Annotated in this window: 51 protein-coding genes and 1 other RNA gene (1 of these 52 cut by a window edge); 15 read left to right on the plus strand and 37 right to left on the minus strand. The window is 60.0% G+C overall.

Going from position 1 to position 57,671, the window contains the following annotated elements:
* Positions 1-16: 16 nt before the first annotated feature.
* A complete protein-coding gene (locus tag IB246_RS13080) occupies positions 17-274 on the minus strand; it encodes a hypothetical protein (protein ID WP_008026610.1) in 258 nt (85 codons plus the stop codon).
* Positions 275-622: 348 nt separating this feature from the next.
* Here IB246_RS13080 and IB246_RS13085 point away from each other — a divergent pair, with 348 nt between their 5' ends.
* The 7 genes from IB246_RS13085 to IB246_RS13115 all read left to right on the plus strand — a co-directional run bounded on the left by IB246_RS13085 (position 623) and on the right by IB246_RS13115 (position 10,442).
* On the plus strand, positions 623-1,783 hold the full coding sequence (locus IB246_RS13085; RefSeq protein ID WP_008032295.1) for an efflux RND transporter periplasmic adaptor subunit: 1,161 nt from the start codon (positions 623-625) through the stop codon (positions 1,781-1,783).
* Positions 1,780-4,884, plus strand: coding sequence for a multidrug efflux RND transporter permease subunit (locus IB246_RS13090; RefSeq protein WP_008037306.1), 3,105 nt, complete (start codon positions 1,780-1,782; stop codon positions 4,882-4,884). Before IB246_RS13085 ends, IB246_RS13090 begins: the two co-directional genes overlap by 4 nt.
* Before the next feature lie 9 nt (positions 4,885-4,893).
* The gene (locus tag IB246_RS13095; RefSeq protein ID WP_007916978.1) at positions 4,894-5,571 is read left to right on the plus strand and encodes a heavy metal response regulator transcription factor; all 678 of its coding nucleotides are present in this window, start codon (positions 4,894-4,896) and stop codon (positions 5,569-5,571) included.
* Positions 5,561-6,925 (plus strand): heavy metal sensor histidine kinase, encoded by a 1,365-nt coding sequence (locus IB246_RS13100; protein WP_008037304.1) that lies wholly within the window; start codon positions 5,561-5,563, stop codon positions 6,923-6,925. The genes IB246_RS13095 and IB246_RS13100 overlap by 11 nt, the downstream gene beginning before the upstream one ends.
* A 215-nt stretch (positions 6,926-7,140) precedes the next feature.
* Entirely contained in the window at positions 7,141-7,365 is a 225-nt protein-coding gene (locus IB246_RS13105) for a hypothetical protein (protein WP_032832350.1), read from the plus strand.
* Positions 7,366-7,559: 194 nt separating this feature from the next.
* Positions 7,560-8,870, plus strand: a complete 1,311-nt coding sequence (locus tag IB246_RS13110) for an OprD family porin (protein ID WP_008037302.1) — start codon at positions 7,560-7,562, stop codon at positions 8,868-8,870.
* Positions 8,871-8,939: 69 nt separating this feature from the next.
* Positions 8,940-10,442: a sensor domain-containing diguanylate cyclase gene (locus IB246_RS13115; protein ID WP_008037301.1), complete on the plus strand. Its 1,503-nt coding sequence runs from the start codon at positions 8,940-8,942 to the stop codon at positions 10,440-10,442.
* Between the two features lie 179 nt (positions 10,443-10,621).
* Here the strand turns inward: IB246_RS13115 and lpxC are convergent, their stop codons facing one another.
* From lpxC to rsmI, 18 genes are all read right to left on the minus strand, one after another.
* Positions 10,622-11,533: a UDP-3-O-acyl-N-acetylglucosamine deacetylase gene (lpxC, locus tag IB246_RS13120; RefSeq protein WP_008025989.1), complete on the minus strand. Its 912-nt coding sequence runs from the start codon at positions 11,531-11,533 to the stop codon at positions 10,622-10,624.
* Positions 11,534-11,645: 112 nt separating this feature from the next.
* On the minus strand, positions 11,646-12,839 hold the full coding sequence (gene ftsZ, locus IB246_RS13125) for a cell division protein FtsZ (protein ID WP_008025988.1): 1,194 nt from the start codon (positions 12,837-12,839) through the stop codon (positions 11,646-11,648).
* A 70-nt stretch (positions 12,840-12,909) separates the two neighbouring features.
* Positions 12,910-14,169 carry a cell division protein FtsA gene (ftsA, locus tag IB246_RS13130; protein WP_008025987.1) on the minus strand — a complete coding sequence of 420 codons (1,260 nt, stop codon included), beginning with the start codon at positions 14,167-14,169 and terminating at the stop codon, positions 12,910-12,912.
* A gap of 14 nt (positions 14,170-14,183) precedes the next feature.
* Positions 14,184-15,053 carry a cell division protein FtsQ/DivIB gene (locus IB246_RS13135; RefSeq protein ID WP_008025986.1) on the minus strand — a complete coding sequence of 290 codons (870 nt, stop codon included), beginning with the start codon at positions 15,051-15,053 and terminating at the stop codon, positions 14,184-14,186.
* Between the two features lie 4 nt (positions 15,054-15,057).
* Positions 15,058-16,014, minus strand: a complete 957-nt coding sequence (locus IB246_RS13140; RefSeq protein WP_008025985.1) for a D-alanine--D-alanine ligase — start codon at positions 16,012-16,014, stop codon at positions 15,058-15,060.
* A complete protein-coding gene (gene murC, locus IB246_RS13145) occupies positions 16,011-17,471 on the minus strand; it encodes a UDP-N-acetylmuramate--L-alanine ligase (RefSeq protein WP_008037298.1) in 1,461 nt (486 codons plus the stop codon). The genes IB246_RS13140 and murC overlap by 4 nt, the downstream gene beginning before the upstream one ends.
* Positions 17,464-18,534 carry an undecaprenyldiphospho-muramoylpentapeptide beta-N-acetylglucosaminyltransferase gene (murG, locus tag IB246_RS13150; protein ID WP_008037296.1) on the minus strand — a complete coding sequence of 357 codons (1,071 nt, stop codon included), beginning with the start codon at positions 18,532-18,534 and terminating at the stop codon, positions 17,464-17,466. Before murG ends, murC begins: the two co-directional genes overlap by 8 nt.
* Positions 18,524-19,741: a putative lipid II flippase FtsW gene (gene ftsW / locus IB246_RS13155; RefSeq protein WP_008037295.1), complete on the minus strand. Its 1,218-nt coding sequence runs from the start codon at positions 19,739-19,741 to the stop codon at positions 18,524-18,526. The genes murG and ftsW overlap by 11 nt, the downstream gene beginning before the upstream one ends.
* Complete coding sequence (murD, locus tag IB246_RS13160; protein ID WP_008025978.1) at positions 19,738-21,084, minus strand: UDP-N-acetylmuramoyl-L-alanine--D-glutamate ligase; 1,347 nt, start codon at positions 21,082-21,084, stop codon at positions 19,738-19,740. The genes ftsW and murD overlap by 4 nt, the downstream gene beginning before the upstream one ends.
* 6 nt (positions 21,085-21,090) lie before the next feature.
* A complete protein-coding gene (gene mraY / locus IB246_RS13165; RefSeq protein ID WP_008037292.1) occupies positions 21,091-22,173 on the minus strand; it encodes a phospho-N-acetylmuramoyl-pentapeptide-transferase in 1,083 nt (360 codons plus the stop codon).
* The gene (locus IB246_RS13170) at positions 22,173-23,540 is read right to left on the minus strand and encodes a UDP-N-acetylmuramoyl-tripeptide--D-alanyl-D-alanine ligase (protein WP_008025974.1); all 1,368 of its coding nucleotides are present in this window, start codon (positions 23,538-23,540) and stop codon (positions 22,173-22,175) included. The genes mraY and IB246_RS13170 overlap by 1 nt, the downstream gene beginning before the upstream one ends.
* The gene (locus IB246_RS13175) at positions 23,533-24,996 is read right to left on the minus strand and encodes a UDP-N-acetylmuramoyl-L-alanyl-D-glutamate--2,6-diaminopimelate ligase (RefSeq protein ID WP_008037289.1); all 1,464 of its coding nucleotides are present in this window, start codon (positions 24,994-24,996) and stop codon (positions 23,533-23,535) included. Before IB246_RS13175 ends, IB246_RS13170 begins: the two co-directional genes overlap by 8 nt.
* Positions 24,996-26,735 (minus strand): peptidoglycan D,D-transpeptidase FtsI family protein, encoded by a 1,740-nt coding sequence (locus tag IB246_RS13180; protein ID WP_177318160.1) that lies wholly within the window; start codon positions 26,733-26,735, stop codon positions 24,996-24,998. The genes IB246_RS13175 and IB246_RS13180 overlap by 1 nt, the downstream gene beginning before the upstream one ends.
* Positions 26,735-27,028 carry a cell division protein FtsL gene (ftsL, locus tag IB246_RS13185; protein WP_032828607.1) on the minus strand — a complete coding sequence of 98 codons (294 nt, stop codon included), beginning with the start codon at positions 27,026-27,028 and terminating at the stop codon, positions 26,735-26,737. Before ftsL ends, IB246_RS13180 begins: the two co-directional genes overlap by 1 nt.
* Positions 27,025-27,972 (minus strand): 16S rRNA (cytosine(1402)-N(4))-methyltransferase RsmH, encoded by a 948-nt coding sequence (rsmH, locus tag IB246_RS13190; protein WP_008037287.1) that lies wholly within the window; start codon positions 27,970-27,972, stop codon positions 27,025-27,027. Before rsmH ends, ftsL begins: the two co-directional genes overlap by 4 nt.
* A complete protein-coding gene (gene mraZ, locus IB246_RS13195; RefSeq protein WP_008025967.1) occupies positions 27,969-28,424 on the minus strand; it encodes a division/cell wall cluster transcriptional repressor MraZ in 456 nt (151 codons plus the stop codon). The genes rsmH and mraZ overlap by 4 nt, the downstream gene beginning before the upstream one ends.
* A gap of 353 nt (positions 28,425-28,777) precedes the next feature.
* An RNA gene (rnpB, locus tag IB246_RS13200) (RNase P RNA component class A) lies at positions 28,778-29,131 on the minus strand.
* A gap of 75 nt (positions 29,132-29,206) precedes the next feature.
* A complete protein-coding gene (rsmI, locus tag IB246_RS13205) occupies positions 29,207-30,112 on the minus strand; it encodes a 16S rRNA (cytidine(1402)-2'-O)-methyltransferase (RefSeq protein WP_162130705.1) in 906 nt (301 codons plus the stop codon).
* Between the two features lie 176 nt (positions 30,113-30,288).
* Here rsmI and IB246_RS13210 point away from each other — a divergent pair, with 176 nt between their 5' ends.
* From IB246_RS13210 to IB246_RS13225, 4 genes are all read left to right on the plus strand, one after another.
* Positions 30,289-32,100, plus strand: coding sequence for a penicillin-binding protein activator (locus tag IB246_RS13210; protein WP_008037284.1), 1,812 nt, complete (start codon positions 30,289-30,291; stop codon positions 32,098-32,100).
* The gene (locus tag IB246_RS13215; protein ID WP_008025963.1) at positions 32,100-32,462 is read left to right on the plus strand and encodes a YraN family protein; all 363 of its coding nucleotides are present in this window, start codon (positions 32,100-32,102) and stop codon (positions 32,460-32,462) included. The genes IB246_RS13210 and IB246_RS13215 overlap by 1 nt, the downstream gene beginning before the upstream one ends.
* Positions 32,463-32,566: 104 nt before the next feature.
* Positions 32,567-33,160: a phosphoheptose isomerase gene (locus IB246_RS13220; protein ID WP_008025961.1), complete on the plus strand. Its 594-nt coding sequence runs from the start codon at positions 32,567-32,569 to the stop codon at positions 33,158-33,160.
* Positions 33,157-33,735 carry a BON domain-containing protein gene (locus IB246_RS13225; protein WP_008025960.1) on the plus strand — a complete coding sequence of 193 codons (579 nt, stop codon included), beginning with the start codon at positions 33,157-33,159 and terminating at the stop codon, positions 33,733-33,735. The genes IB246_RS13220 and IB246_RS13225 overlap by 4 nt, the downstream gene beginning before the upstream one ends.
* A gap of 139 nt (positions 33,736-33,874) precedes the next feature.
* On the opposite strand, the gene IB246_RS13230 is transcribed toward IB246_RS13225, so the two are convergent.
* From IB246_RS13230 to rplM, 7 genes are all read right to left on the minus strand, one after another.
* Positions 33,875-34,288, minus strand: coding sequence for a ClpXP protease specificity-enhancing factor (locus IB246_RS13230; RefSeq protein ID WP_008037283.1), 414 nt, complete (start codon positions 34,286-34,288; stop codon positions 33,875-33,877).
* 16 nt (positions 34,289-34,304) lie between these two features.
* Positions 34,305-34,922, minus strand: a complete 618-nt coding sequence (locus tag IB246_RS13235; protein ID WP_007905304.1) for a glutathione S-transferase N-terminal domain-containing protein — start codon at positions 34,920-34,922, stop codon at positions 34,305-34,307.
* 151 nt (positions 34,923-35,073) lie between these two features.
* A complete protein-coding gene (locus IB246_RS13240) occupies positions 35,074-35,856 on the minus strand; it encodes a cytochrome c1 (protein WP_008025956.1) in 783 nt (260 codons plus the stop codon).
* Positions 35,856-37,067 (minus strand): cytochrome b, encoded by a 1,212-nt coding sequence (locus IB246_RS13245; protein ID WP_007943720.1) that lies wholly within the window; start codon positions 37,065-37,067, stop codon positions 35,856-35,858. The genes IB246_RS13240 and IB246_RS13245 overlap by 1 nt, the downstream gene beginning before the upstream one ends.
* Positions 37,067-37,660 (minus strand): ubiquinol-cytochrome c reductase iron-sulfur subunit, encoded by a 594-nt coding sequence (petA, locus tag IB246_RS13250; protein WP_008025954.1) that lies wholly within the window; start codon positions 37,658-37,660, stop codon positions 37,067-37,069. Before petA ends, IB246_RS13245 begins: the two co-directional genes overlap by 1 nt.
* Before the next feature lie 267 nt (positions 37,661-37,927).
* Positions 37,928-38,320 (minus strand): 30S ribosomal protein S9, encoded by a 393-nt coding sequence (gene rpsI, locus IB246_RS13255; RefSeq protein WP_003228056.1) that lies wholly within the window; start codon positions 38,318-38,320, stop codon positions 37,928-37,930.
* 14 nt (positions 38,321-38,334) lie between these two features.
* Entirely contained in the window at positions 38,335-38,763 is a 429-nt protein-coding gene (rplM, locus tag IB246_RS13260; RefSeq protein WP_007905295.1) for a 50S ribosomal protein L13, read from the minus strand.
* 245 nt (positions 38,764-39,008) lie between these two features.
* Here rplM and IB246_RS13265 point away from each other — a divergent pair, with 245 nt between their 5' ends.
* Positions 39,009-40,049, plus strand: coding sequence for an NADP(H)-dependent aldo-keto reductase (locus tag IB246_RS13265; RefSeq protein ID WP_008025952.1), 1,041 nt, complete (start codon positions 39,009-39,011; stop codon positions 40,047-40,049).
* Positions 40,050-40,138: 89 nt separating this feature from the next.
* Here IB246_RS13265 and IB246_RS13270 read toward each other — a convergent pair whose 3' ends face one another.
* Positions 40,139-41,275 carry an acyl-CoA dehydrogenase family protein gene (locus IB246_RS13270; protein WP_008025951.1) on the minus strand — a complete coding sequence of 379 codons (1,137 nt, stop codon included), beginning with the start codon at positions 41,273-41,275 and terminating at the stop codon, positions 40,139-40,141.
* Between the two features lie 244 nt (positions 41,276-41,519).
* On the opposite strand from IB246_RS13270, the gene IB246_RS13275 reads away from it, so the two are divergent.
* Positions 41,520-42,416 (plus strand): GlxA family transcriptional regulator, encoded by an 897-nt coding sequence (locus IB246_RS13275; RefSeq protein ID WP_177318159.1) that lies wholly within the window; start codon positions 41,520-41,522, stop codon positions 42,414-42,416.
* A gap of 144 nt (positions 42,417-42,560) precedes the next feature.
* On the opposite strand, the gene zapE is transcribed toward IB246_RS13275, so the two are convergent.
* The 3 genes from zapE to IB246_RS13290 all read right to left on the minus strand — a co-directional run bounded on the left by zapE (position 42,561) and on the right by IB246_RS13290 (position 45,755).
* Positions 42,561-43,655: a cell division protein ZapE gene (gene zapE, locus IB246_RS13280; protein WP_008025947.1), complete on the minus strand. Its 1,095-nt coding sequence runs from the start codon at positions 43,653-43,655 to the stop codon at positions 42,561-42,563.
* 90 nt (positions 43,656-43,745) lie between these two features.
* A complete protein-coding gene (locus IB246_RS13285; protein WP_008037280.1) occupies positions 43,746-45,101 on the minus strand; it encodes a tryptophan--tRNA ligase in 1,356 nt (451 codons plus the stop codon).
* Between the two features lie 24 nt (positions 45,102-45,125).
* A complete protein-coding gene (locus IB246_RS13290; RefSeq protein ID WP_032832347.1) occupies positions 45,126-45,755 on the minus strand; it encodes an alpha/beta hydrolase in 630 nt (209 codons plus the stop codon).
* Between the two features lie 144 nt (positions 45,756-45,899).
* Here IB246_RS13290 and IB246_RS13295 point away from each other — a divergent pair, with 144 nt between their 5' ends.
* The gene (locus IB246_RS13295) at positions 45,900-46,334 is read left to right on the plus strand and encodes a YhcB family protein (RefSeq protein WP_008025941.1); all 435 of its coding nucleotides are present in this window, start codon (positions 45,900-45,902) and stop codon (positions 46,332-46,334) included.
* A gap of 257 nt (positions 46,335-46,591) precedes the next feature.
* Here IB246_RS13295 and IB246_RS13300 read toward each other — a convergent pair whose 3' ends face one another.
* The 7 genes from IB246_RS13300 to IB246_RS13330 form a co-directional block, all read right to left on the minus strand.
* Entirely contained in the window at positions 46,592-47,296 is a 705-nt protein-coding gene (locus IB246_RS13300) for an OmpA family protein (protein WP_008037276.1), read from the minus strand.
* Between the two features lie 102 nt (positions 47,297-47,398).
* Complete coding sequence (locus tag IB246_RS13305) at positions 47,399-48,040, minus strand: MBL fold metallo-hydrolase (RefSeq protein ID WP_008025937.1); 642 nt, start codon at positions 48,038-48,040, stop codon at positions 47,399-47,401.
* An 87-nt stretch (positions 48,041-48,127) separates the two neighbouring features.
* Positions 48,128-50,866: a LuxR C-terminal-related transcriptional regulator gene (locus IB246_RS13310; protein WP_008037274.1), complete on the minus strand. Its 2,739-nt coding sequence runs from the start codon at positions 50,864-50,866 to the stop codon at positions 48,128-48,130.
* Between the two features lie 174 nt (positions 50,867-51,040).
* A complete protein-coding gene (locus IB246_RS13315) occupies positions 51,041-52,405 on the minus strand; it encodes a DUF1329 domain-containing protein (protein ID WP_008037263.1) in 1,365 nt (454 codons plus the stop codon).
* A gap of 28 nt (positions 52,406-52,433) precedes the next feature.
* Positions 52,434-54,404, minus strand: coding sequence for a DUF1302 domain-containing protein (locus tag IB246_RS13320; protein ID WP_008037261.1), 1,971 nt, complete (start codon positions 54,402-54,404; stop codon positions 52,434-52,436).
* 337 nt (positions 54,405-54,741) lie between these two features.
* Positions 54,742-56,424: a fatty acid--CoA ligase gene (locus IB246_RS13325; protein ID WP_008025929.1), complete on the minus strand. Its 1,683-nt coding sequence runs from the start codon at positions 56,422-56,424 to the stop codon at positions 54,742-54,744.
* 248 nt (positions 56,425-56,672) lie between these two features.
* Positions 56,673-57,302: a LysE family translocator gene (locus IB246_RS13330; protein WP_008025927.1), complete on the minus strand. Its 630-nt coding sequence runs from the start codon at positions 57,300-57,302 to the stop codon at positions 56,673-56,675.
* Between the two features lie 242 nt (positions 57,303-57,544).
* Here IB246_RS13330 and IB246_RS13335 point away from each other — a divergent pair, with 242 nt between their 5' ends.
* Positions 57,545-57,671 carry the 5' portion of a 2-hydroxyacid dehydrogenase gene (locus tag IB246_RS13335; RefSeq protein WP_008025925.1) on the plus strand. It continues 839 nt past the right edge of the window, so only the first 127 of its 966 coding nucleotides appear in the window; the start codon lies at positions 57,545-57,547; the stop codon falls past the right edge of the window.

Below are 57,671 nucleotides of genomic sequence, written 5' to 3' on the forward strand. Positions count from 1 at the left end.
GGGGGGGCGTTAAAACTCAGCGTTTGCCCATCGAACGACGGGTGCCGGGAGGCGCTGCGCCGGGGGTCTTGGTGTGGCCGTTCTTGGCGCCGTTCTTGTACCAGGGCTGGCTGGCGGTTTTCGCAGCGGCCAGTTCACCCGGTTTGAACGGGAACTTGAATGCCGGGATCGCGGCTTTGGTTTCGCTGTCTGCGCTGGAGTCGACGCTGTCTGGCAGGTCTGCCTGGTCGTCGCTCAAAGCGTCGGCAACCGGCGGTTGTGTCGGGGAAGTCATGAAAGCTCCGGGTGATGCAAAAGAGTCGGGCCCGGTCAGCGAGCCGCGAAAGGCGGCAGTATACCTGTGTCGGGGGCGACAGGCTTCACGTGGCGAGTGAGTCCGTCGGGTTTTGTGGTGACTGAACTGCCGCCATCGCCGGCAAGCCGGCTCCTACAAGGGTTCGCGGTGTACTTTGTAGGAGCCGGCTTGCCGGCGATGGCGGCGATGGCGGCAGTTCAGTCACCACACATCCCAAACTGACAGCGCCGTCAGTTAGCAGTCACCTTCCTGACCGGCGAACAGGTTTATAAAGGAAGGTATAACCCTGACAAAATTCCGTCCTCCCAGCCCCGGCGCCCCACTCGCATGCGAATTCAGAAAAAACCCGCCCTGCTCGCCGCCCTCCTGATTGTCCTGGCAGCGCTGGGCGTGTGGTACGCCACCAAACCGGCCACGGCCAGACTCGCCGCGCCCACGGCGATACCGGTTCGAGTGGTCAACGTCGCCGAAAAAGACGTCCCTCGTTACGTCAGCGGCATCGGCTCGGTGCTGTCCCTGCACAGCGTGGTGGTACGTCCGCAGATCGACGGCATCCTCACCAGAATCCTGGTCAAGGAAGGTCAATTGGTGAACAAGGGTGACTTGCTCGCCACCATCGATGATCGCTCGATCCGCGCCAGCCTGGATCAGGCCCGCGCACAGCTCGGCGAAAGCCAGGCGCAGCTGCAAGTGGCGCTGGTCAACCTCAAGCGTTACAAACTGCTGAGCGTCGACGACGGCGTATCCAAACAGACTTACGACCAGCAACAAGCGCTGGTCAACCAGCTCAAAGCCACCGCCCAAGGCAATCAGGCGTCGATTGACGCCGCTCAGGTGCAGCTTTCCTACACACAGATTCGCTCCCCGGTCAGCGGTCGCGTGGGGATTCGTACGGTGGACGAAGGCAACTTCCTGCGCATGACCGACACCCAAGGCTTGTTCACGGTGACGCAGATCGACCCGATTGCCGTGGAGTTTTCCCTGCCACAGCAAATGCTGCCAACCCTGCAAGGCCTGATCAACGATCCGGAACACGCCCAGGTGAAGGCCTACATCGGTGCCGACACCGACGGCGAAACCGGCAACCTGCTGGGCGAAGGCCACCTGACCCTGATCGACAACCAGATCAACGCCAACACCGGGACCATCCGCGCCAAGGCCGAATTCAACAACCCCGGGCAGAAACTGTGGCCGGGCCTGCTGGTAACGGTAAAAATTCAGACAGCGCTGGAAAAGGATGCGCTGGTAGTGCCGCCCACCGTCGTACAACGAGGCCTCGATCAACACTTTGTGTACCGGGTCAAAGGTGACAAGGTTGAAACCGTCCAGGTGCAGATGGTCTATCAAGGCAGCGGTCAGGACATCATCAAAGGCGTGAAACCGGGCGACGTGCTGGTCAGCGACGGTCAGTCGCGCCTCAAGCCCGGTTCGACGGTCCAGGTGCTGACTGACCCCGCGCAAATGGTGCAAACGGAGTCGAAACCATGAAGGGCCACGGCTCGGTTTCTGCGTGGTGCATCGATCATCCGGTGGCGACGATCCTGCTGACGTTTGCCCTGGTATTGCTCGGCGTCATTGCGTTCCCACGGTTGCCCATCGCTCCGCTGCCGGAAGCCGAATTCCCGACCATCCAGGTGGCCGCGCAACTGCCCGGCGCCAGTCCGGAAACCATGGCTTCCTCGGTGGCCACGCCGCTTGAAGTGCAATTCAGCGCCATTCCCGGCGTGACCCAGATGACCTCGAGCAGCGCCCTCGGCTCGACCAACCTGACCCTGCAATTCACCCTCGACAAAAGCATCGACACCGCCGCGCAGGAAGTGCAGGCCGCGATCAACACCGCCGCCGGCAAACTGCCCAAGGACATGCCGAACCTTCCGACCTGGCGCAAGGTCAACCCGGCCGACAGCCCGGTGCTGATTCTCAGCATCAACTCGACCCTGATGCCCGGCCCCGAACTCAGCGATCTGGTGGAAACCCTGCTGTCCCGTCAGATCAGCCAGATCGACGGTGTAGGCCAGATCAACATCACCGGCCAGCAACGTCCGGCGATTCGCGTTCAAGCCTCGGCGGACAAACTCGCGGCCATCGGCCTGACGCTGGCGGACATTCGTCTGGCGATCCAAAACACCAGCCTCAACCTGGCCAAAGGTGCGTTGTATGGCGAGTCGAGCATCTCGACGCTGTCGACCAACGATCAGTTGTTCCACCCCGAGGAATACAGCCAACTCATCGTTTCCTACAAGGACGGTGCACCGGTTCACCTGAAAGATGTCGCCAAAGTCGTCAACGGTTCGGAAGATGCCTACGTGCAAGCCTGGGCCGGTGACAAACCCGGGGTGAACCTGGTGATTTCCCGGCAACCGGGGGCCAACATCGTCGAGACCGTGGATCGCATTCAGGCCGCCCTGCCCGCTCTCGAAGCGATGCTGCCGGCGTCGGTGCAGGTCAAAGTGCTGGTCGACCGGACCCAGACCATCCGCGCCTCGTTGCATGAGGTGGAAGTCACCCTGCTGATCGCGATCATGCTGGTGGTGGCGGTGATGGCGCTGTTCCTGCGTCAGTGGTCGGCGACGCTGATCGTGTCGGCGGTGCTGGGTGTGTCGCTGGTCGCCAGTTTTGCCCTGATGTACATCATGGGCTTCAGCCTGAACAACCTGACGCTGGTGGCGATCGTGGTGGCCGTGGGGTTCGTGGTCGACGATGCGATTGTCGTGGTGGAGAACATTCACCGACACCTGGAGGCCGGCGACGGCATGCGCGAGGCGGCGATCAAAGGCGCCGGCGAGATTGGTTTTACCGTGGTCTCGATCAGTTTTTCGCTGGTGGCGGCGTTCATTCCGCTGCTGTTCATGGGCGGCGTGGTCGGGCGGCTGTTCAAGGAATTCGCCCTGACGGCCACCTCTACAATCATGATTTCAGTGGTGGTGTCGCTGACGTTGGCGCCGACCCTCGCCGCGCTGTTCATGCGTGCGCCGGTGCATCACGCCCACAGCAAAAAAACCTTTGGCGAACGCTTGCTGGCCGGCTACGAAAAGCTCCTGCGCCGCGCCCTCGCCCATCAGAAATTGATGATCGGGGTGTTCGGCATGTCCCTGGCCCTGGCCATCGCCGGCTACATCTTCATTCCGAAGGGATTCTTCCCGGTGCAAGACACCGGTTTTGTCCTCGGCACCACCGAAGCCGCCGCCGATATTTCCTACGGCGACATGGTGAAAAAACACCTGGCGATGGCGGAAATCGTCGCGGCAGATCCAGCGGTCGCGGCGTTTTCCCACTCCGTCGGCGTCTCCGGCAGCAACCAGACCATCGCCAACGGCCGCTTCTGGATTTCCCTGAAAAAACGCAGCGAGCGCGACGTCTCGGCCAGCCAGTTCATCGACAGGATCCGTCCGCAACTGATGAAAGTCCCGGGCATCGTGCTGTACCTGCGTGCCGGCCAGGACATCAACCTCAGCTCCGGCCCGAGTCGCGCGCAGTACCAATACGTGCTCAAGAGCAACGACGGCGCGACCCTCAGCACCTGGACCCAGCGCCTCACGGAAAAACTGCGCGCCAACCCGGCGTTCCGCGACATTTCCAACGACCTGCAACTGGGCGGCAGCATCACCCACATCAGCATCGACCGCAGCGCCGCCGCGCGTTTCGGCCTGACCGCCAGCGATGTCGACGAAGCGCTGTACGATGCGTTCGGTCAGCGGCAGATCAACGAGTTCCAGACCCAGATCAACCAGTACAACGTGATCCTGGAACTGGACACCAGGCAACGCGGCAAGGCTGAAAGCCTCAATTATTTCTACCTGCGCTCTCCGCTCAGCGGGGAAATGGTGCCGCTGTCGGCGCTGGCGAAATTCGATGCGCCGACGGTTGGCCCGTTGTCGATCGCCCACGACGGGATGTTCCCGGCCGCCAACCTGTCGTTCAACCTGGCGCCCGGCGTGGCGCTTGGCGATGCGGTGATCATGCTCAATCAGGCCAAGGCCGAGATCGGCATGCCGGCCGCCATGAGCGGCAACTTCCAGGGCGCGGCCCAGGCGTTCCAGAGTTCGCTGGCCAGCCAGCCGTGGCTGATTCTGGCGGCGCTGGTGGCGGTGTACATCATTCTCGGCGTGCTCTATGAGAGCTTCGTGCACCCGTTGACCATCATCTCGACGCTGCCCTCGGCGGGGCTCGGGGCGGTGATCATGCTGTGGATTTGCGGCCAGGATTTTTCGATCATGGCGTTGATCGGGCTGGTGTTGCTGATCGGTATCGTGAAGAAAAACGGCATCCTGATGATCGACTTCGCCCTCGACGCCCAACGCAACCGTGGCCTGCCACCGGAAGAGGCGATTTTCCAGGCCTGCATCACGCGGTTCCGGCCGATCATCATGACCACCCTCGCCGCCCTGCTCGGCGCGCTGCCTCTGATGCTCGGCTACGGCACCGGCGCCGAACTGCGCCAGCCGTTGGGGATCGCGGTCGTCGGCGGCTTGCTGGTGAGCCAGGCGCTGACGCTGTTCACCACTCCGGTCATATACTTGTGGCTGGAGCGACTATTTCATCGGCCCAAAAAACCAGCGCCCGTACCGGTGCTGGCGACCACAGACTGAGGCGGGGTCATGCGCGTTCTGATTATCGAAGACGAAGAAAAAACCGCGGACTATTTGCACCGCGGCCTGACGGAACAGGGTTACACCGTGGACCTGGCGCGGGACGGCGTTGAAGGCCTGCACCTGGCGCTGGAAAGCGACTACGCGGTGATCGTCCTCGACGTGATGTTGCCGGGCCTCGACGGCTTCGGCGTACTGCGCGCCTTGCGTGCGCGCAAGCAAACCCCGGTGATCATGCTCACCGCCCGCGAGCGTGTCGAAGACCGCATCAAAGGCCTGCGCGACGGCGCCGACGATTACCTCGGCAAACCGTTTTCCTTCCTCGAACTGGTGGCGCGCCTGCAAGCACTGACCCGGCGCAGCGGTGGCCATGAACCGGTGCAGGTGAGCATCGCCGACCTGTGGATAGATTTGATCAGCCGCAAGGCCACCCGCGCCGGCACGCGTCTGGACCTGACCGCCAAGGAGTTCTCGCTGCTCAGCGTGCTGGCCCGCCGGCAAGGTGAAATCCTCTCGAAAACGGCGATTGCGGAAATGGTCTGGGACATCAATTTCGACAGTGACGCCAACGTCGTCGAAGTCGCGATCAAACGCCTGCGCGCCAAACTCGACGGGCCGTTCGACGAGAAACTGCTGCACACGATCCGTGGCATGGGTTATGTGCTGGAGAGCCGTGGTGTCCAGTAATTCGATTGCCCTGCGCCTCAGTGGAATGTTCACGCTGGTGGCGCTTTTGGTGTTTCTGCTGATCGGCTGGGCGCTCTATCAGCAGGTCGACAAAGGCCTGGGTTTGCTGCCCGAAGCCGAACTGGACGCACGTTACAGCGTGCTCGAATCCACCGTCGGCCGTTACGGCACGCCCGAGCATTGGGTGAAGATCAACAACAAGCTCAAGCTGCTCGGCGAAGAAGACAAACGCATCAGTTTCTGGATCACCAGCGGCGATCCGCACTACGAATATGGCAACCCGACGCCGCAGATCCGCGCCTTCGCCGAGGGCCCGCTGGGCATGCGCGATTTGCAGTTGCCGGGCCAGCCTTATCCAATGAAAGTGCTGGTCAGCCAGTTCCCGGCCAAGGATCAACGCCCGCCGCTGCGCTTCATGATCGGCATCGACACCGAGACGTTTTTTCAAACCCAGCATCATCTGCTGATTGCGCTGATCAGCCTGGCGGTTGTCGGCGTGCTGCTGGCTTCGGCACTCGGTTATTGGGTGGCGCGGATCGGCCTCAAGCCGTTGATCAAGTTGTCTCAGGAGGCTCAGCGCCTGGCGCCGCCGCTGCGTTCCGGGCGTTTGCGCTTATCGTCGTTGCCGCCGGAGCTCAATCAGTTCGTCAACTCGTTCAACTCCACCCTGGAACGGGTCGAACAGGCTTACTCGCGGCTTGAGTCGTTCAATGCCGACGTCGCTCATGAGCTGCGCTCACCGCTGACCAATCTGATTGGTCAGACCCAGGTTGCGCTGACGCGCGGGCGTTCGGCGGAACACTATTTCGAAGTGCTGCAATCGAATCTTGAGGAGCTTGAGCGACTGCGTTCGATCATCAACGACATGCTGTTCCTCGCCAGTGCGGATCAGGGCAGCAAGGCGACCAAACTGACGTCTACCTCGCTGGCGGATGAAGTGGCGACGACGCTGGAGTATCTGGATTTCATTCTTGAAGACGCGCAGGTTCAAGTGCAGGTCAGTGGCGATGCGCAGGTACGGATCGAGATCGCGCATCTGCGTCGGGCGCTGATCAACTTGCTGAGCAACGCGGTGCAACACACCGAGCCCGGGCAGGTGATTCAGGTGCAGATCGACGTCGAGGACCATCAAGTCAGCATCGGCGTGGCAAACCCCGGTGCACCGATTGCCAACGAACATCTGCCGCGATTGTTCGAGCGCTTCTACCGGGTCGATGCGTCGCGCAGCAACAGTGGCAACAACCACGGCCTGGGGCTGGCGATCGTCAAGGCGATTGCGTTGATGCACGGCGGGGATGTGTTTGTGCGAAGTGACCACGGCATGAATACCTTCGGTATTCACCTTCCTGTCTGATCTTTCGCAAATCTGTAGGAGCCGGCTTGCTGGCGATCGGTCTTAAGTTCTGTGTTGTTTTTGAAGACGCCATCGCCAGCAAGCCGGCTCCTACAGGGTTGTGATCTTTGCTTATCCCGCAACAGTCCTTTATTGAATTGGCTCTGTTTCCCATCGGCCAGGATCCTTATCTTTGCGCCACCAAACAGCACTTGCCAAGCAAGAAGGTTTTAAAGATGTCCAACACTATGGGTATTGCCAGCGCTTTCGTTTTGTCCTCTTTGTTCCTCTCCCCATTCGCCATGGCTGAAGAGTCGCAGTCCTTCGTCGCACACAATGCAGCGCGCGCTGCAGCGTTTGAAGAACATCAGAGCGAAATGACGGCCAAGGCGCAGGGCGCTGCGCAAACCCCTCAAGCGTCGACCATTCAGGCCCAGCCACGGGTCGAGAAAGATAGCTGATCGCTCACATCGCTCTATTTCCCTCGACACTTTTCGTCGGCTCTTCCTGTTGAAAAGTTGTCTTCAAAGCCGCTGCTATCAGCGGCTTTTTTTTGTTGTGGTTCAAATGCTGTCCGGTTCGTCTTCCCTGACAAGAAACATCCCGCACTTCAAAACAATGAAGTGTTCAGTAGACCCAAGGAGCTGTACCGCTAGTGCGTTTCCCTCAAAGATTCAATCCGCTGTTCATTGCAATCGCCGTAACGATGCCGATCAACGCCAAGGCCGCCGATCAAGAAGGTTTTGTCGAAGGTTCGAGCCTCAACCTCAATGCCCGCAACTACTACATGAACCGTAACCGCCTGCAGCAGGCGGACGACAACGTTGAATGGGGCCAGGGTTTCCTGGGGGTCTTCGAATCGGGTTTTACCGAAGGCACCGTCGGTTTCGGTCTGGATGCCCACGCCATGCTCGGGCTCAAGCTCGACGGCGGTGGCGGCACCGATAACTCGAGCATCCTGCCGGTCGGCGATGGCAATGGCAAAGCGCCGGGGTCGTTTTCGACGGCGGGTGGAACGCTGAAAATGCGCGCCTTCGATACCGAGCTGAAGGCCGGTGACCTGTTTCTCGCCAACCCGGTGATCGCCGGCGGCGAGACGCGCATGCTGCCGCAGACCTTTCGCGGCGTCAGCTTGACCAATCACAGCTTCGACGGCTTTCTGATCGAAGGTGGCCAGGCGAGTTTCACCAAGCCCTACAACCAAAGCGGTCATACGCGCATCGGCACGTCCTATGGCAGCCTCGCCGAGGGCGACGAAAGCCAGCACCTGAACTGGGCCGGCGTAGCCTGGAGCGGCCTGCCGGGGTTGACCAGCAGCCTTTACGCCGCCGAACTCAAGGACATCTGGAACCAGTACTACTACGACCTGGATTACACCTACGCGCTAAACGAACTGATCAGCCTCAATCCGGGCCTGCACGTTTATCACACGCAGGACACCGGCGATGCGCTGCTGGGCAACATCGACAACAACACTTACAGCCTGCATTTCACCGTCGGCGTGGGCAACCACAGCGTCACCGCCGCTTACCAGCGGGTCAACGGCAACACGCCGTTCGACTACATCAGCCAGGGTGACAGCATTTTTCTCGACAACTCCCAGCAGTATTCCGACTTCAATGGCCCGAATGAACGCTCGTGGAAACTCAAGTACGCCTACGACTTTATCGGACTCGGCCTACCCGGCCTGACCTCGGCAGTGTCTTACTCCCGGGGCGAGCTGGACCTGACCAAGGTTGACCCGCAGAGCCGCGGGTATGCGTCGTGGTACAGCGCCGATGGCAAAAATGCCCGGCATTGGGAACGTGATATCGACCTCAAATACGTAGTCCAGGACGGCAAGGCCAAGGACCTGGCGGTGCGCCTGCAATGGGCTACCAACCGTGGGGGCAACGGTTATGGCGCGCTGGATCAGGACACTGATGAATACCGGGTGATCGTCGACTACCCGCTCAATGTCTTCTAAGCTCTAGGCAGTAAAGGCCAGCGCGTTTTGCTGGCCTTTTTTTTTGCTCCTCAAACAGACATTTTCCCCATGCTCGCGAGCCGCCCCCCACTCGTTTCAGCCAAGACCGGTCGCCCGGAGCTCATGGTGATCCTCGGCAGCTCCCTGACGGTCATTGCGATTCTCAGCATCGTCACCTTCCTGCTGATCCGCGAACACGCCAACGCCCAGCAGGCAGCCACGCGCGGTGCGACCACGATTGCGCAATTGATCGATGCGGATGTGCTGCGTACCGTCGAACTCTACGACTTGACCCTGCAAGGCCTGATTGCTGCCTCGCAACGGGACGACCTGAAACAGGTATCAGCGCAAATCCGTCACCTGGTGCTGTTCGACCGCTCTACAACGGCACGCTTCAAGGGTGACATTCTGCTGCTGGACAAGCACGGCGAGGTGCTGGCCGATTCATCGTTGATCGAACCCAAGCCCGGAAATTTTGCCGACCGCGATTACTTTCTCGCGCACGCCTTCAACCGCGACACCGGCATGTTCATCAGTCGACCGTTCAAGCCCCGTTGCGATTGTGAAGACAGCGACGAATGGCGCATCAGCTTCAGCCGGCGCATCTCCTCGGCCACCGGCGAGTTTTTGGGGGTCGCCATGGCGTCGATGCGCTTGAGCTACTTCGATCAGTTGTTCAATAGCCTGAACATCGGCACCGACAGTGCGCTGTCCATCATCAACGACGAAGGTATTTTGCTGGCGCAGAAGCCTTATCTGGAAAACGACTCGATCGGCAAAACCTTCGCCAGCCGCCCGAACGTCATGCGCATCCTGCGCGAGGGCAGCGGCAGCTTCGACAGCGTGTCGAGCGTTGACCAGCAGCGACGCCTCTATACCTTTTCCAGGGTTGGCAACCTGCCGTTGACGGTGATCGTCGCCCTCTCCGGCAACGAAGTGTTCGCCGCCTGGAAGCGCACAGCGATCGTGATCAGCTTCGCCACCGGTGTTCTGTGCATCGGCCTGCTCTGGCTGACGTGGCTGCTGTGCCGGGAGCTGCGTCTGCGGCACAACGCCGAGCAGGAGCTCGCACAACTGGCCGCCACCGATGCCTTGACCGGCGTAGCCAACCGCCGAATGCTCGATCAAACCCTGCGCCATGAGTGGTTTCGCGCGCAACGCTCCGGCAAACCGCTGTCGGTGTTGATGATCGATGCCGACCACTTCAAGGCGTTCAACGATCAACATGGCCATCAGGCGGGTGACGATGCACTACGGGCGCTGGCCAAGGTGATCGCCGAGAATGTGCGGCGACCGACGGATCTGGTCGCCCGCTACGGAGGGGAGGAGTTCTCGGTGGTGCTGGCGGAAACGGACAGCGCAGGCGCGCGGCAAATTGCTGAACACATTCGGTCTGCGGTGGAACAACTGCCGTTTGTGGCGGGCGTGGAATCGCCGATTACTGTCAGTATCGGCATCAGTACCTGGACTTCGACCACCGATACCAGCCTTGAACAATTGCTGTTTGCGGCGGACAAAGCGCTGTACCAGGCCAAGGAAAGTGGGCGCAATCGGGTGGTGGCCACGCAGTGAGATCTTCGCTGTAGCGGCCGGCCTCTTCGCGGGCAAGCCTCGCTCCTACAGGGTACGCATTGCCATTGTAGGAGCGAGGCTTGCCCGCGAAGGCGTCATCACTACCACCGCATAACTTTCCGGCAGGCATAAAAAAAGGCCACCCGAAGGCAGCCTTTAAAAACTAGAGAGGTTTTTACTTACACCGCCGCAACCGGACGCATGTAAGAGATCGGTGCAGTGCTGGCGTCTTCGAAAGTCACGACTTCCCAAGCATCTGGCTGCTCAATCAACTTGCGCAGCAGCTGGTTGTTCAATGCATGTCCGGACTTGAAGCCCTTGAACTCACCAATCAGGCTATTGCCCAGCAGGTAGAGGTCACCAATTGCATCGAGGATCTTGTGCTTCACGAATTCGTCTTCATAGCGAAGGCCGTCTTCGTTCAGTACACCATCCGCGTCGACCACAATAGCGTTTTCAACGCTACCGCCGAGTGCGAGGTTGTGCTTGCGCAGGTACTCGATGTCACTCATGAAACCAAAGGTACGGGCGCGGCTGACTTCTTTTACGAACGAAGTGCTGGAAAAATCCACGCTTGCACTTTGTGTGCGGTTACGGAAAACCGGGTGATCGAAATCGATCTCGAAACTCACCTTGAAGCCTTCGAAAGGGACGAAAGTGGCGCGCTTGTCGCCGTCTTCCACTGTCACTTCCCGCAGGATCCGGATGAACTTCTTGGCTGCGTCCTGTTCTTCCAGGCCGGCCGATTGAATCAGGAAAACGAAAGGTCCAGCGCTACCATCCATGATCGGGACTTCGGACGCGGAGAGCTCGACGTAGGCGTTATCGATGCCCAGGCCGGCCATGGCCGAGAGCAAGTGCTCAACCGTGTCCACTTTCACGTCACCGTTAACCAGCGTCGTCGACATAGTTGTCTCGCCGACGTTGGCAGCACGAGCCGGGATCTCGACCACTGGATCGAGGTCGGCACGGCGAAAGACGATTCCGGTGTCGATCGGTGCAGGCTTGAGGGTCAGGTATACCTTCTCCCCGGAGTGCAGACCTACACCGGTGGCACGGATAATATTTTTCAGTGTGCGTTGTTTAATCATGGCTTGGGCCGCTTCAGCGCAAATTGCGAACTGGTATCAACAAAGGCTGGCGATGATAGCAGACCAGACCTTTGCTGAACACCAATCACCTTCATAGCCCTGATACATTCCATTAATCGGCCTGACGACGCAGGAAAGCCGGGATGTCCAGGTAGTCCAGATCATCTTGCGGATTCATCTTCGCGGCAGTCGCAGCACCGGCCTGAGCCTGGTTGCGCATGACGGTCGGACGGTCCAGGTCACGGTAGTTCACCGCTGGAGCTTCCTGACGAGCGGGAGCCGATTGTTGCGGTTGCGGCGCCATGGAAGTGTGAACGGTATTGTCGATGACCTTCACAGGCTTCTCGATTTTCGCGCCCAGACCGGTGGCAACGACTGTTACGTGCAGCTCGTCGCGCATGTCCGGATCGATAACGGTACCGACCTTGACCATCGCGTGCTCGGAAGCGAAGGCTTCGATGATGCTACCCACGTCGGAGTACTCACCCAGGGACAGGTCAGGACCGGCGGTGATGTTCACCAGGATGCCGCGTGCACCTTGCAGGTTCACGTCTTCCAGCAGCGGGTTGCGAATGGCCGCTTCGGTAGCTTCGCGTGCACGGTTCGGACCGCTGGCGCAGCCAGTGCCCATCATCGCCATGCCCATTTCACTCATCACGGTACGAACGTCGGCAAAGTCGACGTTGATCATGCCCGGACGCTTGATGATGTCGGAGATACCGCGAACGGCACCGGCCAGTACATCGTCTGCCTTGGCGAAAGCCGACAGCAGGCTGGCGTCTTTACCGAGGATGGTCAGCAGCTTCTCGTTGGGAATGGTGATCAACGAGTCGACGCTTTCCGACAGCAGGCGGATGCCTTCGTCGGCCAGTTGCATACGCTTGCGACCTTCGAACGGGAACGGACGGGTCACCACCGCAACGGTGAGGATCCCCATTTCCTTGGCCACTTCAGCAATGATCGGCGCAGCACCGGTACCGGTACCGCCGCCCATGCCGGTGGTGATGAACACCATGTTGGTGCCCTGCAGGACTTCGGCAATGCGCTCGCGATCTTCGAGAGCGGCCTGACGACCTACTTCAGGGTTGGCGCCGGCGCCGAGACCTTTGGTCACGCTGGTGCCCAGTTGCAGGATGGTCCGCGCGCTGATGCTCTTCAGCGCCTGGGCATCAGTGTTGGCGCAGATGAATTCAACGCCTTCAATGTTGCTCTTGACCATGTGATTGACAGCGTTGCCGCCGCCTCCGCCAACACCGATAACCTTAATGACCGGGCTTGCGGGGATGTTGTCTACGAGTTCGAACATTTTCCCTCTCCTTTGATTCTCTAGTTTTTTCGCCTACTGCCTGTATCTACAACGGTGCTGCGGTAATTCTTCAGAAGTTGCCTTGTACCCAGCTCTTGATGCGATCGAGCAAGGCGGCTTTCGGTTCGTCATTGCTGTAGCTGTCGCGGCTGCTGATGCCCGAGAACGAAATCCCGTCGGACTGCTTCTGCAGGCCGTACATCAACAGGCCGACGCCGGTGGAATAAATCGGGTTGCGCACCACGTCGTCGAGACCCTTCACGCCATGCGGCACGCCCAGGCGGACCGGCATGTGGAAAATCTCTTCGGCCAGTTCGACCGCGCCTTCCATCTTCGACGTACCACCGGTCAGCACGATGCCGGCCGGGATCAGGTCTTCGTAGCCGCTGCGACGCAGTTCGGCCTGGATCAGCGTGAACAGCTCGTCGTAACGCGGCTCGACCACTTCGGCCAGGGCCTGGCGGGACAGCTCGCGCGGTGGACGGTCGCCAACGCTCGGGACCTTGATGGTTTCACCGGCACCGGCCAGCTTGGCCAAGGCGCAGGCGTAGCGAATCTTGATTTCTTCGGCGTACTGGGTCGGGGTGCGCAACGCCATGGCGATGTCGTTGGTCACCTGATCGCCCGCAATCGGGATCACTGCGGTGTGACGGATCGCGCCTTCGGTGAAGATCGCGATGTCGGTGGTGCCACCGCCGATGTCCACCAGGCACACGCCCAGCTCTTTCTCGTCGTCGGTCAGTACCGAGTACGCGGACGCCAGTTGCTCGAGAATGATGTCGTCGATTTCCAGACCGCAGCGGCGCACGCATTTTTCAATGTTCTGTGCGGCGTTGACGGCGCAGGTGACCACGTGGACCTTGGCTTCCAGACGTACGCCGGACATGCCCAGAGGCTCACGCACGCCTTCCTGGTTATCGATCACGTAATCCTGCGGCAGGGTGTGCAGCACGCGCTGGTCAGCCGGGATTGCCACAGCCTGGGCAGCGTCGAGAACGCGCTCAAGGTCGGCGGAGCTGACTTCGCGATCACGAATCGCCACGATGCCGTGGGAGTTCAGGCTGCGGATGTGATTGCCGGCCACGCCGACGAACGCCGAGTGGATCCGGCAACCAGCCATCAGCTGCGCTTCTTCGATGGCGCGCTGGATCGATTGCACGGTGGACTCGATGTTCACCACCACGCCTTTTTTCAGGCCGCGGGACGGATGAGTGCCGATCCCGACGATTTCCAGCGTGCCGTCGTCCGAGACCTCGCCTACCAGCGCCACCACCTTGGAGGTGCCGATATCGAGACCGACGATCATTTTGCCGCTTTGCACGTTTGCCATGGGTCCTGCCTCTCTTAATTCTTCGCGACAGCGGGTTGGGCTGTCGTAGGCGCTACAGGTTCCCGCCAGCCAACAGCGAGGCCGTTGGCGTAGCGCAGATCGATGCGCGCAATGTTCGTAATCTGTTCTTTAAGCGTCTTGTCGTAGATGGCAATGAAGCGGCGCATCTTTTCCACCAGGTTGCCGCGGCCCAGCAGCAGCTCGATCCCCGGGCCCGAACTGCCGGCGCCGGTGGTCAGGAACCAGCTGCCTCGTTCACGCAACTCCAGGCGTGCAATCGAGAAGCCCAACGGCCTGAGCATCTGGCTCAGCACCTGGTATTGCTGCATCACTTGCTGCTGAGCCCGTTGTGGGCCGAACAGCTGTGGCAAGTGTTCGTAGTTCGCCAGCTCACGCGGGGTGAACGCCTGACCCTGGTTGTTCAACAGCGATTCGTCGCCCCAACGGGCCACCGGCAGTTGTTCTTCCAGGCGGATCACCACTTGATCCGGCCACACCCGACGCACTTCGGCGTGGGCAATCCATGGCATCTGTTCCAGCTCGGTGCGCATGCTCGCCAGGTCGATGGTGAAGAAGCTCGACGCCACGTACGGGGCGATTCGCTGCTGCACCGCTTGCTGGCTGATGTAACTCAGGTCGCCCTGCACCGCGATCTTGGTGATTGGCCGGTCGGCGTACGGCAGCAAACGCTGTGCGCCTTCGTAAGTGCCAAACCCCAGTGCGACCAGCAGCACCGGCCAGAACAGGCTTTTCAGAAAACCAAAATTGGCTTTCGGCAGGCGCGCAGACATCGGCTCTTTGGCCACCATTCGGCTGGCACCCCGCGGCACCGGCTTGCGGCCGGGTGCTGGAGGGGGCTGATGTCTTAGCTGTGCGCCTTGCATGGTCTTACCCTCGAACCTCAACACTGGCGGCCAGGATCGCCAGGACCAATTGCTGGAAATCCAGACCGGCGGCACGGGCCGCCATCGGGACCAGACTGTGATCGGTCATGCCCGGTGCGGTGTTGACTTCCAGGAACCAGAACTGCCCGTCGGCGTCCTGCATCACGTCAGCCCTGCCCCAACCGGCGATACCCAGCGCCTCACAGGCTTTCGCCGTGAGGTCCATCAGTTCTTTTTCCTTGTTGCTGTCGAGGCCGCACGGGATCCGGTACTGGGTATCGGAGGCCACGTACTTGGCGTCGTAGTCGTAGAAACTGTGCGTCGTGCCCAGGGCAATCGGTGGCAACACCTGGTCACGCAGGGTGGCGATGGTGAACTCCGGACCTTGAATCCATTGCTCGACCAACACTTGCGAATCGTAGGTACTGGCCGCTTTCCACGCGTCGATCAACTCCGGCGCGGAAGTCACTTTGGCCATCCCGATACTTGAACCTTCATGGGCCGGTTTGACGATCAAAGGGAAGCCCAGTTCCGTCGCCGCCGAAATACAATCGGCCTCGGAACTCAGTACCGCGTGGCGTGGCGTCGGAATGCCGAGGCTGTGCCACACCTGCTTGGTGCGCAGCTTGTCCATGGCCAGCGCCGACGCCAGAATGCCGCTGCCGGTGTACGGAATGCCCAGGCATTCCAGCAGGCCTTGCATGCTGCCGTCTTCACCGCCACGACCGTGGAGAATGATGAACGCGCGGTCGATTTTCTCGTTGAGCAAACGCTGCAACAGGTCATCACCGACATCGAGACCGAACGCGTCCACACCGGCGCTTTGCAGCGCTGCGAGAACCGCGTTGCCCGACTTCAGGGAAACTTCACGCTCCGCACTCTTGCCGCCGAACAGCACGGCAACGCGGCCGAAATCTTTCGGCGCGACAGTGGAGACGAGGTTGGCGTAAGCAGCAGTCATTTCAACTTCCCCACGCTTGGCGCGGCAACGGCGCCAGCGAACAACGGACTCTTCAACAGTTTCGGTGCGAGACCGCCGATATCACCGGCGCCCTGGCACAACAGGATGTCGCCGGCACGCAGCAGCGGCTTGACGACAGGCGCGAGGTCGACACCGCGCTCGATGTAGATCGGGTCGAGCTGACCGCGCTGACGGATGCTGTTGCACAGCTTGCGGCTGTCGGCACCCGGGATCGGCTCTTCGCCGGCCGGATAGACTTCCATCAGCAACAGCACGTTGGCGTCGGCCAGTACATTGACGAAATCGTCGTACAGGTCGCGGGTGCGGCTGTAACGGTGCGGCTGGTAGACCATCACCAGGCGGCGCTCCGGCCAGCCACCACGCACGGCCTTGATCACGGCCGCGACTTCGGTCGGGTGGTGACCGTAGTCGTCGACCAGCATTACGCTGCCGTCTTCGACCGGCAGTTCGCCATAGACCTGGAAGCGTCGGCCGACACCCTGAAACCCGGACAGCCCCTGGACGATGGCTTCATCGCTGACGCCTTCGTCAGTGGCGATGCAGATGGTGGCCAGCGCGTTCAGCACGTTGTGGTTGCCCGGCATGTTCACCGAGACGTCCAGCGGCTCGCGGTCAGGACGCAGCACGGTGAAGAAAGTCTGCATGCCCTGCTGACGCACATTGATCGCGCGCACATCGCAGTCATCGCCGAAACCGTACGTGACGACCGGACGTTTGACCTGCGGCAGAATTTCACGCACCACCGGATCGTCCAGGCACACCACCGCCAGACCGTAGAACGGCAGGTTGTGCAGGAACTCGACGAAGGTTTTCTTCAGTTTGTTGAAGTCACCGTCGTAGGTCGCCATGTGGTCGGCGTCGATGTTGGTGACCACGGCCACCAGCGGCTGCAAGTGCAGGAAGCTGGCGTCGCTTTCGTCGGCTTCGGCGATCAGGTAGCGGCTGGTGCCGAGCTGGGCATTGGTGCCCGCGGCATTCAGACGACCACCGATGACGAACGTCGGATCGAGGCCACCGGCCGCAAATACCGAAGCGATCAGGCTGGTGGTGGTGGTTTTGCCGTGGGTACCGGCGACGGCGATGCCGTGGCGATAGCGCATCAGCTCGGCCAGCATCTCGGCACGCGGCACCACCGGAATACGGCGTTCAAGCGCAGTGGCGACTTCCGGGTTGGAGGTGTTCACCGCGCTCGATACCACCAGCACGTCGGCGGCAGCGGCGTTCTCGGCACGGTGGCCGATAAAGATCTGGGCGCCGAATGATTCAAGACGCTCGGTGACCGGCGAAGCTTTCAGGTCGGAACCGGACACTTCATAGCCCAGGTTCAGCAACACTTCGGCGATCCCGCACATGCCCACGCCGCCGATACCGACGAAGTGGATGCGACGGATGCGGCGCATTTCCGGGTGCGGCATGGCTTTCTGATTCTCAACCATGGGCCACCTCCAGGCAGGTATCGACCACGTTACGGGTCGCATCGGGTTTGGCCAGGCGGCGTGCCGCAGTGGCCATGTCGGTGAGTCGTTGTGGTTGCATCAGGACCTCTGTCAGGCGTGCGGCTAGATCCGCTGCGCCAGTCGTTCTTTGCGGCATCAGGAAGGCAGCGCCTTCACGGGCCAAATAATCGGCGTTGCGGGTCTGGTGATCGTCGATCGCGTGGGGCAAAGGCACCAGCATCGAGGGCAGACCGGCGGCAGCCAGTTCACTGATGGTCAGCGCGCCTGCGCGGCACACCACCAGGTCGGCCCAGCCATAGGCGTGGGCCATGTCTTTGATGAAAGGCTGCACTTGCGCCTCGACGCCAGCCGCGCGATAGCGCTCTGCAGTCACTTCATCGTGGTTTTTCCCAGCCTGATGGAACACGTCCGGGCGCAGGTCGGGGGCGACGTGCGACAGGGCTTCAGGCAGTAATTTGTTCAACGGTTCTGCGCCCAGGCTTCCGCCGAGGATCAGCAAACGCGCCTTGCGACCAGCCAGGGCAGGTCGCGGTGTGTCGAGGAACAGCTCGGTGCGCACCGGGTTACCGGTGGTCCGTCGGCTGTCCGACAGGGTAAAGGTGTCGGGGAACGCTTCACAGACTCGGGCGGCCAACGGCACCAGCAACCGATTGGCGGTACCGGCCACGGCGTTCTGTTCGTGAACGATCACCGGCACACCGGCCAGTTTGGCTGCAACGCCGCCAGGACCGGTCACATAACCACCGAAACCGACCACGCACACCGGCCGCAACTGGCGAATGATCGCCCGCGCCTGCCAGACGGATTTGAGCAACATCAACGGCGCCTTGAGCAGGGACAACTTGCCCTTGCCGCGCAGACCGCTGGCGTTGATCCGGTGCAGCTCGATGCCGGCCATCGGCACCAGGTCATTTTCGATGCCACGCGGCGTGCCAAGCCAATGCACGGTGTAACCGCGGGCCTGGAACTCGCGAGCGCAAGCCAGCGCCGGGAACACGTGTCCGCCGGTGCCGCCCGCCATGATCAATACGTTAGCGCCCATGGGTCGGCTCCTCGGCGAAGTCGCTCTCATGGAACTCCATCTCCTCACTGCCCAGGTGGGTTCGACTCTCCCACTCAATGCGCAGCAACAAGCCGAGACAGGCACAGCAGATCACCAACGAACTGCCGCCATAACTGAGGAACGGCAAGGTCAGGCCTTTGGTTGGCAGCAGGCCGACGTTCACCCCGATATTGATCAGGAACTGACCAATCCACAGGAACGACAGACCGTACGCAATATAGGCAGCAAAGAACTGCTTGGCCTTCTCGGCCCAATAACCGATGTACATGCCGCGAATACAGACAAAGACGAACAGCGCCACGGTGCACAGGGAACCCACGGCACCCAGCTCTTCGGCCAGAACCGAGAACACGAAGTCGGTGTGGGCTTCCGGCAGGTAGAACTGTTTCTGCACGCTGTTGCCCAGGCCTACGCCCAGCCACTCACCGCGACCGAACGCGATCAATGCTTGCGACAACTGATAACCGGCGCCGAACTGGTCGGCCCACGGGTCGGCAAAGTTGGTCAGACGCGCCATCCGGTATGGCTGCACCTGAATCAACAACACCACCGCCGCAACCGCCAGGACCACCATCAACGAGAACCGGAACAGCCCGACCCCGCCAAGGAACAGCATCGCCGCAGCCGCGCCCATCATCACGACGGTGGCACCGAAGTCCGGCTCCATCAGCAACAGACCCGCCATCGGCAGCAGCACGATGAACGGCTTGAAGAAACCCATCCAGCTTTCACGCACTTCTTTCTGGCGACGCACCAGATAACCGGCGAGGTAGATCACCACGAACACCTTGGCAATCTCGGAAGGCTGAACGTTGAAGAAACTGAAACCGATCCAGCGCATCGAACCGTTCACTTCACGGCCAATCCCCGGAATGATCACCATCACCAGCAAGCCGAACGCACCGATCAGCATCAGCCAGCCCAGGCGTTGCCAGGTAGCAATCGGAATCATCATGGTAACGATGCAGGCAGAGAGGCCCAGCACCACGTAGATCAAGTGGCGAGTCATGTAGTACAGGGCACTGCCCGACTGCACGGCGCCCACTTCGGTCGAAGCCGAGGCGATCATGACCAGTCCGAGGCCGAGCAAGGCCAGGCAACCGGCAAGCATCGGAAAATCGAGGTCGATGCCACGTCCGGTGATGAGCGGCGAAGGAAACGGCTTGATGATGTTGAGCAGGCTCATGCCAGATCCTCCACTGCCTGGACGAACTGGTGACCACGGTCTTCGTAATTCTTGAACATGTCGAAGCTGGCGCAGGCCGGCGACAACAACACCACGTCGCCCGGTTGCGCAGCGGCGCGGCATTGCTGCACCGCTTCAACCAGCGAAGCAGCGCGGATCAGCGGCACGGCGTCGCCAATGGCCTCACCGATCTTGTCGGAGTCGCGGCCCATCAGGATCACGGCGCGGCAGTTGGCCGCCACCGGATCACGCAGATCATTGAACTCGGCACCCTTGCCGTCGCCACCGGCGATCAGCACGACCTTGCCGTCGATGTCCGCGCCCAGGCCTTCGATGGCGGCCAATGCGGCGCCGACGTTGGTGGCTTTGGAATCGTTGTAGTAGCTCACGCCGTCCAGGTCACGAACCCACTGGCAGCGATGTTCGAGACCGGCGAACGTGCGCAGGCTCGACAGCATGGCGTCGAACGGCAGGCCGACCGCGTGGCCCAGGGCCAGCGCCGCCAGGGCATTGGACTGATTGTGGGCGCCGCGAATTTTCAGCTCGCGCACCGGCATCAGGTTCTGGAATTCGAAGGCGAGGTATTTCTCGCCGTCTTCTTCGCGGATACCAAACGCCTTGAAATCGGGTTTGCTCAAACCGAAGGTCCAGCAGGGCTGACCTTCGCCCATCAACGGACGGCTCAGGGCGTCCTGACGGTTGACCACGAACTGCCTGGCACCACGGAAGATCCGGTGCTTGGCCAGGTGATAGGCCGGCAGACCGCTGTAGCGGTCCATGTGGTCTTCGCTGACGTTGAGCACGGTCGCCACTTCGGCGTTGAGCTGGTCGGTGGTTTCGAGCTGGAAGCTCGACAGTTCCATCACGTACAACTCGATGTCATCGCGAAGCAGGTCCAGCGCCGGCGTGCCGAGGTTGCCGCCGACAGCGACGCGCTTGCCGGCCGCAGCCGCCATCTCGCCCACCAGCGTGGTCACGGTGCTTTTCGCATTGGAGCCGCTGATGGCGACAATCGGCGCCTTCGCGTTACGCGCGAACAGCTCGATGTCGCCGGACAACTTCACGCCACGAGCGGCGGCAGCCTGCAGGGCCGGGGTCGCCAGCGCCAGGCCGGGGCTCACGTAGAGCTCATCGGCGCGGCACAGGAATTCGACGTCCAGCTCGCCACAACGCACTTCCACGTGCGGATAGTCACGCTTGAGCGTGGCCAGTTCCGGTGGATTTTCCCGCGTATCGGCCACGGCAAACGACGTGCCCCGGTTCGCCAGGAAGCGAACCAGGGACATGCCGCTCTTGCCGAGGCCGACAACGATGCGGAAGTGGTCAGAAGCGATCAGAGACACGAGTTTCTACCTCAGCTTCAGGGTGGCAAGGCCGACCAGCACGAGAATCACGGTGATGATCCAGAAACGGACGATCACACGCGGCTCGGGCCAGCCCTTGAGTTCAAAGTGGTGGTGAATCGGTGCCATGCGGAACACACGGCGACCGGTCAGTTTGAAGGAGGCAACCTGAATGACGACTGACAGGGTCTCCATCACGAACACGCCGCCCATGATGAACAGGACGATTTCCTGACGGACGATCACCGCGATGGTGCCCAGGGCCGCGCCCAGCGCCAGCGCGCCGACGTCGCCCATGAAGACTTGTGCCGGGTAGGTGTTGAACCAGAGGAAGCCGAGGCCCGCACCGATCAACGCACCGCAGAACACGATCAGTTCACCGGCGCCGGGTACGTACGGGATCAGCAGGTATTCGGCGAATTTCACGTTACCCGACAGGTAGCAGAAGATCCCCAGACCACCACCGACCATCACGGTCGGCATGATCGCCAGGCCGTCGAGGCCGTCGGTCAGGTTGACCGCGTTGCTCGAACCGACGATCACGAAGTAAGTCAGCACGATGAAACCTGCGCCCAGCGGAATGCTGTAGTCCTTGAGCATTGGCAGGATCAGGGTGGTTTCGACCGGCGTCGCGGCGGTCATATAGAGGAAGATCGCCGCGCCGAGACCAAACACCGACTGCCAGAAATACTTCCAGCGGCTCGGCAGGCCTTTGGAGTTTTTCTCGATGACCTTGCGATAGTCATCGACCCAGCCGATGGCACCGAACAGCAACGTCACCAGCAACACGGTCCACACATAGCGGTTGCTCAGGTCAGCCCAGAGCAAGGTGCTGACGCCGATGGACGACAGGATCAGCGCGCCACCCATGGTCGGGGTGCCGGATTTGGACAGGTGCGATTGCGGGCCGTCGTTACGAACGGATTGACCGATCTGACGGTTCTGCAACGTGCGGATCATCCACGGGCCATAGCACAGCGACAAAACCAGCGCGGTCAGCACACCGAGAATCCCGCGCAGGGTCAGGTACTGAAAGACCGCGAAGCCTTTGTAGAACTGTTGCAGATACTCCGCTAGCAGCAGCAGCATTAATGTTTCTCCAGACTGGACCCGCACAAAGCGGCGACGATGTTTTCCATCGCAGCGCTGCGCGAGCCCTTGATCAAAATGGTGGTGTTTGTGTCTTGCTCGGCGCCGAGGGCCTTGATCAGTTCAGCCTGAGTGGTGAAGTGATAAGCCTGCTCGCCAAAAGCGTTTACGGCGTGAGTCATCAATGGCCCGACCGCGTAAAGCGCAGAAACCTTGCCACGGGCATACTCGCCCACGTCGCGGTGCCCCTGCTCCGCCCAGTCGCCCAACTCGCCGATATCCCCGAGCACCAGAACGGTGCGGCCGGAAAAGCCGGCGAGTATATCAACGGCCGCGCACATCGAGGTGGGGTTCGCGTTGTAAGTGTCATCGATCACGCGCATGCCATTGCTGGCCAGTTGCGCGACGGTACGGCCCTTGACCGGCTGCACCGCGCCGAGGCCGGTGGCGATGCCGGACAGCGACACGCCCAAGGCGTGCGCGGCAGCGGCGGCGGCCATGGCATTGGCGACGTTATGGGTGCCGAGCAGGTTCAGTTGAACGCGCTCCACACCGTCAGGACTGTGCAGATTGAACGCCGGGCAACCGCGCGCATCGCGGTCCAGATCGCTGGCGTAGAAGTCGGCGCTGACGTTGCTCAGGGCAAAGGTCAGCACTTTGCGACCGGCGGCGCGGGTCTTCCAGATGTCGAAGGCCTTGTCGTCAAGATTGAGCACGGCGATGCCATCGGCCGCCAGCCCTTCAATAATCTCGCCCTTGGCTTCCACGATTTTTTCCGGCCCGCCGAATTCGCCGACGTGGGCGGTCCCGGCGTTGTTGAGCACGGCCACGTGGGGCTTGGTCATGCCAACGGTGTAGGCAATTTCGCCGAGCCGCGAAGCACCCAGCTCGATCACGGCGGCGGTATGTTCCGGCGCGAGTTCAAGCAAGGTCAGCGGCACGCCGAGGTCATTGTTCAGGTTGCCACGAGTCGCCAACACCGGACCGCGTGTGCGCAGGATGCTCGCAAGCATTTCCTTGACCGTGGTCTTGCCGCTGGAGCCGGTGATGGCGGCTACAGGATGAGTAAACGCAGCACGGTTCATCGCACCCAGTTGGCCAAGGGCCTGACGGGCGTCCTTGACCAGCAATTGCGGCAGCCCACTGTCGGGCACTTCGCGCTCGACCAGGGCAGCCACCGCGCCTTTGTTCGCCACGTCGTTCAGATAGTCATGGCCGTCGAAACGCGGGCCGGTCAAGGCAATAAACAGTTGGCCCGGCTTGATCGCACGGCTGTCGATGCTGACGCCATCGAACGTGGCATCGGCGATGATCATGCGGCCATTCAGCGCGCCGGTCAGTTCGCTCAGTTTCAAGTGTTTAAGCATGAGCCAACTCCCACGCGGTCAGTGCGCGATCAGCCTCGACCAGATCAGAGAAGTCATGACGCTGGCCGTTGATTTCCTGATAGTCCTCGTGACCTTTACCGGCCAGGACAATCACGTCATCCACCGAAGCACTGGCGATCAATTGCGCAATGGCCTGACCACGACCGGCGACGAACGTCACCTTATCCACGTTGGTGAAACCGGCGCGGATGTCATCGAAAATCACTGCAGGGTCTTCGGTGCGCGGATTGTCATCGGTGACCAGCACGCCGTCAGCAAGACGTTCGACCACTTCAGCCATCAGCGGGCGCTTGCCGCGATCGCGATCACCGCCGCAGCCGAACAGGCACAGCAAGCGACCTTTGGCGTGCGGACGCAGAGCCATCAATACTTTTTCCAGCGCATCCGGGGTGTGGGCGTAATCGACCACCACCAGCGGTTGAGTACCGCCGCCCAGGCGCTGCATGCGACCGGCCGGGCCTTCGAGTTTCGGCAGGACCTTGAGGATTTCGTCCAGCGCGTAGTCGAGACCGAGCAAGGCACCGACCGCTGCCAGGACGTTGCTCAGGTTGAAGCGACCAAGCAAGGTGCTGCGCAGATGATGCTCGCCTTGCGGCGTGACCAACGTGGCGCGCACGCCTTCGTCGTCGAACTGCGCTTCGCGGCAAAACAGGTAGGCGCTGCTGTCGAGCAGGCTATAGGTGATCAAGCGCGACTCACGTTTTTCAGCAGCCAGTTGCCGGCCGAAATCGTCGTCGAGGTTCACCACCCGGCATTTCAGATCGTTCCAGTCGAACAGCTTGGCCTTGGCTTCGCCGTAGGCCTGCATGGTGCCGTGGTAATCCAGATGATCGCGGGACAGATTGGTCATCACCGCCACATCAAACGCCAATGCCGTTACGCGGCCCTGATCCAGACCATGGGAAGACACTTCCATGGCCACGGCTTTGGCGCCGGCCTTTTTCAGGTCGGCGAGGGTCGCTTGCACCGCAATCGGGTTCGGCGTGGTGTGCAGGCCGCTTTCCAGCGCGCCATAGAAACCGGTGCCCAGTGTGCCGACAATGCCGCAATGCTGGCCGAGCAAATCCAGTGCTTGCGCCACCAGTTGGGTCACGCTGGTTTTGCCGTTGGTGCCGGTCACGCCGACCAGGTTCAGGTGGCGGCTCGGTTCACCGTAGAAACGCCCGGCGATATCGGACAGCTGCGCCGCCAGGCCTTTGACCGGAATCAGCGGCACGTCGGTGATCGGCAGCACGGTTGCGCCTTCGACTTCATACGCCACGGCTGCAGCACCGCGCTGCAAGGCGTCGGCAATGTGAGCGCGACCGTCGAACTTGCCGCCAGGAACGGCAAGAAACAGATCACCAGCCCGCACATTGCGGCTGTCCAGTGTCAGTTCGCGGATCAACAGATCGCGGCCGGCGTGGGCGAAAATCTTGTTCAGGCTCAGAGACATCAGCCGCGCCCTCCATTGGCTTTCAGCGGAACAACCGGTGTTGCGTTGGCTTGTTGCACCGGCGGCAGGTTGTCCGGCGTGACGTTCATCAGGCGCAGGGTCCCGGACATCACTTTGCTGAACACCGGCGCCGACACCAGGCCACCGAAATAGCCGGCTTTGGTCGGTTCGTCGATCACCACTACGATGGCGTATCGCGGATCGCTCATCGGGCCGAAGCCTGCGAACAGCGAGCGGTAGGAGTTCTCGGCATAGCCTTTGGTGCCGACCGACGTTTTACGCGCCGTACCGGACTTGCCGCCGACGTGATACGCCGGCACTTGCGCACGGAATACACCGCGCGGTGCTTCGATCACTTGTTGCAGCATGGTTTGCATGGTCTTGGCGACAGCTTCCGGCAGCACTTGCGTGGTTTGCGGCGCCTTGTCGGTCTTGATCAGGGTCAGTGGCGCGAGGCGACCGTTGTTGGCCAGTGCCGAGAAGGCGTGGACCAACTGGATCGCGGTCACGGAAATACCGTAGCCATAGGACAGCGTGGCGGTTTCCGCCTTGCGCCATTCGCGGTAGTTCGGCAGGTTGCCCACGCGCTCGCCCGGGAAGCCGAGGCCGGTGTCTTGGCCGAGGCCGACTTTCTGCGCCAGGCGGAAAATGGTTTCGCCGCCGATATCGAACGCGACCTTGCTCATGCCGACGTTACTGGAGTTGATCAGAATGCCGGTCAGGTCGAGTACCGGACCTTCGGTCTTCGATACGTCCTTGATGGTGTACTTGCCAATCTGCAGGCTGCCCGGGTACACCTCGACGGTGTCGGTCGGTTTCCAGCGGCCGGTTTCGATCGCGGCACTCATGGAGATCGCTTTCATGGTCGAACCCGGTTCGAACACGTCGATCATTGCGCGGTTACGCATCATCGCTGGTTGCAGGTTGCGACGGTTGTTCGGGTTGTAGGTCGGCTGGTTGACCATGGCGAGGATCTCGCCGGTCTTCACGTCCATGATCACCAGGCTGCCGGCTTTCGCGCCGTTCTCGATGATCGCGTTGCGCAGTTCGCGGTTGGCCAGGTATTGCAGACGCAGGTCAATGGACAACGCCAAGGGCTTACCGGCCTTGGCGTTTTTGGTCACCTGAACATCTTTGATAAGTCGACCGCGCCGGTCCTTGATGACCTGCCGCTTGCCAGGGACACCGGCGAGCCATTCGTCATAGGCCAGCTCGACACCTTCACGACCGTGGTCATCAATGTCGGTAAAGCCGACCATATGAGCAGTCACTTCACCGGCCGGGTAGAAACGGCGGAATTCTTCGATGCCGTAGACGCCCGGCACTTTCAGGTCGAGCACGGACTGGCCTTGCTCAGGCGTCAGCCCGCGCACCAGATAGATAAATTCTTTATTAGCCTGCGCTTCGAGACGTTCGGCGAGGGCTTTCGGATCCTGACCCAACGCGGCCGCCAATGCTGGCCATTTCTCTTTGGCCGTTTGCATTTCCTTGGCGTTGGCCCACAGCGTGGTGACCGGGGTACTGACAGCCAAAGGCTCGCCGTTACGGTCGGTGATCAGACCACGGTGAGCCGGAATCGGAATATGACGAACGCTACGCGCGTCGCCCTGCCCTTTGAGGAAGGCACGGTCGACCACTTGCAGGTCAATGATGCGCCAGCAAATTGCCGCGACCATGACGCCGAGCAAACCCACCACCAGGCGAAACCGCCATGGAAAGAGTGCGCCTTCGAGTTTCATCATGGCGCCACCATCTGCACGTCAGCGGCGCCAGGAATGTGCATCTTCAGTTGCTCGGTGGCCAGGACTTCGATGCGGCTGTGCGCCGTCCATGTGCTCTGCTCGAGAATCAACCGGCCCCATTCCGCCTGCGCCTTGTCGCGCACGCTCAACTCGTTGTAAAGCGAGTTCAACAGCTGACGGTTCCAGTGGGCGCTGTACGACACGCCGATGGCCGACACGAGCACGCCAACAAACAGCAGCAGCATGAAAAAGCTTCCGCCGGGAAGTGGCTTGGCGAAAAGCTTGCTCACCGCAGCTTCTCCGCCACACGCATGACGGCGCTACGGGAACGTGGGTTGGCTTTGAGTTCGGCCTCGGAGGCGGACTGCGCTTTGCCATGGATTTTGATTTTCGGTTCGAACGCGACGTGACGTACCGGCAGGTTGCGCGGCAGGTTGTCGGCTTCGCCTTTCACCAGCTTGCGCATGAACAGTTTGACGATGCGGTCTTCCAGCGAGTGAAAACTGATGACCACCAGGCGGCCACCGATTTCCAGGGATTCCAGCGCAGCTTCAAGGCCGGCTTCCAGATCACCCAGTTCGTTGTTGACGTGAATACGCAGGCCCTGGAATGCACGGGTCGCAGGGTTCTTGCCCTTTTCCCATGCCGGGTTGGCGACTTTCAGGACTTCAGCCAGATCGCCGGTGCGCTCGAACGGCTTGATGTCGCGACGCTCGGCCACGGCACGGGCCATGCGGCCGGAGAAACGTTCTTCGCCGTATTCCTTGAACACCCGGGCGATTTCTTCCACCGGCGCGGTGTTGACGAACTCGGCAGCGCTGATCCCGCGGGACGGGTCCATGCGCATGTCCAGCGGGCCATCATTGAGGAAACTGAAACCGCGCTCAGGGTCGTCGAGCTGTGGCGAAGACACGCCCAGGTCAAGCAGAACGCCGCTGACCTTGCCGGCCAGACCGCGTTCGGCGACTTCCGAACCGAGCTCGGCAAAGCTGCGCTGCACAACGACAAAGCGGCCGTCTTCGGCCGCTAGCGTCTGCCCGGTGGCAATCGCTTGAGGATCCTTGTCGAATCCCAGCAACCGACCCTCGGGACCAAGCTGGCTGAGGATCAACCGGCTGTGCCCGCCGCGTCCGAACGTGCCGTCCAGATAGCAGCCATCAGGACGTACGGCGAGAGCCTCGACGGCTTCGTCAAGCAGTACGGTGATGTGGTTAAAGCCGCTATCAATAGTCACAGGATCAAATCACGCAGTTCATCAGGCATGGCGCCCGGTTGTTGAATAGCAGCCAGGTCAGCGGCAGAAACCGCATCCCAGGCATCCTCGTCCCACAATTGGAACTTGTTCAGTTGGCCTACCAGCATCGCGCGCTTATCCAGCCGGGCATATTCACGAAGACGCGGCGGAACCAGGAAACGACCACTGCCATCGAGCTCGAGGTCGACGGCATTACCAATCAGTAAACGTTGCAGGCGGCGGTTCTCTTCGCGAAGCGAAGGCAGTGCGCGCAGTTTGGTTTCAATAATTTCCCACTCATCGAGGGGGTAAACACACAAACACGGATCAACGGCATCAATTGTGACGATCAGCTGACCGGAACTACGCGAAACGAGCTCGTCACGGTACCGGCTCGGCATGGCGAGACGGCCCTTTGCGTCGAGACTGATAGCGTTAGCTCCGCGAAACACGTCAGCGTTTCTCCAAATATTAGCGTTTTGCGTTCAAAAAACCCACTTCATGCCACTTTCCACCACTTGCGCACACTATAGGAATGCGGCCACCGCACCGTCAAGGCGCGGATTAAAGGAAAACCCTTACAGAACTGAGATTTAGGAGCGTATTGGGAGGGGTAACGGCAATCTGGCGGATGAATTTGCTCGATAACTTGAATCAGCACAGAAGGCTGCGTTCAGAAGTTAAAGTAGTTTGTTAAGAGTAAGATTTTTTCGGTATTACAAAAGAGGTTATGCGATTGATTGTGCAGGAGGGAAATTGCCATTACGAGCGCCCTGCTCAACGATTCAAACAGGGAGGGAAAAAGGTGGAGAGTCGATCTGTAAGCCGGGTTCTGTCTTGAACAGTCATTCGTCTACGATGGCCATCACTGGACATCTTTAGCAACCTACCCGGTCCCAGCGCGGGCCACGCCTTGGGACCCTATTTGGTCTTGCTCCAAGTGGGGTTTACCTAGCCACGAACTGTTGCCAGACGTGCGGTGCGCTCTTACCGCACCTTTTCACCCTTACCGGCGCCGAAGCGCTTAGGCGGTTATTTTCTGTGGCACTTTCCGTAGGCTCACGCCTCCCAGGCATTACCTGGCACTTCGCCCTATGGAGCCCGGACTTTCCTCCCCCCCCTAATTTTCATAGAGGGCAGCGACTGTCCGATCGACTCTCCGCCGCGAAGGTTAACGGCAGAGCGGCCGAAGAACAAGCGTTAAACGCCATCAGCCGCGCCTGCACGTCGGGTTTTACTCGCCCTTCTGCTTATCCAGCGCGACCTGATACAGGACATTCTTGCGTTCGCCGGTAATTTGCGCGGCCAATGCTGCGGCCCGCTTGAGTGGCATTTCTTCGAGCAACAGATTGAGGATGCGCATGGCTTCACTGCTGACGGCATCTTCCGTCTCGGGGGCGGACCAGCCCGCCACCAACACCACACACTCACCGCGCTGCTGATTGCTGTCCGACTCGACAAACTCGCGCAGCTCGGCCAATGGCAGGCCTTTCAGGGTTTCGAAGGTTTTGGTCAGTTCACGCGCCAGCAACGCCAGACGCTCGCCACCGAAGACCAGCTCCATGTCTTGCAGGCACTCCAGGATCCGGTGCGGGGCCTCGTAGAAAATCAGCGTGCGCGGCTCTTCCTTTACCAGCTCCAGACGAGCCCGACGACCGACCGCCTTGGCCGGCAGGAAGCCTTCGAAGATAAAACGGTCCGACGGCAAACCCGCCGCCGACAGCGCCGCAATCAATGCACAAGCCCCCGGTACCGGCACGACATTGATTCCGGCCGCACGGGCCTGACGCACCAGGTGATAACCCGGATCGGAGATCAGCGGCGTCCCGGCGTCGGAGATCAGCGCCACATCGTCACCGGCGAGCAGGCGGGTAATAAAGCGGCTACCTTCATCCCGCTCGTTGTGCTCGTGGCATGCCGCCAGCGGCGTGGGGATGCCGAAATGCTGCATCAACCGCTGAGAATGACGGGTATCTTCGGCGGCGATCAATGCCACTTCGCGCAGGATCTTCAGCGCGCGTGCACTGATGTCGTCCAGGTTGCCGATGGGCGTCGCCACCACATAAAGCGAGCCAGCAGCGGAATTCAAAGCACCTGGAGCAGTCAAAGCGCACACCTCATGATCGGTAAAAGCCGCCATTGTAGCGCGTAGCGACGATTGCGATACGCGCAAGCAACCCCGGGTTTTTCAGGCTACGGTGCAGTGCTGGAACATTTGTACGAGCTAAATTGATCGATTCACGCCAGTAGCATCGCGCCCCGGCCAGTGCTTGGGTACAATTCCACGCTTATTTGATCGAGTATCAGGAACACTACATGATCGCTTGCCTGCGGCTGTTCACTGCCCTCTGCCTCGCTGCCTTGCTGGCGGCTTGCGCCAGCTCGCCCTCTTCCAGCCTTGGCGAACTTCCACGGACCCCGGATGCCAGTATCGAGCAACTGCTCGATCAGGCCGCCAAAAGCAAAACGCCGGAACAAGCCGCGCTGTTTCGCCTGAGCGCGGCCGACCTCGCTTATCGCCAGGGCAATGCCGGCCAGTCCGCGCAAATCCTGCAACAAGTGCCGGTCGAGCAACTCAAGCCAGGCCAACAGGTCTTCGCCAACACGCTGGCGGCTGAACTGGCCATGACCCGCAATCAGCCGAAAGCGGCGCTGACCGCTTTGAGCCATCCAAGCCTGCAACGCCTGGGTGAATTGCCGGAAGAACAACAGATTCGCACCGGCACCGTGCACGCTCGCGCCCTTGAGGCCGATGGCCAGACCCTCGCCGCCGCACGGGAGCGTATTTTCATCGCGCCGATGTTGAGCGGTGAAGCGGCAGGCAAAAACCACGAAGCGATCTGGACCCTGATCGCTTCGCTGCCAACCGACCAATTGCAACCAACCACCAAGGACGACCTCGGTGGCTGGATGGGCCTGGCGCTCGCGGTTAAAACGGCCGGCACGCTTGAGCAACAACAAGCTGCGATCGACAACTGGCGCGCCCAGAACCCTAAACACCCGGCCGCCATTCAGTTGCCGCTGTCACTGACCAAACTCAAGGAACTGGCCAGCCAGCCTCTGAGCAAGATCGCCCTGCTGCTGCCGCAAGACGGCCCGCTGGCATCGGTCGGCAAAGCGCTTCGCGAAGGTTTCATGGCTGCGCACTACCAGGCTCAACAGGCCGGCCAGAAGCCGCCTGCCATCGAGTTCTATGACAGCTCGCGCCTGACTTCCCTTGACGAGTTCTATCGCAAGGCTCAAGCCGATGGCGTGCAACTGGTCGTCGGTCCGCTGGAAAAACCACTGGTCAAACAGCTCAGCACTCGCCCACAACTGCCGATCACAACCCTGGCGCTGAACTACAGCGAAGGCGAACAAGGCCCGGCCCAGCTGTTCCAGTTCGGCCTTGCCGCTGAAGACGAAGCCCGCGAAGTGTCCCGTCGCGCTCGCGCCGATGGCCTGCATCGCGCCGCGATCATGGTGCCGAAAGGTGAATGGGGCGACCGCGTACTCCGGGCGTTCAGCCAGGACTGGCAGGCAAACGGCGGCAGCATCGTTGCCACCGAGCGCGTTGATCAGCCAGTGCAACTGGCCCAGCAGATTGCCGACATGTTCCAGCTGCGCCAGAGCGAAGGTCGTGCCAAGAGCCTGCAAAGCACCGTCGGTTCGCAGGTCGCTGCCCAGCCTTCGCGTCGCCAGGACATCGAGTTCATCTTCCTGGCCGCCACACCTCAGCAAGCCCAGCAGATCAAACCGACCCTGAACTTCCAATACGCAGGCGATGTGCCGGTTTATGCCACCTCCCACGTATTCAGTGCCAGCGGCGACGTGAACCAGTACAACGACATGAACGGCATTCGCTTCTGCGAAACCCCATGGTTGCTGGACGCCAATGATCCGCTGCGCAAGCAAGTGACCACACAATGGCCACAAGCCGCCGGCAGCCTGGGTCGTTTGTATGCGATGGGCGTCGACGCCTACCGCCTGGCTCCGCGCCTGGGGCAACTCAAGGCGCTGCCGGACAGCCGCATCGAAGGTCAATCGGGCAGCCTGGGCATGACTCAGAACCAGCGCGTCGTGCGCCAGTTGCCGTGGGCACAGTTCGCCAACGGCCAGGTTCAACGCCTGCCGGACACCCCGCGCTGATGCCTGACCGGTCACGCCAGCAAAGTGGTAAAGATGCCGAGCGCCATGCGCTCGAGCATCTGCAACAACAGGGTCTGCGCCTGCTGGCGCAGAACTGGTTGTGTAAACGCGGCGAGCTTGATCTGGTCATGCTTGATGGCGATACAGTAGTATTCGTTGAAGTTCGCTACAGAAAAAACACTCAATGGGGTGGCGCGCTCGATAGCATCGATGAGCGCAAACGGCAGAAACTGATTTTTGCCGCGCAGTATTTTCTTCAGCGCGAGTCGCGTTGGGCCAATTCCCCTTGCCGTTTCGACGTGGTTGCCATCGACAGCAGCCTCGATCAGTTGAACTGGCTGCAGAATGCCTTCGACAGCTGATCGCGTGCGTCCCGAACCGGACACTTTCACCCGACAATTTTGCTCTTTGCTTTGCGGGCTGCACATTCATGTGCCGAGTAGCCGCGCTAATTAAGGTCACACAGATGGACATGCAATCCCGAATTCGCCAGCTTTTTCAGGCCAGTATCGACACCAAGCAAATGGCGATGGACGTACTTGCACCGCACATCGAGCAAGCCAGCCAAGTGATGGTCAACGCCCTGCTCAACGAGGGCAAAATGCTCTCCTGCGGCAACGGCGGTTCCGCGGGCGATGCCCAGCATTTCTCGTCCGAGCTGCTCAACCGCTTTGAACGTGAGCGCCCGAGCCTGCCGGCCATCGCACTGACCACCGACAGTTCGACGATCACCTCGATCGCCAACGACTACAGCTACAACGAAATCTTCTCCAAGCAGATCCGCGCACTCGGCCAGCCGGGCGACGTACTGCTGGCGATTTCCACCAGCGGCAACTCGGCGAACATTATTCAAGCGATCCAGGCCGCACATGATCGCGAAATGATTGTCGTAGCATTGACGGGCCGCGATGGCGGCGGCATGGCGTCGCTGCTATTGCCCGAGGACGTCGAGATTCGCGTACCGGCCAACGTCACCGCACGTATTCAGGAAGTCCACCTGCTGGCGATCCATTGCCTTTGCGATTTGATCGACAGCCAACTGTTCGGGAGTGAAGAATGACCCCTAATCGCCTAGGCCTTCTGGCCTTGACCCTGTGCCTCGGCATCAGCGGCTGCACCTCGGTGGTGAATGCCAGCCGTGAAGCGCCGATCGATGATGATCGCGGCACACGCACCTTAGGCAGCAAGATCGACGACTCTCTGATCGACACCAAAGTCGGCGTGAACATCGCCAAGGCCGATCCGGCCCTGGACAACGATTCGCACATCGTCGTCACCAGCTTCAACGGCGTCGTACTGCTCGCCGGCCAAACGCCGCGCGCCGACCTCAAGGCCAAGGCCGAACAGGCCGCTGCCGCCGTGCAGCGCGTGAAAACGGTGCACAACGAACTGCAGGTGCTGCCACCCTCCGGTTTCCTCGCCCGCCAGAACGACACCTGGCTGACCTCCAAGATCAAAACCCAGATGCTCACCGACCCGAACATCCCGGGCTCGCGCATCAAGGTTGTCACTGAAAACGGCATCGTCTATTTGCTGGGCCTGCTGACCAAGCAGGAAGCCGCCCAGGCGACCAATCTGGTGCAGGGCGTTTCCGGGGTACAGAAGATTGTGAAGTTATTTGAGTACATCGACTGATACTAGCGGCGATCTAGAGACCGCCCTCGACCTGTAGGAGCACGGCTTGCCGGCGAAGGCGATTTCGAGGACGCCTTCGCCGGCAAGCCTGGCTCCTACAAGTAATAAAAAAGGCGATCCTTTCGGATCGCCTTTTTTATTACTTCACCACTTTCAAACTTGGCCGACCGCTTGGGCGCGGCGGCTCACTGTCCGGCGGCGGCAGATCATCATCCGGCTCGATCTCTTCCTCGTCTTCCATAGGCGATTCCAGATCGAACACCATGCCTTGACCGTTCTCCCGGGCGTAAATGCCCAGGATCGATGCGATAGGCACGTACAGGGTGTGCGGCACGCCACCGAAGCGTCCCTCGAAGCTGACCGCTTCGTTATCCATGTGCAGATGACGCACGGCGGCCGGCGATACGTTCAGGACAATCTGTCCGTCACTGGCAAAACCCTGAGGCACCTGCACCGACGGATACTCGGAATTGACCAGCATGTGCGGGGTGCAATCGTTGTCCACAATCCACTCGTAGAGCGCGCGGACCAGATAAGGTCGACTGGAGTTCATAGCGGCTCCTTAAGCCTTAGCGCATATCGCGTTCGACGCCAGACAGACTTGCCTGGAAAGCCTCACGCGCAAACGAGCGCTCCATATAATCAAGCAACGGCTTGGCGGGCCGTGGCAGTTCAATACCCAAAATCGGCAAACGCCAGAGTATTGGTAGTAGGCAGCAATCCACCAGACTTTGTTCCTCGCTGAGGAAAAACGGCTTGTCGGCGAACAGCGGCGACACGCCAGTCAGGCTTTCGCGCAGCTCTTTACGAGCAACGACACGGGCAGCTTCCTTGGTCCGCGAATCCAGGATCAGATCCACCAGACCACACCAGTCACGCTGAATACGATGAATCAGCAAACGGCTGTTGGCACGCGCCACTGGATAAACCGGCAGCAAAGGCGGATGCGGGTAACGCTCATCCAGATATTCCATCACCACGGTCGACTCCCACAACGCAAGGTCACGATCGACCAGGGTGGGCAGGCTTCCGTAAGGGTTCACCTCAATCAGTTTAGGCGGCTGGCGGCCAGCTTCCACGTAAATGATCTCGGCGCTGACACCCTTCTCTGCAAGTACGATGCGCACTCGGTGGGAATAGTGGTCGGCGGGGTCGGAGTAACAGGCCAACCGATTGGTCACGCCCATGGCGGTCCTCCTCGCTTGTTGAAATTATCGGAAGCGGAAAAACGAGCGCGCCCAGAGGGCGTCTCCCGTAACGCCTGGATAAACCAGACTCGTTACACCTTCAGAGACGCCCTTGGGCGCGCGCGATTAACAGCAATTGCTTGAAACTTTATCAGTGCACATCTTTCCAGTATTCGCGCTTGAGCAAGTAGGCGAATACGAAGAAGAACGCCAGGTACAGCAAGACGTAGGTACCAATGCGCTGATGCTGCAGCTTAACCGGGTTAGCCGAGTAAGCGAGGAAGGTTACCAGATTCTTGACCTTCTCATCGAACTGCTCTTCGGTCAGAGCACCGCTCTTCGGCACGATGGTCAGCTGATCGCACGCTTCATGAGTCAGCGCGGTACCGGTCAGCGGATCATATTGCTTCTTGCCGTCTTCGACGATCTGGACCTGTTTGCAACCGACGACCTGACGACCTTGCAGGCCCACCAGGACGTTCGGCATGCCCACGTTCGGGAAGACCTTGTTGTTCACGCCCCAAGGACGCGACGGATCTTCGTAGAACGACTTCAGGTAGCCGTAGAGCCAGTCCGTACCGCGAACACGAGCCACCAGGGTCAGGTCAGGCGGTGCAGCACCGAACCAGGTCTTGGCGTCAGCCGGCTGCATGCCGATGCTCATGTGGTCGCCGATCTTGGCGCCAGTGAACACCAGCTTCGACAGCATCAGATCGTGAGGAATGCCCAGATCGTCGGCAACACGCTCGTAGCGCTGGAACTTGGCGCTGTGGCAGCCCATGCAGTAGTTGGCGAATGTACGCGCGCCATCTTGCATGGCGGCCTTGTCGGAAACGTCGATGTCGACCTTTTCCAACTCAGGACCACCGTGCTCGGCAGCGAAGGACAGTACAGGCAAAGCAGCAAGAATCAGTACAGCAAATAGCTTTTTCATCAGCCAGTCACCCTTTCCGGAACCGGTTTGGTCTTCTCGAGCCTGGTGTAGAAAGGCATCAGAATGAAGTAGGCGAAGTACAGGAAAGTACACACCTGCGACAGCAACGTACGGCCTGGAGTCGGCGCCAGAACACCCAGCACGCCCAGAATCACGAACGAGATGCAGAACACCCAGAGCCAGATTTTGCTCAACCAGCCTTTGTAGCGCATCGACTTGACCGGGCTACGGTCCAGCCATGGCAGGACGAACAGTACGGCGATGGCCGCACCCATGGCGATAACGCCCAGGAGCTTGTCCGGAACCGCCCGCAGAATCGCGTAGAACGGTGTGAAGTACCAGACCGGAGCAATGTGCTCTGGGGTCTTGAACGCGTTCGCCACTTCAAAGTTCGGCTTCTCGAGGAAGTAGCCGCCCATTTCCGGGAAGAAGAACACGATCGAGCAGAAGATGAACAGGAACACCACCACGCCGACGATATCTTTCACGGTGTAGTACGGGTGGAAGGCAATGCCGTCCAGCGGTACGCCGTTTTCGTCTTTGTATTTCTTGATGTCCACGCCGTCCGGGTTGTTCGAGCCGACTTCGTGCAGCGCCAGAACGTGCAGCACCACCAGACCGAGAATCACGATCGGCAGGGCAACAACGTGCAGGGCAAAGAAGCGGTTCAGCGTGATACCGGAAATCAGGTAGTCACCACGGATCCACTGAGTCAGGTCGTTACCGATAACCGGGATCGCACCGAACAGCGAGATGATCACCTGGGCACCCCAGTAGGACATCTGGCCCCACGGCAACAGGTAACCCATGAAGGCTTCCGCCATCAGCGCCAGGTAGATCAGCATGCCGAAGACCCACACCAGCTCACGCGGCTTCTGATACGAACCGTAGAGCAAGCCACGGAACATGTGCAGATAAACCACGATGAAGAACGCCGAAGCGCCGGTGGAGTGCAGCAGACGCAGGATCGAGCCGTACTCGACGTCGCGCATGATGTATTCGACGGAAGCAAACGCTTCTTCCGCCGACGGGGTGTAGCTCATGGTCAGCCAGACACCGGTAACGATCTGGTTGACCAGAACGAGCAGCGCCAGGGAACCAAAGAAGTAGAAGAAGTTGAAGTTCTTCGGGGCGTAGTACTTGCTGAGATGGTCTTCCCACATTTTGGTCGCGGGAAAGCGCGCATCAACCCAATCCATGAACTTGCTCATCACGCTTTCTCCGTATCGACGCCAATGACAATAATCTCATTGGTCTCATAGGAATGCGGGGGAACTGGCAGGTTCAAAGGCGCAGGTTGCGACTTGTAGACGCGGCCAGCCAGATCGTAGTGGGAACCGTGGCACGGGCAGAAATAGCCGCCTACCCAGTCCTTGCCCAGATCAGCAGGTGCCACTTCGGGACGGAAGGTCGGCGAGCAACCCAAGTGCGTACAGATACCGATCAGCAGCAGAACCTCTGGCTTGATCGAACGCGTAACCGGGTCGACATAGGTCGGTTGTGTCGAGTTCTTGGAGGTCGGGTCAGCCAGCTGGCCCTCGATCTTTTTCAGATTCCCCAGGATTTCCTCGGTACGGCGGACAATGAACACCGGCTGACCGCGCCACTCAGCAATCATCTGCTGGCCTGGCTCGATTTTGCTGACATTCACTTTCACCGGTGCACCTGCGGCTTTCGCCTTGGCACTGGGAAACCATGACCCCACGAACGGGACCGCAGCCCCCACCGCTCCTGCAGCACCCACCACGGATGTGGCTGCTACCAAGAAGCGACGCCGGCCTGCATTCACGCCGTCATTGCTCATTCAGTCCTCTCCCATCAGCTTTGTGGCCTGTTAAATCAGGCATCTACTAAGTAAAACTATGTACTTATAAAAATTTTGCCGAATGGTAATGAAAAGCCCCAATTCTGACAAGGTAATTACCGAAGGGCTCCACTGCCAAGCCTTGTAGTATAGGGGCTCTGCGGATGTGGCAAGTTGTCACAGAGCAATTCTTTGATAAATCGCACCCATAAAAAAACGCCCAGCTCCGTGAGGAAACTGGGCGTTCTTTTTGAACGTGAAAGCGAATTAACGCTTCGAGTACTGCGGACGCTTACGCGCTTTACGCAGACCGACTTTCTTACGTTCAACTTCACGGGCGTCGCGGGTAACGAAGCCAGCTTTGCGCAGAGCGCTACGCAGGGTTTCGTCGTAGTCCATCAGAGCGCGAGTGATGCCGTGGCGGATTGCGCCAGCTTGACCACTTACACCACCGCCGATCACGGTGACGTAGATGTCGAACTTCTCGACAGTCTCAGTCAATTCCAGCGGCTGACGAACTACCATGCGGGCAGTTTCGCGGCCGAAGAAATTATCCAGCGAACGGTTGTTGATGGAGATGTTACCAGTACCCGGACGCAGGAAAACGCGTGCGGTTGCGGTCTTGCGACGGCCAGTGCCGTAATTTTGAGTCGCCGACATAATGAACTATTCCGTTAAAACTTCAGTTCTTGGGGCTGCTGAGCAGTATGAGGGTGTACAGCGCCCGCATAGACTTTCAGCTTACGATACATGTCGCGACCCAGCGGGTTCTTAGGCAGCATGCCTTTGACCGCGGTCTCGATCACGCGCTCAGGGGCTTTAGCGATCAGCTTTTCGAAGTTGATCGACTTGATGCCGCCCGGGAAACCGGAGTGGGAGTAGTAGATTTTGTCGGTGGTTTTAGCACCGGTTACACGAATCTGCTCGGCATTGATAACGACGATGTAATCGCCGGTGTCAACGTGAGGAGTGTACTCAGCTTTATGCTTGCCACGCAGACGGCTCGCGATTTCGGTGGCCAGACGACCCAGGGTCTGACCTGCAGCGTCGACGACAAACCAGTCGCGCTGTACTGTTTCCGGTTTAGCAGTAAAAGTTTTCATTCTTTATAGCCTCAGGGGCCGCCCTGTAAATTAGACGGCGGATCTTACTGAATAGTGCGTACTTTGACAAGTCAAAGGCAGCCGGATACAGACGCTTTCGGGGGCTCGGGTCGGCGCGTCCGTTCAACGGCAAGATTCTTCGGCGGCGGCGCATCACTTCCACTGCAGAAAGAGGTGCGCAATTATGCAGATTGCGAAAAATATTTCAACCTGCTTTTATGATTGTTTTGCCCAAGGAGCACCTGATGGATTATCGACAGCTAGGCCGAACCAATCTGAACGTGAGCGCCATCTGCCTCGGAACCATGACCTGGGGCGAGCAAAACAGTGAAGCTGAAGCCTTCGCACAGATTGAACGGGCCAAAAGCGCCGGGATCAATTTCATCGACACCGCCGAGATGTACCCGGTACCACCGAAAGCCGAAACCTACGCCACCACCGAGCGCTATATCGGCAATTACTTCAAAAGCCGCGGTGATCGCGCCGACTGGATCCTGGCCAGCAAGATCGCCGGCCCCGGCAACACCATCGACTACATCCGCGACAAAAACCTGCGCCATAACCGCCAGCACATCACCGAAGCCGTGGATGCGAGCCTCAAGCGCCTGCAGACCGACTACATCGACCTCTATCAATTGCACTGGCCGGAGCGCAGCACCAATTTCTTCGGTCAACTGGGCTACAAACACAAGAGCGAAGCGAACCTGACCCCGCTGGAGGACACCCTCGAAGCGCTGGACGAACAGGTCAAGGCCGGCAAGATCCGCCACATCGGCCTGTCCAACGAAACACCGTGGGGCACCATGCGTTTCCTGGCGCTGGCCGAAGCCCGTGGCTGGCCGCGTGCAGTGTCGATCCAGAACCCGTACAACCTGCTCAACCGTAGCTTCGAAGTCGGCCTGGCGGAAATCGCCATCCGCGAACAGTGCGGCCTGCTGGCCTATTCGCCGCTGGCGTTCGGTTTCCTGTCGGGCAAGTACGAAGGTGGCGCGCGTCCGCCGAAAGGTCGCCTGAGCCTCTACAGCCGCTTCAGCCGCTATTTCAATCCACAGTCGGAAGCCGCCTGCAGCCGTTACGTGGCGCTGGCCCGCGAGCACGGTCTGGACCCGGCGCAAATGGCCTTGGCGTTTGTGACGCAGCAACCGTTCGTGACCAGCAACATCATCGGCGCGACGACGCTGGAACAGCTGGACAGCAACATTGCCAGCTTCGAGTTGAAACTTTCCGATGAAGTGCTGGCAGGGATCGAGGCGATCCACAAGGATCACCCGAATCCAGCACCGTAACCCGCACTTGTAGGAGCCGGCTTGCTGGCGATTGGGACAACGCGGTTACAGCCAAAACCGCGTCGCTTCAATCGCCGACAAGCCGGCTCCTACAGTGACCGCGCAATAATCTCCTTCATGATTTCGTTGGTGCCGGCATAAATCCGCTGCACCCGCGCATCCGCCCACGCCCGGGCGATCGGGTATTCCCACATGAACCCGTAGCCGCCATGCAACTGCACGCACTCGTCGAGCACCTTGCATTGCAGGTCCGTGCCCCAATACTTGGCCATCGCCGCCGTCGGCACATCGAGCTTGCCTTGCAGGTGCAACTCCAGGCAGCGATCGACGAAGACCCGGCCAATCTGGATCTCGGTCGCCATCTCCGCCAGCTTGAAGCGGGTGTTCTGGAAGTCGGCAATCGCCTTGCCGAACGCCTTGCGCTCGCGGGTGTATTCCAGCGTCCATTGCAGCGCAGCCTCAGCCGATGCCAGCCCGCCAACAGCAACCGTCAGACGCTCTTGCGGCAATTCCTGCATCAGATACGCGAAGCCCATCCCGGCCTGGCCCAGCAGGTTTTCTTTCGGCACGCGAACATCCTGGAAGAACAGCTCCGAGGTGTCCTGCGCTTTCATGCCGACTTTTTCCAGGCGCTTGCCCTTGGCAAAACCCGGCGTGTCGGCCTCGACCAGAAACAGGCTGGTGCCCTTCGCGCCGGCCTTCGGATCGGTCTTGGCCACGACAATCACCAGGTCCGCGAGATAGCCGTTGGTGATGAATGTCTTCGAACCGTTGATCACATATTCATCGCCATCGAGCACCGCCGTGGTTTTCACCCCTTGCAGGTCGGAACCGGCACCCGGCTCGGTCATGGCAATCGCGGTGACCATCTCGCCGGACACCAGTTTTGGCAGGTATTTGTGTTTCAGCGTTTCGCTGCCGTAATGCAGGATGTAAGGCGCGACGATGTCGGAATGCAGGGAAAAACCGATCCCGGTCAGCCCCAGACGCCCCACCTCTTCGATCACCACCGCACTGTAGAGAAAATCCGCTCCCAGCCCGCCGTACTCTTCCGGCAGGTGTGAACAGAGCATCCCCGCCTCCCCTGCCTTGTTCCAGAGTTGGCGGTCGATATAGCCTTGTTTTTCCCATTGCCCATGAAACGGCACGGCCTCTTTTTCGAGGAAGGTTCGCACGCTGTCGCGAAAAAGTTCGTGCTCGGAACTGAACAAGGTTCTGGGGATCATGCGGCACCTGTCGTTATTGTTAGAAGGAATAGACCTTCAGAGACTAAGCCTCGCTTCCGATACAGGACACTGGACACATCCGACAAAAAATAAGACGATCCAGCCGTCTGGTGACCACTTTCCCCTATAAGAATAAAGTTGAATTATGTCTAACCAAGTCTCCACGCCCTTGCGGCGCGTCAGCATCCTGGCTATCGACCGGGTTTTCGCTTCCACCCTCATGCAAGCCAAGGATTTCTTCCACCTGGCCAGTCTGCGTTACGGCAAACAACTGGGCCAGGGCCTGACACCGGCGTTCGAAACGCGCCTGGTCAGCCCCGACGGCAAACCGGTCAACAGCTTCAGCGACGTGATCATGCCGGTGGACGGCGGCCTGGAAAACGCTGACGTCATCATCCTCCCGGCGTTCTGGGACGATTTCGAAACCCTTTGCCAACGTTACCCACAGATCCTGCCGTGGTTGCGCCAGCAGCATGCGCGCGGCGCGGTACTGTGCGGAGAGGCCACCGGGGTGTTCTGGCTCGCCGAAGCCGGGCTGCTCGACGGCAAGGAAGCGACCACTTACTGGCGCTTCTTCAATGCCTTTGCCGAGCGTTTCCCGAGGGTTTATCTCAATCAGGACAAGCACCTGACCGACGCCGACAACCTCTATTGCGCCGGCGGCACCACGTCGGCGTGCGATCTCTATATCTATCTGATCGAGCGCTTCTGCGGCGCCAACGTGGCCCAGGCCGTGGCCCGCGACATTCTCTATGAAGTGCAACGCAGCTACTCGCCGGGACGCATCGGTTTCGGTGGCCAGAAGCTGCACCAGGACGTGATCATTCTGCAGATCCAGCACTGGCTCGAAGAGCACTTCGCCGACAAGTTCCGCTTCGAGGACGTTGCCCGCGAGCACGGCATGAGCATCCGCAACTTCATGCGCCGCTTCCAGACCGCCACCGGCGACAAGCCGCTGCATTACCTGCAACGCCTGCGCATTGAAACGGCAAAGGGCTTGCTGTCCGGCAGCCGCAAGAGCATCAAGACCATCAGTTATGAAGTCGGTTACGACGATGCGAGCTTCTTCGCGCGGCTGTTCCGCCAGCACACCGAGTTGTCGCCGAACCAGTATCGGCAGCAGTTTCAGCAAGCGGCGTAAAACCCCGCAAACCCTGTAGGAGCACAGCTCGCTGGCGATGGCGTCCTTGAGATAGCCATCGCCGGCAAGCCGTGCTCCTACAGGGGATCTGCAACGCACAAAAAAGGCCTGCAATTGCAGGCCTTTTTCATTTTCCGAAATTTCCTACGGCTTGTGAGCCCGGGACAGGAATTCGTGGGATTGCATTTCCAGCAGACGGCTGAGGGTGCGCTGAAACTCGAAGTTCAGGCGACCGCCGGTGTAAAGGTCTTTGAGCTCGACTTCGGCGGAAATGATCAGCTTCACGTTACGGTCGTAGAATTCGTCGACCATGTTGATAAAGCGTCGGGCGATGTCGTCGGTGGTGACGCTCATCTGCTCGACACCGCTGAGCAGCACGGCGTGGAAGATCTTGCCCAGTTCGATGTAATCGTTCTGGCTGCGTGGGCCGTCGCAGAGTTCGCGGAAGTCAAACCAGGCCACGTCATCGCAGGTGCGCAAGGCACGGATTTCGCGGTTCTCGATGATCAGCACATCATTCTCGATGGCCGCCGTGCATTCCGGCGTCAGCGCACGGAAGCTCTTGCGCAGACTTTCGTGAGACGCCTCATCGAGCGGGAAGTGGAACAGCTCCGCTTGCTCGAGGTGACGCAGACGATAGTCGACGCCGCTGTCGACGTTGACGATCTCGGTGTTCTGCTTGATCAGCGCGATGGCCGGCAGGAAGCGCGCACGCTGCAAGCCGTCCTTGTACAAACCGTCCGGGACGATGTTCGAAGTGGCAACCAGGGTCACACCGTTCTTGAACAGCTCTTCCATCAGCGTGCCGAGGATCATCGCGTCGGTGATGTCGGAAACGAAGAATTCATCGAAACAGATCACTCGCGACTCGTCGGAGAAGCGCTTGGCGATGATGGTCAGCGGGTTTTTCTCGCCACCGAGGGTCTTCATCTCTTCGTGCACACGCTTCATGAAGCGGTGGAAGTGAGTCCGGGTCTTTTCCTTGAACGGCAGCGCTTCGAAGAAGGTGTCGACCAGGTAAGTCTTGCCGCGACCTACGCCGCCCCAGAAATACAGGCCCTTGACCGGCGCCTGTTCTTTCTTGCCAAACAGTTTGCCGAGCAGGCCCGGTTTGTTCTGCGAGGCCGCGACCAGATCGTCGTACAGGCGCTGCAAATGGCGCACGGCGGTTTCCTGCGCGGCGTCATGGAAGAATTCCGGGCGTTTCAGATCAGCTTGATATCGTTCTAGGGGCGTCATAATTCGTTAGCAAGGCAACAAAAACGGGCCGTCACTGTAGCGATGGCCCGTGGGAATGGCAATCGGCCCTTGGTCGGACCGAGCCGTTGATTATTCCTGAACCGGCGTCAGCGCAATCCGCAAAGCGTCGATGGCAACGTCACGGGCCGCAGTGTCGGCGAACGCCGGGCTATCGGCCACGCATTCGCCTTCCAGCCAGACGCTGAAGCTCAGGTCTTGATTGCGCACGTCCAGAGGCTGGCCCGCTTGCAGTTGCTTGGTCACCTGGCCAGCGGTTTTACCGTCAGCAAAGTTGCGCGACAGCAGCAGTTGCTCGCCATCGGCCGCCAGCAGGCGGAAGCGGAAACTGCCGTCGTCTTCGCGGAAGCTGACAAAACGCGCAGCTTTCGCGGCTTTCTTCTTGGTGGTCGCCGCGACTTGCGTCTGGGCCACGAAAGAACGCAAGCCGACCGCTTCACGCAGCTCGTTGAGGAAAGGCGTCGCCACGGCACGGGCCTTTTTCGCACCGATTTGCAGGATGTCTTCCAGATCAGCCGGGCGTTCGATCAATTGGTGATAACGCTCGCGGGACTCGCCCAGTTCACTGTCGAGCAGTTGGAACAGACGATTTTTCGCCTCGCCCCAACCCAGACCCTGCAACAGTTCGCTGCGGAATTCGTCGGACTGCGCCGGGGTGGCAAAGGCCTGGAACAGCGTGAACAGGTGCGAATTGTCTGGATCTTTGGCTTCGCCCGGCGCACGGGAGTCAGTGACGATCCGCGAGATCGCGTCTTTCATCTCTTTGGCGCTGCTGAACAACGGAATGGTGTTGTCGTAGCTCTTCGACATCTTGCGACCGTCGAGGCCGGGCAGCGTCGCGACGCTTTCTTCGATCAGCGCCTCGGGCATGGTGAAGAACTCTTTGCCCTGGCCAAACAGATGGTTGAAACGCTGACCGATATCCCGGGCCATTTCCACGTGCTGGATCTGGTCACGACCGACCGGCACCTTGTGTGCGTTGAACATCAGGATGTCCGCGGCCATCAGCACCGGATAGCTGTACAGGCCCATGGTGATACCGGCATCCGGGTCTTCGCCGGTTTCGACGTTCTTGTCCACCGAAGCCTTGTAGGCGTGGGCGCGGTTGAGCAAGCCCTTGGCCGCAACGCAGGTCAACAGCCAGGTCAGCTCCGGGATTTCCGGGATGTCGGACTGGCGATAGAACGTCACGCGGTCCACATCCAGGCCACCGGCCAGCCAGGTCGCGGCGATTTCCAGACGCGAACGCTGGATGCGCAGCGGGTCATCGCATTTGATCAGGGCGTGGTAGTCGGCCAGGAAGTAGAACGAATCGGCATTGCTGTCACGGCTGGCAAGGATCGCCGGGCGGATGGCGCCGGCGTAGTTGCCCAGGTGCGGCGTGCCGGTGGTGGTGATGCCGGTGAGGATACGGGTACGAGTCGTCATGGGTAATCGCTTGTCAGACTTCAATCAATTCGAAAGACGCGGCAGGATCAGATCCTTGAGATCGGTCAGCTTGCCATGAAAAAAGTGTCCGCATTCTGCCACTTTCAGCAGCTCATGGGGACGATCGAGTTTCTCGGACCAGTCGTAGACGGCTTGCGGGTCAATGACTTCATCGGTTTCCGGTTGGATCAGGGTCAGCGGGCAGTTCACCGGCAGCAGGTTGTAACCATTGAGCCGGGTGACAGCAGCGGCCACCATGAACAAATGCTTGAGCTGTTCGCCCTGCGCTTCCAGGCGTCCGCCGAGACTTGCTGCAACAAAACCGCCGAAGGAGAAACCGAACAACGTCAGCGGCAAATCAGGATGTTTGGCGCGCAGCCATGCGGCCGCTGCCTGGGCATCGTCGACTTCGCCGGTCCCCATGTCGTGCGAGCCTTCGCTGGCACCGACGCCACGGTAATTGAAACGCAAGGTAATCAAACCGGCATCGCGCGCGGTGCGCTGCAGGGTCGAGACCACTTTGTTGAGCATGGTGCCGCCCTGCACCGGGTTCGGGTGGCAGATCAGCGCGATGCCGCGCGGCTGCTCGATATCCAGGTAAAGTGCTTCCAATTGCCCGACCGGGCCGTCAATCACTACAGGGGTTTCGCGCATAAGCAAGGAAGGAACTCCGTGACCTCGAATCGGGTCGACTCGTCTAGCAAATTGTCTGTGCCGATGTATTGCGAGTGAATCGCGGTATACAGCGCAGGTTCGAGCCGTTAACGTAAAGCAAAGCCGTTTATAGAGGAAGGACTCGTGGAACACTCGCTCTTAGTTTGGTTGTTGCCGACTCTTGCCCTGGTTGTGGGTGTCGCCATTGGATTCCTGATCGCTCGCCTGGTGCCGAACGCCGCGCCGAGCAGCACCCAACGTCAGCTGGATGACATTCAGGAACGTTTTGACAGTTATCAGAACGAGGTGGTTACCCACTTCAACAGCACTGCAAACCTGGTCAAGAAACTGACTCAGAGCTATCAGGAAGTGCAGGATCACCTCGCCGAGGGTGCCAACCGCCTGGCCCTGGACGAGCAAACCCGCCAACGCCTGCTGGCTTCGCTGCACGCCGACGCGGCAGCGGCCCCACGGGAACGCCTGACGCCACCGCGCAATCAGGAGCCGCCTCGCGACTACGCCCCCAAAGCCCCGAACGCGCCGGGCATGCTTGATGAGCATTACGGCCTGAAGAAGTAATCAGGTTTCGCGCGATACACAAAGCCCTCGGACGAGTGATTGTCCGGGGGCTTTTTTGTTGCTGATCCAATAGCCCCTTCGCGGGCAAGCCCGCTCCCACAGGGATCGCGTACCTATCAAGCGACTCGGTCACTGTGGGAGCGGGCTTGCCCGCGAAGGGGCCAGAACTGGCGACACAAAAAAACCGCCCGATCTGTTTAGGATCGGGCGGTTTTTTTTACGCCTGGGGTTCAGTCAGGTGGGTAAAGGGGCTGCGTTTACTGCTGTGGATACTCTTGACCCGGAATCGCCTTGAGGTTGACCTCGACGCGACGGTTCTGTGCCCGGCCATTGACGTCACCGTTGCTGGCAATCGGGTTATCCGGCCCGGCGCCGCGCGCCGACAGGTTGGCACCACTGACACCTTGGGACGTCAGGTAAGTCGCCACGCTCTGCGCACGACGCTGGGACAGGTCCATGTTGTGCTGACGGCTGCCGGTGCTGTCGGTGTAGCCAACGATTTCGATCTGGTTCTGGTTGAACTCTTTGAGCGAACCGGCCAGGTTGTTCAGCGGCTGATAGAAGCTGGAAGCGATGTTCGCCGAATCGGTGGCGAACGTGATGTTGCCCGGCATGATCAGCTTGATCTGATCGCCCTGGCGCTGCACTTCAACACCGGTGTTGGCCATGCTGGCGCGCAGCTTTTTCTCTTGCTGGTCGGCGTAGTAACCGTAACCGGCAGCCGAAGCACCCACTACGGCGGCGCCGATCAGCGCACCCTTGCCACGGTTATCGTGGTTGATGGCGGCACCGGCCAACGCACCCGCCAGAGCGCCGAGGCCGCCGTACTTGGCGGTTTTGCTCATGCCCGTGGAACCACCGTCGGCCTGCCCCTGGCTGCTGTCATATGGGTTGGGCGAGGCGCAGCCTGACAACAAGGCCACAGCCGTAGCGACAATAATCAAACGCTGCTTGGTGAACATGAAGAGCTCCTACTTTTTGCATTCTGGGATGCAACGGGTCTTAGGCATTGGTTCTTTGCGGGCGTTTGATCATTTCGGGCGCAGAAAATTCCGTCGATCCCCTTAAGCCCGCACAAAAGGGTTGTCGCGCATTTCATCACCCAGACGCGTATCCGGACCATGACCGGTCACCACCGTTGCGTCTTCATCAAGGGTGTACAGGCGCTGTTTGATCGAACGCACGATGGTCGCCTGATCGCCACCCCACAAATCCGTGCGCCCTACCCCGCGACGAAACAACGTGTCACCGGCAATCAGCAGCTTAGCCTCTGAAAACCAAAAGCTCATGGAACCCGGCGTATGACCTGGCGTGTGCAACGCCACGCCGCAACCGCAGGCGAGTTCTTCATCGTCGGCCAACCAGCGATCCGGCGATGGAACCGGCGTGTAAGGCACACCGAACATCTGGCATTGCATCTCCAGATTGTCCCAGAGGAACTGATCCTCTTTGTGCAAGTGCAGGGTCGCGCCGGTTTTCTCCTTCAACTGACCGGAGGCCAGGAAGTGATCGAGGTGCGCATGGGTATGGATGATGCTGACAACCTTCAGACCCAGGGCATCGAGCCGGGCGAGGATCAATTCGTGATTGCCGCCCGGATCGACCACGATGGCCTTCTTCGTCACCGGATCGCCGATGATCGTGCAGTTGCACTGCAACGGGCCTACGGGGAAGGTTTCGCGGATGAGGGTCGGTTGTTGGGACATCGGGGCATGCTCGATAAAAACGGGGACGGGGGATTTTCGCACACAATTGCATCCAGCCATTGACCGCCTGTGTATCGTCACACTACGTCAGCCCAACACTCCCAATGCCTTGGCCCGTGCCACCGCCTGCGTTCGCCGTTCAACCCCGAGCTTGCTGTTGATGTGGCTGGCGTGGGTTTTAACCGTGTGCAGGGAAATGAACAGCTGATCGCTGATTTCCTGGTTCGAGCAGCCTTGGGCAATGAGTTTCAGAACCGACAGTTCGCGGGAACTGAGTTGCTCGCAGGCTTGTGAGGGCTCCGGAGCAAGGCGCGCAGCGATAACGGGGAGTCGCTCCGACAGGCTCTGCGATACCGTCGCTTTCGCGCAGTTCTGCAGTTGCTCGCGAAGCCAGTCAGGGCATTTATTCAACAAGCCATCAAAAGGCTGCAGCGCGCCGCCACTGGCCGCTTCAAGGGCCTGAGCGAAGGACTGCCGGGCTTCAGGCTCGCGGTTGTGCGCAAGGAGCAGTTCGGTTTTTTGTGTCAGCGCCATCACACTGAGCAACTGCCGACCGGTTTGCTGACCATGCTCGAGTAACGCATTCAATCGCCCTTCGGCCAGCATCGGCTGCGCCTGAATGACCTCAAGCAAGGCCTGCTGCAACTCGATATGCAGTGGCAGTTGCGGATGGAATTCCGGCGGTGCCGCAGGCGTTTCGCCGTTGTAGGTCTGGCCCAGTCGTGCGAGCCAGGCTTCGGCCAGATCGGTGCGGCCCTGGGCCAGCCAGAGTTCGCATTTGACCAGGGTAATCATCGCCAGGTAGTAAATCGGCGGGACGTCCCAGATGTGCATCAGCCGTTCGGCTTCGGCGAGTTCGGCAAAGGCCTTGGCGAACTCGCCGCTGCTGCCTTCGAGCCGGGCAATAACGCAATGGCCGATCAGGACGCTGATGTCGCGACAGGCTCGGGCCTCAGTCAAACCGGCCTGCAAACGCAGCCGCGCGGTCTGTGGTTGCAGGCGCAGGGCCAGCAGAAATCCTTCGTACAAGGTCAATCGAGCGCGCACGGCATACAGCCGCTGCGGCGACAACCCTTGCAGGCGTTGCAGTCCCTGACGGACTTCGTCCAGCGAGCGCAGGATTTCCCCTCGCGCCTGCAACACGCGCGCCCGGTCGTAATGGGCCAGCGCTTCGAACAACGGATTGCCCACCCGTTGCGCCAGTTCAAGCGAGTCGCGGTTCAAACCACGGGCACGCCACAAGTCGCCGTCGGCAATGGCCAGGTTGGAAAGGGTCGAGAGACACATCAGGCGCTGGCCGTAGCGTTTCGATGGCAGGCTTTCCAGCGCTTCGGTGCAATACAGCAGCGTCAATTCGCGGTTGCCGCGCCCGCGGGCAATGATCCCGCTCAATGCCAGCCATTGCGCCAGCATGGATTTCTGCGCAGTGGCCGACGGCGCCGGCAGGAAGCGGCTCAGATGATTGGCCAACTCTTCGGCGGCGTCGAGCTGACAGGCCAGCCCCAAGGCCCAGCTGTAAAGCACGATCAACCGTGGCGTGCTGATCAGCAGGCTGTCGGGCAAGTCCATTTTCCAGCGCAGCAACATGCCGACATTCTGTTCCGCCAGCAATTGCTCTTCCGAAAGGTTCTGCACCAGGTTGGCCGCGACATCCAGATGCCCGGCGCGCAACGCCTGCTCCACCGCCTCATCGAGCAGGCCCTGGGCATTGAACCAGCGACACGCGCGCAGATGCAGGCTGGCTGCCGGCACCATCGCCTGTGAGGTTGGCCGGGTACGCAGCAGGTCGGAAAACAGATGGTGATAGCGGTACCAGTGGCCATGTTCGTCCAGCGGTACGAGGAACACTTGGTGCGCAAGCAGAAAACGCAGGATCTCGGCACTGTCATGCGCTTCGCGAACGGCATCGCACAGCTCGCTGCAAAAACGCTCTTGAGGGGCCGTGTCATAGAGGAACGACTGCACCTCGGCGGGCAGGCAATCGATGACTTCTTCAAGCAGGTAATCGCGAATCAGCCCTTCCCCACCGTGCAGGGACTGGGGTAACGCACCGTCGGAACCCGCTTCGGAAGCCGCCAGCAACCAGAAACGCAAGCCGGCAACCCAGCCTTCACTGCGCTGGATCAGGTTTTCCAGTGCTTCGCCACGCAACGAACTGCTGTGCCGATCGAGCAGGGTCAAGGCTTCGTCGTGGGTCAGGCGCAGATCCTGCTCATGCAACTCAAGCAATTGTCGCGACAACCGCAGCCGCGCCAGATGCCAGTCCGGACGCTGGCGACTGGTGACCATCACCAGCAAGCCGTCGGGAAGGTGATTGAGGAAAAACTGCAGGCAACGATCGAGCACCGGCCCCTGGGCCAGATGATAGTCATCGAGGACCAGCAGCAATGGCGCTGTCGGCAACAGGTGCACGGCCAACTCATCGAGCAAACCGTCCAGCCATTCTTCAAAAGCAAACGGCTGATGCCGCTGACGCATTTTCAGCAGCCCCAGAGACTGGCGGCCCAACTGCGGAAAAAAGTCCTGAAGGCCTTCGAGCAATCGCTCCAGAAAACGGCCTGGATCGTTGTCCCGCGGACTCAACCCCAGCCAGAGACTTTGCCAATGCGCCGGCAGCCCCTGACAGAACTCCACAGCCAATGAGCTCTTGCCAAACCCCGCCGGCGCGCTGACCAGCAGCAGCCGGCCACCGAGACCGGCACTGAGGCGCTCGCATAAACGAGGCCGCAGCACATGGCCGTCGGGCAGCGGAGGCCGATAAAAACGCCCGTCCAATGTTGCGACGGTAACGCTTGCATGGCCCGGGAGTGGGGACAGATCAGTCATGGCCGGCTCTTGTTTGAAATGCTGTTGGCGGCGTTGCAGATGTCCGCAGACTAGCGGTAAACGAAGAGGTAATGAAGGTTATTGCTACAAATGGCTACAAAAAGTCTACGAACAAAAAAAAGCCCCGAACCAGTCGGGGCTTCTTTCGAGGATGCGGCCTCTGTTCAGTTCAGGTTAACGAACCCCGGTCTGACGCAATGCCGCCGGCGTGAAGTCGCTGGTGGTGGCAGTGAAACCGAAGTTGTATGCCGACTTCTCTTCGTTCTTCATGCCCAGTGCCAGGTAACGGCCGGACTGCAGGTCGTAGAGGGCTTCCAGGGTGTACCAAGGCACTTGAACGTTGTAGTAGTTCTGGGAGTGAGCTTCCGCTACACGCCAGAGTTGATTGCGACCGTCGTAGTGATCAATGACCGCTGCTTGCCAGGTATCTTCGTCGATGTAGAAGTCACGCTTGGCGTAGATGTGACGCTGACCTTCCTTCAGGGTTGCAACCACATGCCAGACCCGACGCAGCTCGTAACGAGCCAGGTCCTGGTTGATGTGACCGGCCTTGATGATGTCGGCGTACTTCAGCTTCGGATCGTCGAGCTTGTAGCTGTCGGAGGCGATGTACATCTCTTTCTTGCCTTCGAGCTTCCAGTCGTAACGATCCGGTGCACCGTTGTACATGTCCAGGTTGTCGGAGGTACGCAGGCCGTCCGCCGCGGTACCCGGCCCGTCATAAGACACTTGCGGAGCACGACGCACACGACGCTGACCGGCGTTGTAGACCCACGCCGAACGTGGTTCCGCCACCTGATCGAGGGTTTCGTGCACCAGCAGCACACCACCGGCCAGACGTGCAGGCGCGGTCACTTCCTGCTTGAAGTAGAACAGGATGTTGCCCGGGTTCGCCGGATCGTAATCCTTCATCTTGTCGCGGAATACGAACTGATCCTGGAAGTACACCAAGCTGTACGAGCCGTTCGGCTGCGGGGTGGCCTGGGTCACCAGACGGGTCACGCTGCCACCGCGATAACGGGTGATGTGGTTCCAGATAACCTCAACGCCGCTCTTTGGAATCGGGAACGGTACGGCTGTCTCGAAGTTTTTCAGCCCGTTGCCGCCGGACACCAGTTCCGTGGCGGTGGCGTTTCTCTTGATGGCAGCGAACACGTCATCCGGCACGGTCGCGCCGCGATGGGACGGGTAAACCGGCATCTTGAAGGTTTCCGGGTAACGCTTGAACATCGCGTACTGGCCTGGAGCAAGCTTGTCCTTGTACTGATCGACGTTCTGCGCCGTGATGGTGAACAGCGGTTTTTCACTGGCGAACGGGTCGGACAGGAAACCTTTGGCGTCGGCGGTGCCGGCGTTCTTCGCCATCGGCTTCCAGGCTGGAATCGAACCGTCAGCATTGCCCGCCATCTCGGCGCCCATTGGCGTCAGGCTCTTGCCCAGCTTGTCCGCTTCGGCCGCAGGGACCGCTGCCATCACACTGGTCGCCAGCAGCGTTAGCCCCAGAACTCCAGCGTTGAACAGACTCTTTGTTGTTTTCATAGGTGTGTTCGTCCTGAAAATGCAGTGCTTAGAAGTTCACGCCGAAGCTGAGCGCAACGAAGTCGCGGTCATCCACGGTGGTGTACTTGCCGTCAAAGAAGTTGGTGTAGGCCAGGGACGCGGTGTAGGTGTTCTGGTACTCGGCATCGAGACCCAGGCTGACCGCTTTGCGACCTTCCTCGAAGTTGCCGCCAGGGCCAGGTGAGTAACCGTCGACGTCATGGGACCAGGCGATGTTCGGCTTGAAGTTCACACCGGCGATCACGTCGTTGTATTCCCAGATCGCACGAGCGCGATAGCCCCAGGAGTCAGTCGTGGTGAAGCCATCGTTTTCGCAGTAGCGGTTGACGTTGTTTTGCGGACCGCCTGCCAGGGTCGAAGCGTTCAATGCCTGGCACTGACCGTTTGGCAATGGACCTGGGCCGTAGCTCGGGTCACGTCCGTAACGGGCTTTCGAAGTGCTTTCCAGGCCGCCGACGTGAGTCCAGCCAACCTCGCCCACCAACGTCAGTCGCTCGGCACCCATCACCTGATCGAAGAAGTGAGTGAAGGTTGTCTGCAGTTGAGACACTTCCTTGCGACGATAGCCATGCTGATCCGCACCAGGCTGCCCTTGCAGCACGGAAACGCTCGGGTTCAGTGGCGTCAGGCCGGAAAAGAGGATGTCGGTGGTGTTGAGCTGTACCGGTGCGTTCGGACGGTAGCTGAACTCACCACTCCAGGCGGTGCCGGTAGGCAACGTGGTGGAGAAGCTCAGGCCATAAAGCCGGATATCTTCCGGGTATTCGATGAAGTAGCTGGAGTTACCCGCCACCACCAATGGCAGGGTTTGCGCCGCCAGTCCGTTCGCGCCACCCACGATGCCAGCCGCGGTTCCCAGCGGAATGCCAGTGCCAACCAGTGCGCCAGTCAGAGCGCCACCCAGTGCCTGTGCGTTATAGGCGCTCGCCGGAGCCCCCTTGCCGCTGAAAATCGGCGCACGGCTGTGGTAGTTCATCATGTAGGCACCGAATTCGGTGTCCAGCGGCTCGAACATGTACTTGAAGGACACGCCGAACTGGCCACTGTCACGCGCATCGCGATCCGGACCACGACGAACGATCGCGCCTTCGTCCGGGTTACCCCAGTTCACGCCCCTGGCAGCCAGCGTGTTGAGGACCGCGTTGCGCGAGGCGGCTGGCAAACGAGCGGCCGCCAACGAGTTGTTGAGCCCGTTACGGGTCCGCAGTACGGCCAGGTTGTTATCGCAGCCATCGGAAATCACGTCCGGTTGCGAGAAGAACGTACCGCAGTTGTCGGTAACGGTCTGGTCCCATTCCAGTTGATAGAACGCTTCCGTGGAAAGGTTCTCGGTCAGGCTCTGGGACACGTAGAACATGTTGACCGGGATCAGGCCTTCCTTGATCTCGGCACCTGGACGGCGGAACGCGGAAACGTCGATCGGGTTGATCGAGTTGATGCCGCCGCCGATGAACGTACTTTCACCCCAGCTGACTACCTGCTTGCCCAGACGCACGGAACCCGGCTGATCGGCAACCGAGTAGTTGTGGTAGACGAAGGCGTCGAGAATTTGCCCGCCGGAGGACTTGGCGCCTTCCTTGCGGTTGTTGTCGCTGATGTCCTTGAACGGACGGTCTTCGTCCTTGAGTTCGAAGTCATACCAGTATTTGCCCCGGACGAAGATGCCGGTGTCGCCGTATTTCAATTCAAGGTCATGGATGCCTTTGAAGATCTTCGAGAAGGTTTCCCCGCTCTTGAAGTTCAAGTGGCCGTCATCGGAGGTCTGGGACAGGCCACGGCCACCGTTGTTTACGCCGATGAGGTTCTTGTTGGCACTCTCGGTAGACCAACTGGCACCAATCGACAGGGATGAGTCGAACTGACCTTCGATTTCACCAACGTTGAAACTGACGCCGAATGCGGGCCCGGCGAGCGAAGAGGCAAGACTGACAGCCAGAGGCAGTTTTGCCCGGCGCCAGAACTGGTTTACTGATGTCATCGACGCTACTCCATGTGCATTATTGTTATGGCATTGAGTACTTTTAAAAACGCTGTGGTTGACCGGAAGCCAAGGCATTCCGAATTCACTCCAAAGTTGCATCGCCCCGTTTTGTGCGTGTGCCCCGTTCTTAAAAATCCTTGAGCGGACTATAGCCAGCAGGTAGTACTGCTTGATCCCTCTAAAGTGTGATTTGCAGCTGCCGGCCACTCTGGAACAGTCCTTTCGCCAAGCCGACACCTGTCGGCACGGGAATGATGGCTGAAAATTCTGATTTCACAAGCCAAGCGCTTGCTTGGTGGGGCTGGCGTGCCATTTCGGGCACGCCGGAAGACGCTTAAAGCGTCGAGAGGAAGGTGCTGTTGTTGGCTTGCCATTCAGTGATGTCGAGGCGAATTCGCTTCTTGTCGAGTTTGCCGACACTGGTCTTGGGAATTTCAGTAACAAGGGCGATCTGGCTCGGGATGGCCCACTTGCTCAGGTGCCCCAGTTCCACAAATGGCTTGAGGTGCTCCTTGAGTTCCCTGGCCCCGATTACATGGCCCTCGCGGATCACCAGCAAGGCAAACGGGCGTTCGCCCCACTGCGGATCGGCAATGCCCACCACTGCTACTTCGCGTACCGCTGCATGGCGACTGATCAGGTCTTCCAGGTCCAGGGAGGAAATCCATTCGCCGCCGGTCTTGATTACGTCCTTGATCCGGTCGCGAATGTCGATCACGCCCATGCTGTCCAGCGTCGCCACGTCCCCGGTGTGCAGCCAGCCACCGGCCCAGAGCTCGGCGCCCTTCTGCGGCTCATTGAAATAGCCTTCGGTGAGCCACGGCGCACGCAGCACCAATTCACCCTGGGTCTCGCCATCGGCGGGCAGGAAGTTACCGTCGGTGTCGACAATGGCCGCTTCCACCAAAGGCCCCGGCACGCCGGCCTTGATCCGGTACGTGGTGCGTTCGTCTTCGGTGCCCGCCATCAGCTCATCGTTGAGGTGCGCACAGGAAACCAGCGGGCCGGTTTCCGACATGCCGTACGCGGCGGTCAGCTGAATGCCTTTGGCTTTGGCGGCTTCGTACAACGCACGATTCAATGCACTGCCGCCGATCACGATTTTCCAGCCGCCGAAGTCGGTGCCTTGCGCCGCCTTGGCGTTGAGAACCATCTGCAGGATGGTCGGTACGCAATGCGAGAAGGTGACCTTTTCCTTGCGCCACAGCTCCACCAGGTATTCGGGATCGTAGCGCCCCGGATAAACCTGCTTGAGCCCGAGCATGGTCGCCACATACGGCAAGCCCCAGGCGTGCACATGGAACATCGGGGTGATCGGCATGTACACGTCGTTGGTGCCCAACAGCCGCACACTGTCGATGGCGCCCATGATGGTCGACACGCCCATGGTGTGCAGCACCAGTTGCCGATGGGTGAAGTACACGCCTTTGGGATTGCCGGTGGTGCCGGTGGTATAGAAGGTGGTCGCGACCGAATTTTCGTCGAAATCCTGGAAGTCGTACTGCGTGCTCGCGGCCGCCAGCAACTGCTCGTATTCACCGACGAGGTTCGGCAGGTCGGCGGTTTTTTCCGGCAGGTCGGTCAGCAGCAGGGTTTTCTCGACGGTGGTCAGGTGCCCGGCAATCGCGTTGTACAGCCCGACGAATTCGCTGTTGACCAGCACGAAGCGGTCCTCGGCGTGATTCATGGTGTAGAGGATCTGTTCCGGCGACAGGCGCACGTTGATGGTGTGGATCACCGCGCCGATCATCGGAATGGCAAACATGCATTCCAGATAACGATGACTGTCCCAGTCCATCACCGCCACGGTATCGCCGGCCTTGACGCCGGCCGCCGTCAGCACGTTGGCCAGGCGTGCGACCCGTTCGATCAGGGTCGGATAGCTGTAGCGCAATTGATCGCGGTAAATGATCTCGCGGGTTTTCTCATAGCGCGCGCCGGACATCAGCAGCCGTTTGATCAGCAGCGGATACTGGTAAGCGCCTTCGGCTGGGGGGATAACGCGAGTCTGCAACATAAGAATCCCTTTTCTGACTGCACGGTCGTGGCTGAAAGTAAGCACTCTAGTGCCCTTCCATGACAACCAAATCAGCCGAAGGAATGATTTGCAACATTCAGCAAATGCTAGCGTTGCGCCAGCATTTTCACCCGTTTGCCGAACTCTTTCCTTGTAGGAGCCAGCTTGCTGGCGAATGGGGCGACGCGGTACATCAGACACACCGCTTCGCCGGCAAGCCGGCTCCTACAAAGGGTGGTGTTCGTCGATCAATGCATTTCGGTAAACGCGAGTTTCACGCCGATGGCGATCAGTACGGCGCCCATGGTCCGGTCGAACCAGTGGCCCATGCGGGCGAAACCGGCGCGTACACGCTGCTGGCTGAACAGCATCGCCACCAGGCAGAACCAGAAAGCCGTCGCCGCCGCCAGGTAAACCCCGTAACCGGCCTGCACCGCCAATGGCGTATGCGGATTGATCACCACGGTGAACAACGACAGGAAGAACAGCGTGGCTTTCGGGTTCAGACCGTTGGTCACGAAACCCGAGGTGAAAGCGCCGCGAGCGGTGCGCTCACCCGCCTCCTTGTGCAGATCGTCAGTCACCGGCTTGGCCGGTTGCGCGCGCAGGGCCTTGAAACCGATGTACAGCAGATACGCGGCGGCCGCCCATTTCAAGGCGTTGAACAGCACGATCGACTGGGACACGATCAGGCCGATACCGAGCAGCGAATAGCCGACGTGCAGGAAAATCGCCGTACCGACCCCCATCGCCGTCCAGGTGCCGGCGCGACGACCGTGGGTCACGCTCTCACGCACCACCACGGCGAAATCCGGGCCGGGGCTGGCGACGGCCAGCAGGTGAATCAGGGCAACGGTCAAAAACTCTGTCCAATACATGCGGGCTCCTCTGGGGGCTAAACGGTCGAATTATCACTTCCAGGCTGACATCGCCCCTGTGGGAGCGGGCTTGCTCGCGAAGGCGTTGTGTCAGACAACATCAATGTCGACTGACACAACGCCTTCGCGAGCAAGCCCGCTCCCACAAGGTTCGGCGTAGACCTGGCATTGCGTAACGATTTGTTTCATCTGGTAGGCTCGGCAGATTACGCCTTCAGTTCAATGCACAAAAGGTACAGTTGATGACGAACTCTCGCCGCGCCGTTTTCCTCGACCATCCCTCGCTGGACCTCGGCGATCTCGACCTCAGCCCATTGCGCGCCTGCTTCGATGATTTGCAACTGTTTGCGCAGACCACGCAGGATCAAG

The organism is Pseudomonas sp. PDM01 (assembly GCF_014852325.1).
In the GTDB taxonomy this organism is placed as follows: Bacteria; Pseudomonadota; Gammaproteobacteria; order Pseudomonadales; family Pseudomonadaceae; genus Aquipseudomonas; species Aquipseudomonas migulae.

Coding starts and splice junctions, on each gene's coding strand:
- IB246_RS13210 (WP_008037284.1), top strand. CDS start 30,289: ATGATCGCTTGCCTGCGGCTGTTCACTGCCCTCTGCCTCGCTGCCTTG.
- rpsI (WP_003228056.1), bottom strand. CDS start 38,320: ATGTCGGCGACTCAAAATTACGGCACTGGCCGTCGCAAGACCGCAACC.
- IB246_RS13225 (WP_008025960.1), top strand. CDS start 33,157: ATGACCCCTAATCGCCTAGGCCTTCTGGCCTTGACCCTGTGCCTCGGC.
- ftsZ (WP_008025988.1), bottom strand. CDS start 12,839: ATGTTCGAACTCGTAGACAACATCCCCGCAAGCCCGGTCATTAAGGTT.
- IB246_RS13230 (WP_008037283.1), bottom strand. CDS start 34,288: ATGAACTCCAGTCGACCTTATCTGGTCCGCGCGCTCTACGAGTGGATT.
- petA (WP_008025954.1), bottom strand. CDS start 37,660: ATGAGCAATGACGGCGTGAATGCAGGCCGGCGTCGCTTCTTGGTAGCA.
- IB246_RS13265 (WP_008025952.1), top strand. CDS start 39,009: ATGGATTATCGACAGCTAGGCCGAACCAATCTGAACGTGAGCGCCATC.
- ftsA (WP_008025987.1), bottom strand. CDS start 14,169: ATGGCAAACGTGCAAAGCGGCAAAATGATCGTCGGTCTCGATATCGGC.
- IB246_RS13220 (WP_008025961.1), top strand. CDS start 32,567: ATGGACATGCAATCCCGAATTCGCCAGCTTTTTCAGGCCAGTATCGAC.
- IB246_RS13215 (WP_008025963.1), top strand. CDS start 32,100: ATGCCTGACCGGTCACGCCAGCAAAGTGGTAAAGATGCCGAGCGCCAT.
- IB246_RS13290 (WP_032832347.1), bottom strand. CDS start 45,755: ATGCGCGAAACCCCTGTAGTGATTGACGGCCCGGTCGGGCAATTGGAA.
- IB246_RS13245 (WP_007943720.1), bottom strand. CDS start 37,067: ATGAGCAAGTTCATGGATTGGGTTGATGCGCGCTTTCCCGCGACCAAA.
- IB246_RS13080 (WP_008026610.1), bottom strand. CDS start 274: ATGACTTCCCCGACACAACCGCCGGTTGCCGACGCTTTGAGCGACGAC.
- IB246_RS13170 (WP_008025974.1), bottom strand. CDS start 23,540: ATGCTTAAACACTTGAAACTGAGCGAACTGACCGGCGCGCTGAATGGC.
- IB246_RS13085 (WP_008032295.1), top strand. CDS start 623: ATGCGAATTCAGAAAAAACCCGCCCTGCTCGCCGCCCTCCTGATTGTC.
- IB246_RS13300 (WP_008037276.1), bottom strand. CDS start 47,296: ATGTTCACCAAGCAGCGTTTGATTATTGTCGCTACGGCTGTGGCCTTG.
- IB246_RS13180 (WP_177318160.1), bottom strand. CDS start 26,735: ATGAAACTCGAAGGCGCACTCTTTCCATGGCGGTTTCGCCTGGTGGTG.
- IB246_RS13115 (WP_008037301.1), top strand. CDS start 8,940: ATGCTCGCGAGCCGCCCCCCACTCGTTTCAGCCAAGACCGGTCGCCCG.
- IB246_RS13235 (WP_007905304.1), bottom strand. CDS start 34,922: ATGGGCGTGACCAATCGGTTGGCCTGTTACTCCGACCCCGCCGACCAC.
- IB246_RS13305 (WP_008025937.1), bottom strand. CDS start 48,040: ATGTCCCAACAACCGACCCTCATCCGCGAAACCTTCCCCGTAGGCCCG.
- rplM (WP_007905295.1), bottom strand. CDS start 38,763: ATGAAAACTTTTACTGCTAAACCGGAAACAGTACAGCGCGACTGGTTT.
- IB246_RS13320 (WP_008037261.1), bottom strand. CDS start 54,404: ATGACATCAGTAAACCAGTTCTGGCGCCGGGCAAAACTGCCTCTGGCT.
- IB246_RS13240 (WP_008025956.1), bottom strand. CDS start 35,856: ATGAAAAAGCTATTTGCTGTACTGATTCTTGCTGCTTTGCCTGTACTG.
- murG (WP_008037296.1), bottom strand. CDS start 18,534: ATGGGCGCTAACGTATTGATCATGGCGGGCGGCACCGGCGGACACGTG.
- lpxC (WP_008025989.1), bottom strand. CDS start 11,533: ATGATTAAACAACGCACACTGAAAAATATTATCCGTGCCACCGGTGTA.
- IB246_RS13325 (WP_008025929.1), bottom strand. CDS start 56,424: ATGTTGCAGACTCGCGTTATCCCCCCAGCCGAAGGCGCTTACCAGTAT.
- IB246_RS13175 (WP_008037289.1), bottom strand. CDS start 24,996: ATGTCTCTGAGCCTGAACAAGATTTTCGCCCACGCCGGCCGCGATCTG.
- IB246_RS13135 (WP_008025986.1), bottom strand. CDS start 15,053: ATGCAAGGCGCACAGCTAAGACATCAGCCCCCTCCAGCACCCGGCCGC.
- IB246_RS13090 (WP_008037306.1), top strand. CDS start 1,780: ATGAAGGGCCACGGCTCGGTTTCTGCGTGGTGCATCGATCATCCGGTG.
- rsmI (WP_162130705.1), bottom strand. CDS start 30,112: ATGGCGGCTTTTACCGATCATGAGGTGTGCGCTTTGACTGCTCCAGGT.
- IB246_RS13270 (WP_008025951.1), bottom strand. CDS start 41,275: ATGATCCCCAGAACCTTGTTCAGTTCCGAGCACGAACTTTTTCGCGAC.
- IB246_RS13330 (WP_008025927.1), bottom strand. CDS start 57,302: ATGTATTGGACAGAGTTTTTGACCGTTGCCCTGATTCACCTGCTGGCC.
- IB246_RS13140 (WP_008025985.1), bottom strand. CDS start 16,014: ATGACTGCTGCTTACGCCAACCTCGTCTCCACTGTCGCGCCGAAAGAT.
- ftsW (WP_008037295.1), bottom strand. CDS start 19,741: ATGAGCCTGCTCAACATCATCAAGCCGTTTCCTTCGCCGCTCATCACC.
- IB246_RS13310 (WP_008037274.1), bottom strand. CDS start 50,866: ATGACTGATCTGTCCCCACTCCCGGGCCATGCAAGCGTTACCGTCGCA.
- IB246_RS13315 (WP_008037263.1), bottom strand. CDS start 52,405: ATGAAAACAACAAAGAGTCTGTTCAACGCTGGAGTTCTGGGGCTAACG.
- murC (WP_008037298.1), bottom strand. CDS start 17,471: ATGGTTGAGAATCAGAAAGCCATGCCGCACCCGGAAATGCGCCGCATC.
- IB246_RS13105 (WP_032832350.1), top strand. CDS start 7,141: ATGTCCAACACTATGGGTATTGCCAGCGCTTTCGTTTTGTCCTCTTTG.
- zapE (WP_008025947.1), bottom strand. CDS start 43,655: ATGACGCCCCTAGAACGATATCAAGCTGATCTGAAACGCCCGGAATTC.
- mraY (WP_008037292.1), bottom strand. CDS start 22,173: ATGCTGCTGCTGCTAGCGGAGTATCTGCAACAGTTCTACAAAGGCTTC.
- IB246_RS13095 (WP_007916978.1), top strand. CDS start 4,894: ATGCGCGTTCTGATTATCGAAGACGAAGAAAAAACCGCGGACTATTTG.
- IB246_RS13285 (WP_008037280.1), bottom strand. CDS start 45,101: ATGACGACTCGTACCCGTATCCTCACCGGCATCACCACCACCGGCACG.